This window comes from Streptomyces sp. NPDC001796 (assembly GCF_042892355.1).
Taxonomy (GTDB): Bacteria; Actinomycetota; Actinomycetes; order Streptomycetales; family Streptomycetaceae; genus Streptomyces.
On sequence record NZ_JBIAUC010000011.1, the window covers coordinates 56428 to 110398 of the forward strand.

Below are 53971 nucleotides of genomic sequence, written 5' to 3' on the forward strand. Positions count from 1 at the left end.
GTGCTCACAAGGTAACAGGTGCCTGGCGTGGCGTCCTGCGAGGCGAGGACGAGCGCCATGCCGTGGCAACCGCACGAGTCCGGTGAGCAGTGGTCATCGTTGGACCCTCCTTCCTCGTCAGCCGAGTTTGCGTCGCAGTTGCAGGCTGTAGAGCAGGAAGAGCGAGGGAGCGATCAGCGCTGCCGCGACGCAGGACACCGCGAACAGCACCCACAAGGTGGCCGCCGGAGCCGCCGCTTGCTGAATGGTCACGTGCGTGCCCAGGAGGTAGGGGTACTGGGCGACTCCCCAGCCCGCGACGACGGTGGCGATCGCGATGGCCGCCAGGGTACGCACGACGGAAGGACGGCCCCTTCGCAGCAGGAGGAGCGCGGCGAGGCCGCACAGGCCGGAGACGGCAAGGAGAGGCGCGCCCACCGTGCTCAGCTGGTGGAACAGCCGCGGGGAGTCGGCGTGCAGCAGGAAGACGCCCGCCAGCGCCACCAGGCCCGCAACGACGCCCGCGCCGAAGGCGCGATAGCGGAACGCCTTTTCCAGCGAGCTGTCCCCTCGCCGCCTGGCCTGTCCGGTGAGGAACACGGCGGCGAGATAGGCGCAGACCGTGACCGCGAGTACGCCGCCCAGAGCGGAGGTCGGGTTGACCCAACTGGACAACACGTCACCATGTCCCGCCGAGGGGACGCGGCCGGAGGCGATCCCGCCCGCGATGGTGCCGAAGAAGAACGGGGTGAGTACCGACGAGCAGGCGAAGGCGGCGCCGCTTGTCTGCTCCGCCCGGCCTTGGGTCAGCACATGGCGGAAGGCAAAGCCGGCTCCCCTGGCGACGATGCCCAGCGCCGCCAGTCCCAGGGGGAAGTACAGGGTTGTGGTGATGGCGGTGAAGGCTTGGGGAAAGGCCGTCCAAACCGTGACGAGACAGAAGATCAGCCATGTGTGGTTGGCTTCCCACACGGGGCTGAGAGACAGGTCGATCAGCTCGCGAGTGCGGCGTCCGCGGGCAGGCCCTCCGGCCGTCAGGTCCCAGAAGCCGGCTCCGAAGTCCGCCCCGCCGAAGAGGGCGTAGGCGATGACACCGATGAACAGGACCACCGCGATCAGAGTGCTCATATCTCATCAGCTCCGACCGCGCTCGTCCGTCGCCGGGGCAGGCAGGGCAGGCCGGGGGCCGTACGGAACCGCGACGGCGTCGGTGCCCTCCACAGACCACCGGCGGCGCATGGTGCGCAGGACGAACCAGGCACCGGCACCGACGCAGAAGTAGATCGCAAGGACCGTGGCGAAGAGCGGCCACAGATTGCCCCGCGTAGCGACCGCGTCCTTCGTCAGCAAGAGCCCCACGACGGTCCAGGGCTGGCGGCCGACCTCGGTCACCACCCAACCGCTCCACAGGGACAGCAGCGCAACCGCACCGGCGATCGACGCAATGCGCAGGAACCAGCGGTTCGTGGGCACCTCGCGTCGCCGCCACCAAAGCCAGCCGTACCACAGGGACAGCAGAAGCAGCAGCGTCGCGGTTGCGACCATGACATCGAAACCGAGGTGCACGACGCTGACCACGGCGTCATCCGGGCGTACCGCTACGGGGATGGCGTCCAGGCCCTTGATTGTGGTGGAGGGGCGGAAGCCGGCGAGGATGGAGGCCACGTCGGGAAGCCCGATGCCGTTGCGGACCTTGCCGTCGACCAAGATGCCACCGAGGGTCTCCGGGATGTGATTGCCGGTTTTCGGAACCATCTCGATGGCGGCGAACTTGGCCGGTTCCCTGTCGAACACCTGACGGGCGATGGTGTCGCCGACGAGGAACTGCAGCGGCATGGCGATCGCCGCGACCGTGAACGGCACCTGGAAACCAAGACGGTGGTACTGGTCCCGACGTCCCCTCAGCAGGCCCCACGCGTACACCCCGGCGACCATGAACCCCGCGACGATGTACGACGCGAGGAGCATGTGCACCATCTCCCACCAGAATGCGCCGTTGAAGAAGACCTTGGACGGGGCCACGCCGACCACGCGCCCGTTGTTCACCGTGATCCCGGCGGGCTGGTTCATCCAGCCGTTCGCCGCGATGACGGAGGCCGTTCCGCCGACGCTCGCCAGGGTGACCACGACGCCGGTGCAGAAATGCGGCCACGGTGCAAGCCCCTTCCAGCCGTAGATGTAAATGGCCATGAAGATGGCTTCGAGGAAGAAGAAAAGCCCTTCGATGGCGAAGGGAAAGCCGAACGCGGGGCCATATCTGCCCATCAGTCCGGGCCAGAGCAACCCCAACTCGAAAGTCAGCACGGTGCCGGAGACGGCCCCGACCGCGAACAGTACGGCCGCCACCTTCGACCACCGCTGTGCCAGGAGCAGCGCATGCTGATCGGCGCGGCGCAGCGCCCGGTAGTGGCAGAGCAACATCATGAAGGTGAACGCGACACCGAAGGGCACAAGAACAATGTGAAAGCCCAAGGTGAACGCCATCTGCTCGCGCGCGGGTAGGAGCTGTGGCGGGTCGGCGGCTCCCACAAGGGCAGACAGCACCATGAATTCCCTTTCCGGCTCGGACGGCGGCGGACGGCCCGCGAATTCGTCGCGCGCCTTTGGCTGCGGCGACCAAGTGGCTATGAACACTTGGGCGCTTTGTCAAACCTTCACGACGACGCCTCACCCCATCGCCAATTCGAAAAGGCGGGAACCACAGAGCTGATCCTAGCGGGCAAACCTTCGCCTGCTCGGCAGTCGACAGTGTCGCTCTTTCCTCGTGGAGGTCTTCTCGTGAGCGCCGTGCATCGCGAGGACTCGACTTGCGATACTTCGCTCCCGCACGCGCTTGTGGTCGCACATCCCGGCGAAAGAGCAGGCACCGGTGACCGCCGCTGAACCAGGACTCCTGCCAGCCGAGTTTGATCAGGAGGTTCTTCGCCTCCTCGGCCACCTGCAGGTCGGCGACGACGTCGTAGCGGGCTGCGATGATCCGACTGCGGGAAGCGAAGTCGCGGCGACCTCCCGTGAGTGCGTGACCGGTGAAACCGAAGTTCCAGCGCCGCCCCGTACCCGCGACGGAGGGCGGCGAGCGCGGCGCCTGAGAGCCACTCCCCGGCCGTGGCCCTGTCGCCGGGGATCGAGCGCCCGGCCTGCGCATGGCTCCGCCGGGCCCCGGGTACTCGGGGGTCCGGCGCTTTTGGCGGCGCCGTGTCAACCGCAACGTCTCACCGCCTGGAGGAGCCATGGCGGGTGTCAGCCCCACCGATCTGCAGAAAGCACTGTCCGGCGCGGAGTACCCGGCCGACACCGAGCAGCTCAAGAAGGTCGCTCGGGACAACCGGGCTCCCAAGGAGATCACCGAGCGCATCGATCACCTCGGGAAGAAGAAGTTCCAGAACCCGGCCGAGGTGAGCAAGGCGGTGTTCGAGAACGAGTGATCCGATGTCGAAGGTGCGGCGGCCGGGGCGAGGTGCCCCGGCCGCGGTGTGTGCGCCTGCGGTCAGCCGACGTACTTGCGGGCCGGGGAGTTCCGCCTCGCCTCCTCCAGGGCGACCAGCCGGGCCTCGAGGTCGGCGGGCACGGGATCGCGCTGTTTCAGGACCCAGGGAAGCCCCGCCGCCGCCCGCGCGAACGCCCGCACGGACGCGGGGTCCCGGGGGACGGTGCGCAGCAGGTACCAGGTGCGGCACAGCGCGGACGGCCAGGGACGGCGCAGCCAGGTGAACCAGAGGGTGTTGCGCAGTCCGAGGACGCGCCGTTCGGTGCTGTCCCGTACCTGCGACGCCGCGTGATGGATGGTCAGTTCGGGTACGTAGCTGAGCCAGTGGCCCCGGCGCAGCAGGTCGGTGGCGAGGAGTTCCTCCTCGCCGCCCAGCCACAGTCCGGGGTGGAAGCCGCCCGCGGCCCTGAAGGCGTCCACGCGCATCACGGTCGCGGCGGCGAGGAAGGACCCCAGAGCGGGGCCGGGCAGCCAGTCGGGGCCCGTGAGGGGTGAGTCGCGCAGTTCGGCGACGACGGGGTCCTCCTCCCCCGACGGCTCGACCACGATGCGGCCCGTCACGGACGCGAGCCGGGGATGGGCGTCGAGGAGGTCCGCGGCCCGCCGCAGGGATCCCGGTTCCCACCAGGTGTCGTCGTCGCAGAACGCCACATAGGGCGTCCGTACGTGGCGCACGGCCAGGTTGCGGCCGACCGCTCCCAGGTTGCGTCCGGGGCACAGCAGCCGGACCTCGGGGAAGTGCCGGGTGACGGCGTCCGCGGTGCCGTCGGTGGATCCGTTGTCGGTGACGACGACCTTGGGCCGCTCGGGAAGGTCCCGCAGGATCCGCAGGGTGCGCAGCAGTTCCGGGCGGCGGTCCCGGGTGATCACGACGACCGTGGTCCGGCGGTCGGGGTGGAGGTCGTCACCGTGCGGGGTGCCGGTGTCGTTCCGGGGTGTCGTGGCGGGCACATGAGAGGGGTCGTGGGGCATGTCCGCTCGTCCTCGGTCGTCGGTGCTCATGAGGTGGCCCGCTCCAGCAGGCGAACGGCGTGCTCGATCCGTGCGGGCAGCGGTTCGCGGTCCCTGAGGGCCGCGGGGAGCCGGGCGATCGCACCGCGCAGCGCCGCCGCGGCGTCGCGCTCCCCGCGGGCCGCCGCCGCGGCGAGGCGGGCGGTGTGGCCCAGTGCCACCGTGACGGGCCGGCGGAGCCACGCGGTGAGCAGGGCGTTGCGCCGCTGGACCGCCGAGCGGCCGGGGCGTTCGCCGGGGTCCGGGTGGTGATGGGCCGTCACCGACGGCACATAGCTGACGCCCCAGCCGCGGGCCGCGAGGTCATAGGCCAGCAGGGTCTCCTCGCCCCCGAAGAACAGCACCCGGTGGTAGCCGCCTGCTTCCAGGAAGGCCCGGCGGCGGACCACCGCCGCGCAGGCGAGGAAGCCGAGCACCGGGCGGCCGGGCAGGTCGGGGTCGGGCGGCAGCGGCGAGCGCGCGAGGACGGAGTTCAGCGGGTCCTCGGCGGCGTCCGGGCCGACCAGGGTGCGGGCGGCCAGCAGGCCGAGCCGCGGGTGGGCGTCGAGGACGTCCGCGGCGGTGTCCAGGGAGCCCGGCGCCCACCAGGAGTCGTCGTCGCTGAAGGCGACGTAGGGCGTGGCGGCCTGCCGTGCCGCCAGGTTGCGGCCCAGTGCGCCGGTGTTGCGTCCGGCGACCAGGACGCTCACGCCCAGCGGGTGGTCGCGTACGGCGTCGACGGTCTCGTCGCTGGAGCCGTTGTCCACGACGATGACCGGCGGCCGCTCGGGCAGGTCGGCCAGCCGGTCCAGGGTGCGCAGCACGCTGTCACGACGGTCGCGCGTGATCATGGCGACGGTGACACGGGGGGCGTGCCGCTCGCGCGCGTCGATGTCCTTCACGCGCCCTCCCGGAGCAGCTTCCGCAGGCCGTGCAGCACGTCGTGAGCCGTGATCTCGTTCAGACCCGGGTGGACACGCGTGTCCTCGCGGAAACCGGTCTCGTCGCCGAGGAGCAGACCGGGCACGCCGTAGGGTGCCCGGCGCGGATCGACCGGAGAGCGGAGCGAGAGGACGGGGGTGCCGGTGGCGGCGAGCTGGGCGGGGGCCGTGCTGCCGGTGACGACGACGTCGGCGGCCCGCACCACCCCGGCCAGGGTCCGCGCGTCCGTGCGGCCGCCGAGGTCCACGGCCGTGCCGCCGCTCACGTAGCTGGTCAGGGCGGTCTCGTGCGGGCCGCCGGTGACGACGACTCGATGGCCCGCGTCGGCCAGCAGGGCGACCGCCTGCGCGCAGCCGTCGGGGTCCCAGGCGCGGTTCGGAACGCCGGCCCCGGGGTGGACCACCACGTAGGAGCCGTTGCCGGTGAGGCCGGCAGTGTCGGGCGACGGCACCACGCGCAGCCGTCCGTCGTCCCCGTCGCGGAGCGAGAAGCCCAGGCCGGCCGCTGCCTGAAGTGCCGCCTCGGCCTCGTGGTCGGGGCGGCCCTGCGGGCGCCGGGCCGGGCTGTCCTGGCCGACGGCTCCGACGCGGGGCACCCGCGCCGTGCGCAGCAGCTCCTCGACCGGCAGGGGCCTTCGGTGGAGCGGGGTGAGCTCGAGCGCCAGGTCGTAGGAGCCCTCGCACAGGTGCCGCAGCAGTCGGTCGGTGTCCGCCTCGCCTTCGGCCGACGGGTCGGCGCCCTGCCGGGCGCCCTCCGCCACGAGGACGTCGTCGGCATGGGGCAGCAGCCGGGCGGCGGGGGCACCGCGGGGGCCGCACAGGACCGTCACGTGCCGGGCCCGGGTGGCGACCGCCCGGACGGCCGGCCCGGTCAGCAGGACGCCTCCGAAGCCGCCGAGCCGCACGACGAGCGCCTTCACCGCGCCCCTCCCCCGTGCGCCACTGGCTCGGGGGTCCTGTCCGTGAGGGCGGCGATGGTCCGCTTGAGCCCTTCCTCCCAGGTCACCTTCGGCACCCAGCCGAAGAGTTCCCGGGCGAGGGTCGTGTCGGGCCGGCACCGCGCGGGATCACCCGGGTCCCGGTCGACGAAGGCCAGGCGCGAGTCGGAGCCGGTGAGGGCGATCACCCGGCGCGCGATCTCCTCGACGGTGGACTCCTCGTCTCCGCCGATGTTGACGGGCCGCACGGACCGGCTGGCGGCGACCCGCAGGATGCCGTCGACGGAGTCGTCGACGTAGCACAGGGAGCGGGTCTGGCGGCCGTCGCCCTCGATGGTGACCGGGTCACCGGCCAGTGCCTGCCGGATGAAGGCGGGGATGGCCTGGCGGCCGTCCGCCGGCATCCGGGGACCATAGGTGGTGAACACCCGCACGATTCCCGCGTCGGTGCCCCGGGCGCTCGCGTGGGCGGTGGTGAGCGCCTCGGCGAACCGCTTGGACTCGTCGTAGGCGCTGTGCGGTCCCACGGGGTCGGCGTCGCCCCAGTAGTCCTCCCGCTGCGGGTGCACCGCCGGATCGCCGTAGACCTGGCAGGAGGAGCCCAGCAGGAAGCGGGCGCCGTCCCGGTCGGCGACGGCCAGCGCGTTGCGCGTGCCGAGGCCGCAGGCGGCGATCGTCTCCAGGGCGCGGCCCCGGGCGTCGGCGGGAGAGGCGGGACCGGCGAAGTGCAGCACCACGTCGTAGGGGCCGGCGAGGACTTCTCGGCTCTCGGGCCGCGCGATGTCGCACTCCACGAACCGGAAGCCCGGCCGGCCGGTCAGATGGGCGATGTTGGCCACCGATCCCGACGCCAGGTCGTCCGCGCAGTCGACGTCGATCCCGCTGTCCAGGAGACGCTCGCACAGGTGTGAGCCGAGGAACCCCGCGCCCCCGGTCACCACGGCACGGCCCCAGAAGGGCCGGGCCGTCGGCAGCGGGGAGAACGTGGTCGTCGGCGTCATCAGCACGTGGTCTTCCGCCTTCCTTCCGCCGATGGGTGATGCGCGCCTGCGCACGGCGGCCGGTCGAGTGCCCTGGCGAGTCGTTTTCATGCTCCGGCCTGCGGTGAGGGCGTGCCACAGGGGTGCGGGCACCGCACCGCCTACCGCGTGGCGGCCACCGTGGTTCGCCGTGGCTCGTACGAGTGAAACCGCGCGGCCGGACGGAGCGTCCGGCATCCCCCGGGCCGAACGGGGTACTTCGCCGCCATGCGGGTGAGCGTGATTGACGTGGGTTCGAACACGATCCGTCTGATGGTGGCGGACGCGGAGCGCGGTGTGCCCCTCCCGGTGCACACCGCGAAGTGGAAGCAGCGGCTGTCCGACCAGACGGACGCGGACGGGCGGATGGCGGACGCGGCGGTGAACCAACTGGCCCAGTCGGTCGCCGAGGCCGCCGCGACGGCCGAACGGTGGGGCTCGGGGCCGCCTCTGGCGTTCGCGACCGCGGTGGTGCGTGCCGCGCCCAACCGGCGGGAGGTCCTGGAGGCGGTGCGCGGCCAGACGGGTGTGGCCCTGTGCACGCTGCCCGGCGAGGTGGAGGCGGAGCTGACGTTCCTCGCGGCACGGCGGTGGATGGGCTGGCGGTCCGGGCCGCTGGCGCTGCTCGACATCGGCGGCGGTTCCCTGGAGGTCGCGCTGGGAAGGGGCAGCCTGCCGGACTTCGCCGCGTCACTGCCGCTCGGTGCGAACCGGCTCACCCGTGAGTTCTTCGCCGAGAACGACCCGCCCACCCCGGCGGACATCAAGGCGCTGCGCCGCAAGGTACGTCACCAGCTGCGCGACGTGGCCACGCGCGCCCGTTGGGAGAGCCCCTGCACGGCGGTGGCGACCTCGCGCACGTTCCAGCAGCTGGCACGGTTGTGCGGCGCGCCGCCGGGGCGGCACGGCCCGTTCGTGCACCGTGAGTTGCGCCGTGCGGATCTGCGGCGGGCCATCGACGACCTGTCCTCCCGCCGGTCGGCGGAACGGGCCGACCTGCCGGGCATCTCCGCGCCACGGGCGCGCCAGAGCCTGGCCGGTGCCCTGGTCGGCCACACCGCCATGAAACTGGGGAACTTCGAGACGGTGACCATCTGCCCGTGGGCGGTCAGGGAGGGTGTGCTGCTGCGGTCCATCGAGGACGGCCTCGGCTGGTGGTCGGAGGTAGCGCAGGACGGTGAGGAGACGTTGTCGGGCGCCGCCGTTCCGCTGCGCGTGGCGGAACCGACGGCCTGACCGGGACACACGACGGGGGGCGATCGGGCCGCGGGACGCTCCAGCCCCGCGGCCCGGTCGCCGCCCTGAAGGCCGCACCCTCGTCTCGGCGTGCACGGGTCACCCGTCCGCGCCTGCACGGGGTCACGGGGCCACCCCGAGCAGGCGGCCCCGCACGGGTCACCCGTCCGCGCCTGCACAAGGTCACGAAGCCACCCCGAGCAGGCGGCCCCGCGGTGTGCGGCCGGCCGGACGCCGGGGCGCTCCTCAGGCCCGGTCCGTCAGGGCCGCCACGAGTGCCGGTGTGTTGTCGTCGTCCGGGTCCTCCAGGAACTCGCGGCGCACCTGCCGGGCCGCGACCCGGCCGGAGGTCAGGCACCACTGCCACCAGTGGTCCAGCCGCCGCGTGGTGAGACGGTCCGCGGGGACCAGCGCGGGCCAGCCGCAGGCCTCGGCCTGGGCGGTCAGCTTGGCGCCGCCCTCGACGGGGTCCACGGCCAGGGCCGGCACTCCGCCGCGCAGCGCGAGCACCAGTCCGTGCAGCCGGTCGGTGACCACCAGGTCCATCCGGGAGAGCACGGACTCGAACTGTCCGGGCGTGGCGCACAGCCGCCAGTCATGGCTGTCGAGCCGGGTCTCCAGCTCCACGCGCGCGCAGTCCTTGCCGGCCAGCCACCGGGTGACCGCCTCGGCGGCCTCGTCGTGCCGGCGCCTCTCCCCGTACTCGTGCTGCCCGTGCGTGAGGATCACCCCGACGACGGGCGTGGTCGTCTCGCTCGGCGCGTGGGTGGACAGGTCGGGCACGGGGCCCATGGCGGGGGCGTCCCTCGGCAGGACCCGGTGGAATCCGGTGACGGCCGGGTCGTCGGCGTCCAGCACGGAGGTGCCGACCGCGATCCGCACGCAGTGCGCGAAGCGCCGGTGCAGTTCCTCGATCCCGGGTCCGTGCAGCGGTCCGCAGATGAAGATCAGATGCGAATAAGAGGCGGGCCGTACGTCGTCCAGGTGCAGCGCCGACGGTCGGAAGCCGGGGCTCCACGCCACGTCGTAGGGGATCCCGTGGTGACGCAGCACGTCCTCGACCCGCCGCAGGGCCAGCACATCCCCCGCGGTGGCCTCGCCGTCCACAAAGCTGAACCATCCGGTCAGCAGAGTCCTCAGATGCCTCGCACACACAACGCCTCACGAGTGCCCCCTCGTCACGTGCTCACTCATCCCGGCGTCGGTTCGAAGGTATCCGGGCCGGCGTTCACGGTCGGCGCGTCGGCGCGCCGGAGGGCTGCGGTATCGTCCGGGCCGTCGGAGCCCGTACGGAGCGGGCCGGGAGTACACGGAGTCCTGCCGACGAGGTGCCCGCCATGACCGAAACCGATCAGGGACCCGGGGCCGCGGCGGCCCGGTTCACCGGGCGTCAGGTGACCGGTGTGCGCTCGGGTTCCGGTGCGCTCACCGAGGTCGTCCTCGACGGTGGCCGGGTGCTGATGGTCAAGCGTGGCGACGACCCCGGCTCCCTGCGGGCCGAGGCGGCCGGGCTGCGCTGGCTGGCGGACGCCGGCACGGTGCGCGTCCCCGCCGTGCACGGTCATGACGAGCACTGGCTGGTGACCGACCGTGTCCCGCCCGGGCGGCCGAGCGCCGAGGCGGCGGTGCGCTTCGGCCGCGAACTGGCGGCCCTGCACGCGGCGGGCGCGCCCGCGTTCGGGGCCCCGCCGCCCGGCGGTCCCGAGGACGCGTGCATCGGCCTGGCCCCGATGCGCAACGTCGCCGGTGAGGACTGGCCGAGCTGGTACGGCGAGCACCGGGTGCTGCCCTATGTACGCCGTGCGGTCGACGGCGGCACGTTGCGGTCCACCGAGGCGGCCTTGTTCGAACGCCTCTGCGGGCGGCTGCCGGAGCTGTCCGGTCCCGCGGAGCCGCCCGCCCGGCTCCACGGCGACCTGTGGAACGGCAACGTGCTGTGGGGCGCCGACGGCCACGCCTGGCTGATCGACCCGGCCGCGCACGGCGGACACCGGGAGACCGACCTCGCCATGCTGCACCTGTTCGGCTGCCCGCACCTGGACCGGGTGCTGGCCGGGTACCAGGAGGCGGCTCCGCTCGCGGACGGCTGGAAGGACCGGATCAGGCTGCACCAGCTCTTCCCGCTGCTGGTCCACACGGTGCTCTTCGGCGGCGGCTACGCGGGGCAGGCACTCGCGGCGGCCCGCGCGGCCCTGGCGGCCTGACCGCCACACACGTGTCCCCTGGCCGGGTACGGTCTCCTGGTCACCGCACCCGGAGGAGCCGCCATGTCCCGCGCCACCGACGCCTCGTACGACCTGTTGCCCGGCGCCGACGACTCTCCGGTGATCCTGCATGTGCCGCACGGGGCGCGGGAGATACCGGCGGAGGTGCGTGAAGGCATCCTGCTCGACGACACGGCCCTCGCCGGGGAACTGGATCACATCACGGACGCGCACACCGGCGAACTGGCCGGCCTCGCCGCGAAGGCCGCCACCGTCACGCCCTGGCGGTTCGTCAACCGGCTGTCACGGCTGGTCGTCGATCCCGAGCGGTTCCCCGACGAGCGGGAGGAGATGCTCGCCGTGGGGATGGGCGCCGTCTACACCCGCACCACGCACCGCGAGGCCCTGCGAGGGGCCGGCACCGACCCCGAACCGCTGCTGCGGCGCTACTTCCACCCGTACGCGCGGGCGATGACGGCGGCCGTCGCGGACCGGCTGGCCGCCACGGGCCGCGCGATCGTCCTCGACGTCCACTCCTACCCGACCGCCCCTCTGCCCTACGAACTGCACGGCGAGGGCCCCCGGCCGCCTGTCTGTCTGGGCACGGACTCCTTCCACACGCCGCCCGAACTGCTCGCCCTGGCGCGCGAGGCGTTCGCGGGGTTCGGCGGGACGGGGGTCGACAGCCCCTTCTCCGGGGCGTACGTCCCCCTGGAGTTCTACGGCTCACAGCCCCGGGTCGCGGCCCTGATGGTGGAGATCCGCCGGGACACCTACATGACCGAACCGGGCGGTGCCGCGGGCCCCGGCCTGCCCCGCCTCGCGTCGGCGCTGGCGGCCCTGGTGGACGCGGTGTCCTGACGGCCGCCCCGCCGAGGGTCACTGCAGCAGCGGGAGCTTGCCCACGATCTTGCTGACGCGGTTGCGGGGGCCCACGATGCTCACGGCGCAGTACACGAGGTCGTCGGTGGCGGTCTTGCCCACGGTGGCCTGGTAGTCGGCGTAGACCAGTGTCTCCTGGGCCGCGACCGGCATGTCGGCGACGAAGGTGTCGGCGTACGAGGCCGCCTTGGCACGGATGGCGCGGAGGGTGTCGGCGTCCGCCGCCAGGACCGAGCAGCCGGCCCAGGGCAGTCCGGGGTGCACGGTTCCCTCGGCGTCGGTGGCGTCTTCGCCGAGCAGGCCGGTCACCGCGGACTGCGTGGCCGCCGCGACGCAGACGGCGGCGTTGACGGCGCGGCCCGAGGGCAGGTCCCGGTCGACGACCACGACCCACTTGAGCCGGGCGGCACGGGTCGAGACGGTGGGGTCCGCCTCCTCGGGGGTGAAGCCGATCCGCGTTCCGGTCGTGTTTTCGTCGGCCATGAGCATTTCTCCTGAGCATTCCTGCGGCTGGTGTCGCAGAATGCTAGGCAGGTGTACGGCTATGGCGCTTGACTGTCGAACTTTCGCGGGTGATCGCAGTCGCCTGACAACTGGTGGTGCACTTCGTGCGGCAAGTCGCCGGATATGGCGTTGAACGTGCGGAGATGGATCGGTGCTCTTCACCGTTTCCGGCGCGCGGCCGCCGGGCGTTCGGCGGCGGGCTCGATGCGGCGGGGCTGGACGTGCTCGTAGGCCATGGTGGTCTGCACGTCGGCGACCTCACGTCGTTCGGTCAGCCGGTCGATGACGAAGGCGTAGACGCCGTTGACGTCCGGGACGGCGACGTGGATGAGGAAGTCGTGCGGCCCGGAGGTGACGAACAGGCCGATGACTTCGGGCAGTTGGGCGGCCCACTCGCGGAACCCCTCGATGACCGGACGGGCCGGCGGCCGGATGCGGACCGAGATGAGGGCCTGGACCGGGCGGCCCACCGCCTCCAGGTCCACGGCCGCGTGGTAGCCCGTGATGACCCCGCGCTCCCGCAGCAGCCGTACCCGCTCCAGCGAGGTGGACGGGGAGACCCCTGTCCGCGCGGCCAGCTCCCGGTTGGTCTGCCGTGCGTCGTCCTGCAGTTCCCGCAGCAGGGCGCGGTCCAGTGCGTCCATGTCCATGCGGCTCACTATGCCGTACGACGTTCGGTGGCAGCGGGGGATCTCCAGACGGCTGCGCGTGCGGGAGGGAGCGGTCCTCCGGTGTGCGGCGGCCCTCCGGTGTGCGCTTGTCCGTCCAGGCCGCGGCACTTTTTGTTATCGGCCGGATCCGGGGCCGTCTCCTGTGCGAAACCGTCCGCACCGACCATCCGACGAGAACGAGGACCCACCCACGTGAGAGCACCGATCAGCCGCCGGACCATGCTGAAGATCGCCGGTACGGCCGCGGGCGCGGCCGCCGTCACCGCCGCCGTCCCCGCACCCGGGGCGTCGGCGGCGGGCGCGGCCTTCGCGCACCCGGGACTGCTGCACACCCAGGCCGACCTGGACCGCATGGCAGCCAGGGTGAAGGCGGGCGCCGCTCCCTACACGGCGGGTTTCGCCAGGCTCACCGCCAACCGGCACGCGCAGAGCACCTGGACGGCCCGCCCGGCGGCGACCGTGTACCGGGGATCGGGCACGCCGGAGAACTACAGGGTTCTCTACAACGACGTCCACGCCGCCTACCAGAACGCCCTGCGCCGGCACGTCGGCGGCGACAGCGCGCACGCGGACACCGCAGTGGCCATTCTCAACGCCTGGTCCGCGACCCTGACCAGGCTGGACGGCACGGCGGACCGGTTCCTCGCGGCCGGACTGTACGGCTACCAGTTCGCCAACGCCGCCGAACTCGTGCGTGACCGCGAGGGGTTCGAACTGGCCCGCTTCCAGAAGATGATGCGGTCCGTCTTCCTGCCGGTCAGCTCCGACTTCCTCACCCGCCACAACGGCGCCTACGTCAGCAACTACTGGACCAACTGGGACCTGGCCGCGATGGCCTGCGTCCTCGCCGTCGGCATCCTCTGCGACGACCGCACCGCGGTCGACCAAGCGGTCTCCTACTTCCGCAGCGGCGACGGCATGGGCTCGGTAAGGAACGCGATCCCCGTGGTGCACCCCGACGGCCTCGCCGAATGGGCCGAGGCGGGCCGCGATCAGGGCCACGCCCTGCTCGGCGTCGGCCTGATGGCCACGGTGTGCGAGATGGCGTGGAACCAGGGCATCGACCTGTACGGGTACGACGACAGCCGCTTCCTCAAGGGCGCCGAGTACGTGGCCAAGTGGAGCATGGGCGGATCCGTGCCCTACACCGCGCTGACCCGGAAGAAGGGGGCACCGGGCGTCTGGTCCGGCAGGGAGACCACCAGCAGGGCGGCCGCCGTGGATCCGGCCATGACCCGCCCGATCTGGGCCATGATCGCCAACCACTACACCGAGCGTCGAGGACTGGACGCCCCCTACGTCACGCGAATCGCGGCCAGGACGGCCCCGGAAGGCGGCGGCGGGGACTACGGGCCCAACAGCGGCGGATACGACCAGCTCGGCTTCGGCACCCTGACGTTCACCCGCGACCGGGCGTCCACGGCCCAGGCGACGGCGTCCCCGACGCCCGCCTCCGGCGCGGCCACCGGGGCCCGAAGCGAGTCCTCCGCACCGTCGTCCACGGCCGGGCCGCAGGGCGGCCGGGGCAGGGACCTGGCGAACACCGGCTCCGCGGACGTCCCCGCGTGGACCGCCGCCGCGGGCGTCACCGCCGTAGCGGGCGGACTGCTCCTGCTGCGCCGCCGCGGGCGCGCCGGGCGCGACAGCGCGTGAGCCGAGGGGCCTGCGGCCGACCGTCGTACGACCGCCTGCACACCCTCCTCGGCCACGCGGAGCGCCCGCCCCGCGACGTTCCGTGAAGGAGGGCCGATTCCGGCCCCTTCGGGATGCGCGCTGCGCCATCTGGGGGAAAGGTGAGGGGAGGATCGACTCGCAGAGGAGACAGAATGTCGACGTCACAGCCCGATGCGTCGCGTCGTCCGGCCGATGACCGTGCCACGCCGGACGAGCTGCTGCACGCGTGCCCGCTCGAGACCTCGGCGGAGGATCTGGTCCTCGCCTCGGGGCGGGACATCACCCCCAAGACCCTCGCCTGGGCAGAGCGGAAGCTTGCCTCCGAGGGGCACGCCGCGCTGGACAAGCTACTGCCTTAGTGACTCCCGGTCCGGAATCACGACGCCGGGGACGGGGCCGGGCCCCGGGGCCGTGATTCCGGACCGGTGCGGCTGCTGCGGAGTGTGCTTCGGGCTGCCCTCGAGGAGCGCGTCGGCGGCGGCGACGGCGTCGCGCACGTCCTTGGTTCCCGTCATGACGCACAGCGTGTAGCTGACATCCGCCAGCTCTCGTGCCGCTTCGGGTGACTCCCGCTCGGCGAGCGCGATCCGCAGGGACGCGTACCGGGTCAGCAGTCTTCTGACGGCCTTGGGATCGGGCATGAGCACAGTGGGGCCCTTTCTCTGGTTTTTCCGTCCCGGCTCCCCCGTCTCGTGCGAACCATGCACAACTCATCTCACACGGCCCGCTTTTGGCGCGATTTCGACCCTTCTCCTTCCCCCACGGCTCACCCTTCGGCGGACCGGCCCACGGCGCGACACGCGATCACTGACCACCCTCCCCTCCCGGCCGTTGACGTGCGCGGACCATACTGGGAGGCGTCCCTGTCCCCTTTCACCAGAGTGATCCATGGCAAAGTCCTCCACCGCCCGTGCCACGGCTCCCGACACCGTGTGGCTGGCCCGCGGGCGACACCCCGGCCCGGGCGCCGAGGACGCCGTCCGCCGCCGCCTGCGTGAGCTGAAGAGCGAGAAGGTCATCCAGGACGAGACCGAGTACGACGGTTCCCGGGAGGGCACGCCCGCGCGCGCCTTCGAGGCGCGGTGGCTCGTCGCGGACGACGTCGTCGTACGGGCCCGCCTCGACGTCGGGGCGCCCGACGACAAGGACGGCGCCCAGGACTGGGTGCTGGTGGCCGAGGCGGACCGGGCCTGGGACCTCCACTGGCCCTCTCCGGCCACCGTCTTCTGGCCCGATGAGCCGGACGTGCCCTGGGACCACGACGTGGTGCCGGGGCTGCGCTTCAGGGAGATCAACCCGCTGCCCACGGAGGACCGGGCGCTGCGGCGCCTGCTGAAGGACTGCGCGCGCCACTCGTGGAGCATCCACGTGGTCGTCCACGAGGCGATGACCCCCGGCGAGCGCGGGCTGCGCCCCCTCGCCCCGCTGCTGCCGCCCGGCCTCAGGCACCGCGTCGTGGAACACCGGGCCGCGCCCGAGCAGTTCCAGGTGGTCAACTGGGCCCTCTACGACCTCGGGGCCCGGGTGCCCCGAGGCGGTGCCGTGGTGCTGCCCGCGGCGCCGTCCGGTCCCGGCGCCGGCGACAACGGGTTCAGCGTGCGCACGGTCTTCCTCGACGGTTCGCGCCCCACGGAACTCATCGACACCGTGCGACGCTTCGCCGAGGAGCCCGCGCCCCTGCCCGAGGGCGCCGAGGAGGCCCTGGCCGCGCTACGCGAGCAGTGGCATCTGACCACCCTGGAGGAGGAACTGGCCATGGCGCGCCGTCAGCTCGCCGCCTACGCGGAGGCGCTCGAGGCCATGACGAAGTCGCGGGACATGTACCGAGAGGCGGCCGAGCTCGCCCACGAGGCGCTGGAGGCCTATCAAGAGGCCGGCGCGCTGCCCGCACCGCGCCGGCCACGCAAGAGGGAAGGTTTCTCCCTGCGTACCCTGGCCAAGCCCTTGGAGCGCGTGGTGGACGGCGTGAAGTCGCTCGGTGTACCGGGCCCGCAGAACGGTGACGCCGCCCCCGAGGCGGAGCCCTCCGCGGACACCTCCCCGGCAGGACCGTCGGACTCCGGGGACTCCAGGCAGTTGTAGAGCCTCTCGTCCGGATGATGCCGGGCCCGCATGCCGACAGCAGAGGGCCCCGCCGCGTGCCGGGGGGAGGGACATCGGCGGGGCCGCCGGCCCGAGGCACCAGGGGGGAGGGCGCCCACGAGCGGTCTGAGGTGCTGGTGCCCGGCTTCCCGGGAAGTATGCGTGGCCGATTTCCGCTTTCTTCTTCACCCATCCGTGAGGGCCGGGTGTAGGCGGAGGTTTAGGGGGTACTCGGCGGCGAACTCGCTGTCGGGTGCCATTCCGGCAGCGAGATGTTGATCACCTCCGGAGCGCGGGTCGCGGTGCATCTGTTGTCCGCCCCGGGGTAGGCGAGCCCCGCCACACCGTACGGATGGGAGGACATTGTGTCGGCTGAGCAGACCCCGCTCTCCATCGATGTGACGATGCCCCGGGAGGATGTCGCGCTGGTCACTGTGAAGGGTTTCCTGGACGTCGACACGGCGACGGAGTTGCACCACCACCTCGCCAACCAGATGCACCACGGCCGGCAGCATCTGTTGCTCGACCTGTCGGAGGTGCCGTTCATGGACTCGTCCGGCATCAACATCATTCTCAACGCCTACAAGGAGACCCGTCAGGTGGGTGGCTCGATCGGTCTCATCGACCCCGCCCCGGCCGTCCAGCGGATCCTCGACCTGACGGGGGTGAGCCTGACCGTGCCGTCCTACAAGACCGTTCAGGACGCACTGGACGACACGGGCGACGCGTTGAGCCGGCCCTAGGCTCGTGGGCGGGGCGTCGCTCCGAGGCGCCGGGCCGGGCCGCGGGTGCGCCGACGAGACCGGTGAGCGGCGGGGTGTGCTGACGGCCGGTCAACTGGCGCGTTTCGGTCGGGGAGCGTCGTCCGCCCGTGTGGTCTCCGTGTTCGTCGTCGCCCGCCCTCAACGGTCCGACGCCGTGTATACGGACGGCAGTTGGCTGGATCCCCCGATCGTTGGATGATCTCCAGGGCGCCCTCGGGTGCCGAGGGTGATCTCCCATGATTACAGTGGTCGCGCGACAAGGAACCGCGCTCTCCGGGCAGGCTCCCCAGCCGTCGGGGGAGGGTACGTACGAAGGAGACAGGGACGTGACGGACCAGGAGTCGGCAACGAACCCAGGAGCGTCGACACGGGTCGTGGGGGACTTCCTGCTACGCCGTCGGGAGCAGATCTCTCAGCGCTGGGCCGACCAGACGCTCTTCCGTACGGTGTTCACGGTGTCGCGCGACGAGGCCGTGGAAGCCGCAGGCTCTCTGGTGGAGGCGCTCGCCGCGGTGGCCGCCTCCGGACGGATCGAGGATCTTCGGGCCCCGGGCTTCGCGGGGATGCGCGAACAGCTCACGCGCATGGCGGCCTCGCGGGCACGGGCGGGCGCGACGCCGTCGCAGATCGCCGACGAGGTCGCGGCCCTGGGCCCCTCGGTCAGGGAGCTGCTGAGCGCCGAACTGTCCGGGGCGGACGGCCAGGCGAGCGGATCGCACGCCGTCGCGCTCACCGCCCTGCTGGGCACGCTGCGGGTGCTCGTCATGGAGACCGCCCTGAGCACGGGCGAGGAGATCATCGAGCGGCAGCGGCTGCAACTCCTCGAAGTCGCCACGCCCGTCATCAAACTGTGGAATGGCATCGTCGCCGTGCCGCTCATCGGCACCCTGGACAGCGCCCGCAGCCAGGTCGTGATGGAGAGCCTGCTGGAGGCAGTCGTCACCCAGCAGGCCAGGTTCGCCATCCTGGACATCACCGGAGTGCCCACCGTGGACTCCCTGGTGGCGCAGCACCTGATGAAGACCGTCGCGGCGGCCCGCCTCATGGGCGCGGAGTGCATCGTCTCCGGTATCCGGCCGGCGATCGCCCAGACCATCGTGCATCTGGGGATCGACCTGGGCACGGTCATCACCCGGGCGAGCCTGGCCGACGCCCTCGCCTACGCCCTCCACGAGCTGGGCGCAGTGATCGTCGACCGGGCGGCCCACGGAGGAGGCCAGCGGTGACCGGCGGTTTCCAGGACCCGACGGGTGCTTCCGTCCCCGTACTCAGGCTCGGTGACGTTCTGCTCGTCACCCTTCAGGGCGAACTGGAGGACAAGGCCGCCGAACAGCTGCAGCAGGACATCAGCGAGACGATCGCGGGCAGTTCCGCCACCGGAGTCGTCATAGACGTCTCCGGTGTCGAGATCGTCGACTCCTTCCTCGGACGCGTGTTCGCGGAGGTCGCGGCGAGCGCCAAGCTGCTCGCCGCGGAGACCGTCGTGGCCGGCATGCGTCCCGCGGTGGCCATCACCCTGGTCGAACTCGGCCTCACGCTGCCCGGTCTGCGCACCGCGCTCGACACCGACGACGCACTGCGGATGCTGACACGGGCGTCCACGCCCCTGTCCCACGGCCCAGCACGCCAGGAGAACGCGTGACGGAGACATCGGGCCGCGTCACCACATGCCTGCCCATCCGCACGGACATGGATCTGGCGTGGGTGCGGCAGCATGTGCGGCAGGCGGCTGCCGAGATCGGTTTCGGGCTGGTGGAGCAGACCAAACTGATCACCGCGGCCAGCGAGCTCGCACGCAACACACTCGTCCACGGCGGAGGCGGACGGGTGGAGATCGCCTTCCTGGACAACGGCCGCACCCGCGGGCTGCGCCTGTCCTTCGTCGACGAGGGACCGGGCATCCCCGACATCGAGCGGGCCCTCACCGACGGCTACACCTCGGGCGGCGGTCTCGGCCTCGGGCTCGGCGGAGCCCGGCGGCTGGTACACGAGTTCTCGATCGACTCCCGTCCCGGCGAAGGCACCCGGGTCAGCGTGATCTGCTGGGCCGCCGGACCGCCGCGGCCCCGCGAGGAAGTTCGATGACCCGCGTCTGGGACGTGCCCGTGCACGACTCGACCCGTGTCCGGGACGTCACGGTGGCGGTGCAGGACACCTGCGGGCACGCGGGGTTCGACGACGGCCGTACGGCCGCGGCCGTGCTCGTCGCCACGGAGCTCGCCACCAACCTGCTCAAGCACGCCGGCGGTGGCCGGATCCTCATCGACACGGTGGACGCGGACCTCACCTCCGACGTGGCCGCCGGAAAGCCGGCGCTGCAGATCGTCGCGATCGATCACGGCCCGGGCATCCCCGATCTCGCGGCCGCGCTGGGCGACGGCTTCTCCACCACGTCCTCGCTGGGTGCCGGACTCGGCACCTGCGGGCGCATAGCGGACGACTTCGACCTGCACAGCGCGCCCGGGAGGGGCACCATCGCCCTGGCCCGGATAAGGGCCGGGTCCGGTCGCCGCCGGTACGGGCACGCCCGGCAGGAACACGCCCCGGTGCGGGCCGGCGGCGTCAACATCGCCCTGGCGGGACCCCAATCGGGCGACGCCTGGGCGTGTGTGAGGTTCGGGGAGCGGGTCACGCTGCTCCTCGCCGACGGACTGGGGCACGGCCCGGCCGCGGCCGAGGCGTCCGACGCGGCGGTCCGGCAGCTGCGGGCCAGCGCCCATCTGTCGCCGGCGGAGCTGCTCGGCGTCCTGCACACGGCGCTGCGCAGCACCCGGGGCGCCGCTGTCGCGGTCGCCCAGGTCGACCTGGCAGAAGGGAGTCTGGCCTTCTCCGGCATCGGCAACATCGGCGCGCGGTTCCGTTCCGGCGGTGACTGGCAGCACCTGCTGTCCCATCCCGGCATAGTCGGCGCCCACCGACCGGCGCACATCCCCTGTCAGCGGCTGCCCTGGTCGCCCGACTGTCTTCTCGTCCTGCACAGCGACGGACTGCCCAGCCGGTGGTCCCTGCGGGAGGACGTGCTCTCGGCGGAGCTGGACCCGGGGGTGACGGCCGCCGTGATCGTGCGGGACGCCAGCAGTGCCGCCCGGCCCGTCCGCGACGACACCACGGTGACCGTGCTGTCCCCCACACCGCCGAAGCGTGAACCATGACCCACACGTGGCAGATCATCACCGCCGTCGATGCCGCCCGGGCCCGGATCGCCACCGCCCGGCTCGCGGCCGATCTCGGTGTCTCCGTCGTCGACCGCACCCGCCTGGTCACCGCGCTCACCGAGCAGCTGCGCCAATGCCTCACCAAGGGCGGCGCCTGGCGGCTGACCCTCGGGACCGCTCCCCCGTCGCGGGGCGATGACCAGCCAAGGCTGCGGGTCACCGTCCGCCCCGACCCGGACGAGCGCCCCCACGAGGAACCGACGTGGCAGGCGCAGGTTCCGGCACCGGAGCCGGGCGGCCGGCCGGACACGGTGGCGGTGCGCGCCTCCCCGCCGGCCCTTGCCGAGGCGCTGTTCAGCGCCGACGAGGACACCGCGCGCGTCCTGGACGCGCTGACGGAGCAGGAGGCGCTGGTCGCCTTCCACCGTGAGGAGCTGCACCAGACGAACCAGGGCGTCCTCGCGCTGCACGCCGAGCTCGACGCCGCCGGCCAGACACAGCGCGAGCTGTTCGCCGCAGAGCGGGCCGCACGCACGGAGGCCGAGGAGGCGCGCCGCCGGCTCACCTTCCTCGCCGACGCGAGCGCGGCACTGACGGCGTCCCTGAACCACGACGAGATCGTGCGCCTGCTCCCCGAGCTGCTCACCCCGACGTACGCGCGGACCGCCGACGTATGGCTGCTCGGTGACGGCGAGGCGGAGCCGAGCCACGCGCCCCGTCCGGCCGCCGCCGTGCTCGCCGCCCGCACCGGCCGCCCGCAGTACGCGGCGCCCCAGCCGGGCGGTCTGCCCGGCGTGGAGGACCGGCCGCCCTCCGCCCTGCACCCCACCCGGCCGCTGCTGTGCCTGCCGCTCTCGGCCCGGCAGGTGCCGCTCGGCGTGATCACCCTCACCCCGCCCGGCGACGGGTGGGATCCGGACGACGCCGTCATGCTGATCGAACTGGCCCGCAGGGCCGCCATCGCGATCGACAACGCGCAGCGCTTCGAGCACAGCCGCGACATCGCCGAGACGCTGCAGCGGGCCCTGCTAACCGAGCTGCCGGTCACCCCCGGGCTCCAGCTCGCCGCCCGCTATCTGCCGGCGACCCACGGTCTCAACATCGGCGGTGACTGGTACGACGCCTTCCGGCAGCCCGACGGGAGCCTGATCGCGGTCATCGGCGATGTCACGGGGCACGGGCTGCACGCGGCGGTGATGATGAGCCAGCTGCGGACGGCCCTGCGCGCGTACGCCGTCGACGGGGGCAGCCCGGGCCGGCTCCTCACCCGGCTGCACCTGTTCCTGCACCATCTCCAGCCGGACCTGTACGCCACCGCCGTGATCGCCCGTTTCCGACCCGGCGAACCGGTGCTGACCTGGGCCGCGGCCGGTCATCCGCCCCCGGTGCTGCGCACGGCCGACGGCCGGGTGCACACCCTCGACGCCAAGCCGGGCGCCATGCTGGGCGTTCCGGTGCAGCAGGAGATCGAGGACCACACCGTGCCCCTGCCGCCCGGCTCCACGCTCGCCCTGTACACGGACGGCCTGGTGGAGCGGCGGGCCTACGGCATCGACCCGGGCATCGAGCGTCTCACCGAGGCGATGTCCACGCTCGCCGTGCCGGACCCGAACGGCGGTCTGGAGGGCGCCGCGGACCGGGTACTCGAACCGATGCTGAGGGACTCGGAGGGCGAGGACGATGTGTGCCTCCTGCTGTGCCATGTGGACGGCGAGACCGCCGGGACCGCTGGGGAGCCGCCCGTGCCGTGATCCTGGATGCGTATCCTTCGGCTTTCTGGCAACCGTCATAAGGGGGGCCGGGCGACAGCGCGACGAACGACGAGAACCGGCCGGAGTGCCGGCCGGGGGAAGGACGGCATGGCAACCGAGCCGCGTTGGGACAAGGCCTGGCCGTTCGAGACGGTCGAGGCCCTGGTGGCGGATTTCGGCGGCGACCTGCCCGATGTCACCGGGGCACGGCTGGCCGCCGAGGAGTTTCTGCGACGGCTGGCGCGGGCTTCGCCTCCGACGAGTCCCGAGTACTGGAACGACATACTCCTGGTGGTCGACGAGCTGGCGGCGAACGCCGTCCAGTACGCGCCCGGGCCGTTCGGCCTGCGGATGCGTCCCACGTACGACGGTGTCCACGTGACGCTGCACGACACCAGTACGACGCCTCCGGCACCGCGCCCCTTCAAGCCGGGCCAGAGCGGGGGCATCGGCTGGCACCTGGTGCACACGCTGTGCCACCAGGTGAGCGTGGTCGTCCAGGCGGACGGCAAGGACGTGCACGTGTTCCTGCCCTGGTAGCGCGCGGCCCCTTCGGTTCGCGCGCTGCCGAGGCGTGAGCCTCCTGCCGTGCCGTCAGGCGACCCAAGGGTGGGCGTGGGGCGGTCCGTGGGATCAGGCCGCCCGCCACCTCGACCCGGAGCCGTCCGGGGTGGTACCGGCGGCGGCCCGAGTGTCTCCGGCCTTCTGCGCCGTGGGCTTCTCGCGTACCCGGGAACCGGTGTCGGCACCGTCCGGGGAGGAGCGGGGCACGACGCGCAGCCGGCGGCGTCCCGCGCCGCGGGCCTTCCTGGTGCCGCCCGGGGTGAGCAGGCGTTCCTCATAGCTGCCGAGCGCGAGCACGAGGCACAGCATGGACACCGGCATGAGCAGGGCTACGGCGATCATGTGGGCTCCTTCACAGGGCGTCCTGTTCCGCGTTGCCCCGCTTCGCCCTTGGAAACACGATTCAGCCGAGTGGCACGAGCACGCTGACGGACTTGCCGCCCACGTGGGACTCGATGACGATGTCGCGCGCCAGCTTGATGATCAACGGCCAGCCGAACCCACCCCTGTCCTGCCTGTTGGGAAGCTCGCCCGTACCGAACGCCACGGAGGGGATGTCCGGGCTGCGGTCGCGCACGACGAGGCGGACGCCCTCCCGCGTGGGGACGGCCTCGAAACCGGCGAGCCCGCCCCCGTGCCGGATGGCGTTGGACACCAGTTCCGAGGTGACGAGCAGCAGGTCGGTGACGGCCTGCTCGGTGGGCCGCACGGGCGCGGTGGCCCAGTGGCCCCGGACGACCGCGAGCACGTACGCGCGCGCCGTGGCCGCGCTGGTCACCGGGCCGCCGGGCGGGGACGGATCGCTCTGCCGCACGTCGTCGGGCGTGTGCGCGTGCCGCGGACCCACGGGGGTGCTGGTGTCGCGCTCGTCGGCTCCTCCCGGGTTCCCGCCGTCCCGCGGGGGAAGGTCCACCGGTTTCATCGCGCGCGCAAGGAGTCGGGCAGACCTGCGGGTCCCGTGGCGTCGCGGGGACGGCACCGGGCCTCGGAGCCTGTGTCGAGGGTCGGCGTGGCGTGGTGTCGTTCGTTCATCGCCCCACGCATACCCGTCCGTGGGCGAGCCATGAGTGCGAAAAAATGCTTGGCGCCGGATCTGCCGGCCTCGGCCGACCGACTCGCAGGGTTGGCGACCGTTCGGCAGCCCCCGGCGATCGGTCCGCAGGCCTCTGCCGGCCGGTGCGAGACCTCAGCCGGCCAGTGCGGCGGCGAGTTCGGCGGCGGCCTCGACGAGTTCGACGTCCTGCTCCGCGAGCAGTTGGCGCAGCACCCCCCGGTCGGCGCGCACGGCATGGCGGGCCGCACGCTCCCACCCCACGTAGTCCTGGGGGTAGTTGAGCAGTTTGGGGTAGGCGGAGGCGGTGCTCTCCCACTGGTGGGCGTCGGCGATGCTCCTCAGCAGGTGAAGGATCTCCACACGGCAGGTCACCTGGGGAAGCCGGGCCAGCTCCCACAGGAACGGGACCGTGGCCGCCGTGGCCTGGTCGACGACGAAGCCGTACTGGCAGATGCGCTCGCGCAGGTGGCCGAGTGCCGCCCGGGCGGTGGGCTCGTCGCCCCGGGCGACGTCGTGGAGCAGGACCGGGATGGCCTCGGCGGAGCCGCTGGAGTCCTTGATGGAGTCCCACGGCACGTGCCCCAGGTCCTTCAGTGATGTGGCCATTTCCACTCCCGCAGACAGTGTGGGGCCCAAGAACGACACGGCATTGCTACGACACGGCACCGTCCTGATGCGACGTCAGCACGCGGACGGCTGTGAAGCGGTGGACGTCGCCGCTATTATCCACGCAGTCAGTACCGTTGTGCAATTGCATGGGAAATTGCACGACGGAGAACGGAAGGAGACTGCGGTGCCTTCAGTGCCGAACGGAGTGCAGGCGGGCTCGTTGGACGCCCGCTGGATCAAGAGCGGGCACAGCAACGCCGAGGGCAACTGTGTCGAGTTGGCCCGCCTGGCCGACGGGGCCATCGCGGTGCGCAACTCGCGCGATCCGGAAGGACCCGCCCTCGTGTACACACCCGCCGAGGTGGCCGCGTTCCTGGCAGGCGCCAAGGACGGGGAGTTCGATCACCTGCTGTGAGGCGGATCCCGTCGGTTCGGTCCTGCCGTCCCCTGCGACAGGGCGCTACCGGATGCGATAATGAGGGTCTGTTGTCCGTCGGCTGACCGGGAGTCAGGATGTCCGCCTCGTCGCACCGCCTCTCCCGTCTCGAACCGTATCTCACCCGGACCCAGCCCGCTCCGACTCTTCTGAAGATGCTGGTCGGCGTGCAGTTGGCGGGCATGCGCGAGGACGTCGGCCTCTCCCAGGAGCAGGCGGCGCGGGCACTCGGTTTCAGCCCCGCGAAGCTGTCGCGCATCGAGGCCGGCAAGGGGCGCAGGCCTCCCACGGAAGACGACGTCCATGCGCTGCTGCGGCTGTACCAGGCGGATGACCACGAGGCCTCGGTGCTGGTCCAGCTGCTGCGGCGAGCCGGTGAGCCGGGCTGGTGGCAGCGCTACGACAAGCGGCTGATGCCCGAGTGGTTCGACCGCCTGGTCGGGCTGCAGGAGGCGGCCACCGCGATCCGTACCTTCGAGATCCAGTACGTACCCGGGCTGTTGCAGACACCGGCCTACACCCGGGCCGTGGTGGAGCGGGGCCTGCCGACGGCGTCGGCCGCCGAGGTGGAGCGCCGGGTGGAGCTGCGGATGCGGCGGCGGGAGCTGCTGTCTCGTCCGGACGCTCCTCGACTGTGGGCCGTCGTCGACGAGTCGGTGCTGATGCGGGTGCTGGGCGGCCGCGAGGTGATGCGCGAGCAGCTCGAGCACCTGGTCGAGATGGCGCAGCGTCCGCATGTGACCGTGCAGGTGGTGCCGTTGGACGTGACGAACGCGTCGGCCCCGGCGATCCCGGTCACCTATCTCCGCTTCGCCGGCGTGGACCTGCCGGACATCGTCTACCTGGAGCACATCAGGAGCGCCAACTTCCTGGAGGACCGGGACGAGACGGAGGAGTACCGGGTGGTACTGGACCGGCTCGCCGACGAGGCGCTCGATCCGCGCGAGTCACTGGCCCTGTTGCGCACGACCCTTCAGGAGCGTTACCCCGCCGGTTGACGTCACCCGGCCGGGTGACCGGGGTCGTGGGCGGCGCGGACGCTCCCGGTGTGGGGCCCGTCAGCGGATGCGTCCCACTCCCCCGAACTCGATCCATTCCTGGGTGAGTTGGCGGGGCGCGACCTCGGAGTCCGGCCGCCAGGTGGAGACCTCCACCAGCCCAGGCTCCAGGATGTCCATGCCGTCGAACCAGGCCTCCACGTCCTTCTCCTGGCGTACGCGCCCCCAGTGGCCCTGCGTGGCCTGGTCCATGAAGTCCGTGACGAAGTCCCTGACTTGGGCGTCCTCGCTGACGAGCTGGCACATCACCATGAAGCTGCCGGGCACGAGCCTGTCGGCCACCCGGCGGACCAGGGCGGGTGGCCCGTCGGTCTCGCTGTCCGGGATGCAGTGCATCACCGAGTTGAAGAGCACGGCGACCGGCTGCGAGAAGTCGATCAGGCGTCGGGTCTCCGGGTGGGTGAAGATCGTCTCCGTGTCCCGCATGTCGGCCTGGATCACGACGGTGCGCTCGTCCTGCTCCAGCAGGGCCCGGCCGTGCACCAGGACCATCGGGTCGCTGTCGACGTACACGACGTGGGACGCGGCGTCGATGCGCTGGGCGACCTGGTGGACGTTGTCCTGGGTGGGCAGTCCGGATCCGTGGTCGAGGAACTGACGGATGCCGTACTCCTCCGCCAGGGTCCGCACGACCCGCTGCAGGAACCGCCGGTTGTTCAACGCGAGCGCCCTCGTGCTGGGCACGACCTTGTCGAGCTCTTCACACGCGGCCCGGTCGGCCGCGTAGTTGTCCTTGCCGCCCAGGTAGTAGTCGTACATACGGGCGGCCGTCGGCACCGTAGCGTCGATCGAGGTGGACAACTGCCTGCCAGACTGCATCGTTCCCCCAGATCCGGGCCGCGCCCACGAACCGGCTCGGCGGGCACACCATCCTAGGGAACCGCTGTTCGCCGGTGCCAGTCCCCGAACGAATGACGCCGCGCCAACTCCGCTACCACTCGCCCGTGTTGCTGAAGAGGACGGAAGGGATTGCCGTGACCTGTGCGCGGCATCCCTCCGGGTCGAGGTGCAGCCAGTCGCCGACCTCGAGACCCGGCCTTTCGAGGTCACCGCCCCGGCGCGGCCTCGGCGCCGACGGCAGTGGACCCCGCCGCGCGCCCGATGGACCGTCCCCGTAGGATCAGCCCGGGCGGGCCCCGGGGACGGGCGCCTGCATCGGCGAGGACGAGGAGATCCAGTGATGGCGGGTCGTGTCGACGTGGGCGCCAAGGTGGAGGACTTCACTCTGCTGGACGAGACGGGCACGGAGCGACGCCTCGACGAACTCCTCGCCGACGGGCCGGTCGTGCTGTTCTTCTACCCCGCCGCCCTCACCCCGGGTTGCACCGCCGAGGCGTGCCATTTCCGGGACCTGGCCGCCGAGTTCGCGGCCGTCGGCGCGCGACCGGTCGGTGTCAGCGGGGATGCCGTCGACCGGCAGCAGGAGTTCGCCGGACGCCACACGCTCGGCTTCCCGTTGCTGTCGGACGCGGACGGCACCGTTCGGGAGCGGTTCGGGGTCAGACGGGGTTTCTCCCTGGCTCCCACCAAGCGCGTCACCTTCGTCATCGACCAGGACCGCACCATCCTGGAGGTGGTGCGCAGCGAACTGCGCATGAGCGCGCACGCCGACCGTGCGCTGGCAGCGCTGCGCGCCCGCAGCAGCTGACGGGCGGTGCGTCGACCCGCGAGGCACCGCAGGTGGTTCGACCGGCCCGGACCGCTCGGCAGCGAGCGGCCCGGGCCGGTCCGTGTGCGGGCCGGATCGGCACGCCGCCCCTGGCCGGCCTGGAGAAGGCCCGCCGCCCCGTGGTTCGGGGCGGCGGCCCGGGCCGGCCCGGTCAGTGGGCGGGCCAGCCGTCCAGGTGGCGGTGGAGCGTGACAGTGGGCCGCTCATCGCCCTTGGGAGCGTTCGCGACCGCGTCGCGCAGCACGGTGTTCACCTCGGCGGCCAGGGCGTCGGCACGCTTCTTGAGGTCGGTGGCCGGCAGGTTCGAGCGGGTCAGCGCGTCCAGCCGCCGGTGGATGTCGGCGAGCCGCCGCTGGGTCTCCTGGTCCAGCGTGAAGGGGCGGGGGGTGGAGACGACGAACTGGTAGGCGCCGGCGAGGGTCTGGCAGCCGTCACAGTGCTCGTTGACCGCGTCGCCCCGGTTGACCGCCGTGAGACGCGTGTGCTCCCCGGCCATCGTGACGATCTGGAAGGACAGCGCGACCGAACGGCAGTGGTCGTCGACCGAGCAGCCCACCCCTACGGCGTTCGCCTGGTTGCGCACGCTCGCGGCGTCGACCGTGCCGAGCTGGCGCACGGTGAAGGAGTCCCTGGCCTGTGCGTGGTGCCGGAAGTCGGCGCGGCTGAACGTCTGGTCGGTGGCGACCGCGGTGTGGTGCGGCGTCCCGGTGGCGGCCTGCGCCGGGACGGCCGTGGCGAGTCCGGCCGCCCCGGCGGCGAACAGTCCGACACGGACGGCCCGCCTGGTGAGGGCGGATGGCGGACGGGGTTTGCGGTGCTGGTTCATATGGTCTCCCGCTGGAGTGGTGTCGTTGGACCCCGGGCCCTGGCCGGGGCGATCAGGAGGCGGTGGGCGACGGCGATACGGCCGGCGGCGCGCTCGAACTCGGCGGCGCGGACGGGCTGTCGGCCGGGGACGACGGCGCGGACGGCGAGCCGGAACCGGACCCCGCGGAGGCGGAGGCGGGGGGCTGCCCGCTCGTGACGGGACTGCCGGAGGGCCGGGCGGCCGGACCCTGCGGTGACGCCTTGGAGTCGCTCGGGTGCGGACTCGCCGAAGTCGACGGGCCGGCCGTGGCCGAGGGATCGGCCGAGGCGTTCGGGGACGCCGTGCCGGACGGCACGGTGGTGGCCGTGGCCGACGGTGCGGTGGTGTGCTGGTCCGGGAGCGTGGCGTGCCGGGCGGGCGGGGGCGAGGTGGACACGCCGGGCTGCAGGATCGGGGCGATCGGCGGTTGCTTCGGCAGCGGTGCCGGGGTCAGACCCGAGACCCAGGCATAGCTCAGACCGCCGAGGCCGGCCAGCACCAGGGCGCACAGCGCCAGGCGCAGCCGTGGCCGGCCGGCCGTCGCCTTCGCCCCTCCCCGCCACAGGCGCCCGCCGAGCTTCACCGACAGGTAGACCACGCCGGCCATCGGGCACAGCAGCATGACGCAGCCGACCACGCCCATCAGGCCCGCCGCGATCTCACCGTGTGCGAAAGCGCCGCCGGTGCCGAGGAGTTGTTCGGTCAGCGAGCGGATCATCGTGGTGGTGATCCGGGGCAGGTTCCACAGCGCGTAGCCGAGCTCGCCGATGATCAGCGGCACCATGGTCAGCACCCAGGTGGCGACGATGGCCCGCGCGGACCTCTTGAGCGCGGCGACCTCGGCACGCGCCCTGCGCCCCGCAGCCCCCGGGGCCAGGCTCAGCAGGATCGGCTTGATCTTGCCGTAGAGGTCGGGGACTCCGGCGAGGTCGCCGAGGATGTAGTAGCCGTCGAGGCGTACGGCCGGCATGAGCTGTTCGAGGATCTCGAAGTGGCCGAGATAGACGGCGGCCAGGAAGAAGGCCTGGCCGCTCAGGGCGTAGGCGCCGGCCATGGCCAGCATGAACACGACGTTGAAGTAGACGCCGCCGAGGTCTGTGCGGAGCCGGCCGCCCCTGCCGATGCGGTAGACGTCGGTGACGTCCGTGTACATCGAGGGCCAGATCAGGAACAGTCCGCAGCCGATGCAGCCGGGCCGGGCGCCGCCGTAGCGGCAGGCGGAGGCGTGGCCGAACTCGTGGAACACCAGGGACGCCACGGTCAGCACGAACACGACGAGCAGCAGGACCGGCTGGTCCAGCACCTGCAGCACGGGGGTGATCGCGCCGAAGAACACGAACAGCCACACGTCCAGGACGGCGATGCCCGCGAGGACGGCCGCCACCACGAGGGGGCGGTGCAGCCAGGCGAGCGCGCGGGCGATCTTCGCCACGCGCCGCTCGTCGAACAGGACGCGGTGGCCCTTGAGCGCGAGGAGCAGGTCCGATCTGGGCGCGGAGACCTGGTCGTCCTCCTGGCCCTCGGGGACCGTCACGCCGAGCGGCTCCAGCTTGTTCTCGATCAGATAGCGGATGTTGCCCGCGCTGACCTCGCGTCCGAACCGGGCGCTGACCCGGTGGGCGATCGTCTCGAGGTCGCGGCTGCCGTCGATCGACGACGCGACCAGATGCAGCAGCCGTGTGAGCTGCACGACCTGCCCGTCCCCCCGACGGGCGATGTACCTGGGTTCGGTGAACCCCGATCCCTGGTACTCGCCGTGCAGTTGGAGCCCGCCGCTCAGCCGCGGTACGAGCGGCTTCTCCGGGCCGACGACGGGGAGGTCGCCGGTGGCGACCTGCTCGTACGTCACCGGGATTCCCCCTGGCCCCGGCACCGGTCCGGTGTCGTACAGTGCCGCGGCGTTGTCCCCCAGCAGCGTCATGTGCGCCTTTCCTCCCCCCGGGTGCGGACCGCGCCTGCCCCCGGCGCGGTCCGCGGAACGTGCCCTCGTGGTACGGGGGTTACTGGTGGATGGTGATGGACTGCGTGGCCTGGGACTCGGCGACCGACCATGCGGAGTGGTCGTTGAGCGCGGCCGACTGGTTGCTCGCGGAGACGTTGGCGACGTGCTTCGTGACGTTCACCGTCTTGCCGAAGCTGAACTTCAGCCGGCCCAGGGCCTCGCGGCCCGGCAGCAGCTCCGCGGTCTCGGCGTCCAGCTCGTGGGCGTTCATGCTCATGGCGTGTCCTTTCTCAAAGACGTTCGTTGTACGGCGTGGTGGGGCCGGGCGGACGCAGATCGCCGCCCGGCCGGTGTGAGGTGACAAGTCGTCAGGTATTGCCGCCCGGTGGTGGTACCGCCGCGGCGAGCGGAGGTGTGGTGAGGTGTCGCCGCGGCGGTACCGGGTGCCGCACGGTGCCGGGGCGCCGGGCCGTGCGGCACCGGATCACTGGGTGATGTTGATGGATTGGGCGGCGCCGGAGTCCGCCACCGACCACGACGAGTGGTCGTTGAGCGCGGCCGACTCGTTGTGCGCGGAGACGTTGGCGACGTGCTTGGTGACGTTCACCGTCTTGCCGAAGCTGAACTTCAGCCGGCCCAGGGCCTCGCGGCCCGGCAGCAGCTCGGCGGACTCGGCGTCCAGCTCACGCGGATCCATCATGGTCGATTCCCCCTCGGGATTCGGAATGCGATGCCGTCGGACACGGTCAGGTCCCCCCGGATCGTGTCCAACTCCGTCGGACGGACTGTCCAACGAGATTGGACACTAGGGGCCGAGGCCGGTGTGACGCAAGCGGTTCGGGAGAACACCTTCCGTCACGCACCCAAGTCGCCCCTAGAATGATCCGACGCGGAAGAGTTCCGCCCGGCGGCGAGCAGGAAGTGACCATCGGTGGCCAACGCACTGCAGCAGATCATCCGCGACCGGCTGGACAGTGAGCGCTGGTCGTACGGCGACGTCGCCCGCCGCGGAGGCATCCCCCGCTCGACGGTGCACCACCTCGCCACGACCGATCACATGGCCCGGATGCCGCAGCCGGCCACCCTCGAGGGGCTGGCCCAGGGTCTGGGTCTGCCGTTGGACACGATCCGCCGGGCCGCCGCCGAGGCCTGCGGCATCCACCTCTACGCCCCCGCCGCCGAACCGGTGCCCGCGTCCGAGGCCTCCGGAGACCCCGAGGTGGACGTGCTCATCGCGAGCGTGCAGCGACTGTCGGCCGAGGACCGCCGCCATGTCGCGGCCCTCGTCGAGTCACTGCTCGGCCGGTCCTCGGACGCGTCCTGAGCGCGACCGCGCGAGCGGGGGTACGGCGAGCGGACTCCCGTCCCACCGGTCACTTGCACCAGAAGACGTCACTTCCACCCGAACGCGCATGATCCGCCGCTAGTCTCTCCTCCTGCCTGGGGCCCCGTGAGCCGCACGCCCCAGGTCCTCTGGGGGGAACCTTGCTCTTCGTACACGGCGGCCCCACCACCGCCATCGTCAAGGGACCGACGGGAGAGTCCGTGGTCCTGCTCTCCGGCGAACTGCCGGCCGACCTCACCGACGCGGCCATCGGGGAACTCCTCGATCTCGCGGCGGCCGTGCTCAGCGAGGAGGAACTGGCCCTCTTCGACCAGTGCCTCGCCCTGCTGCGCCGCGGTGAGGGCCCCACGCCTCAGCGCATCGAGATCAACGGGGCCGTGCTCACCGTCTACCGCGAGTGAGCCGCGCCGGGGCCCGCCGGGCGCCCCGGGGAACCCGCTCGTACACAGTTCCAGGTGCCCAGATCATGGGCCGCACGCCGAACAGAGGCACGATCAAGCCACGGCAACGCCCCTGCACCGTCCTTCCGTTCCGCCGGCGCGACAATGAGCCCGGCCCGCATCCCCGGCCTGGTCGTGCCGTTGGTCTTCCGGGGCACCCTGGCCGGTGCGGTGTGGCACTGGCCGCATCGCGGCGGCCAGGACCATCGGTCAGGCGGTCACTTCTCCTGACGCGCCGCCACCAGGACGGACTGCGCCGTCTGCAGGAAGCGGCGGACGGCGTCCAGTTCGTTCTCGTCGAACTGGTCTTCCATCGCGACCAGCCGGCTGATCAGCGGCCCGAAGAAGGACCAGCCGAGGTCGGTCGCCTGGTCGGTGACGGTGAGCAGGACCCGGCGCCGGTCGCGCGGGTCGTGTGCGCGGTCGACCAGGCCCCGCCGCTCCAGCCGGTCGACGACGGCCGTGACGGCCGAGGAATTCAGTCCCAGCTGCGCACCCAGTCGACCGGGCGTGGCATCGGTCCCCGTCCGGTCGAAGTCGAGCAGGTGGATCAGTGCCCGCAGATCTGTGGGGTGCAAGCGGTTCCGCGCCGCGAACTCGGCGCCGAGCAGGTCGAGTTCGACGGTGATGCCGCGCAGCAGGTGGACCAGTTGCAGACGCGGGTCCCGGTGGTCCACGTGGCGCCTTTCCGTTGGGATATCTCAGTGAGTGAGTATATCGTTGAGTGAGGCAGCTTCGTATGCCCTTTCGACCGGGGGAGGTCCCATGTCCGCTGCGCCGCGTTTCCGCGGTTCGGAAGCCGAGGAGCGCTTTCTGTCGGCGTACGACGCCGTGCTGGGGCGCTGGCCGGTGCCGGTCGAGTCCGTCGACGTGCCGACCGCGTACGGGACGACGCGGGTGAACTCCTGCGGCCCGCACGACGCACCGGCGCTGGTCCTGCTGCCCGGCGGCGGCGCCACGTCGACGGTCTGGCTCGCCGATGTCGGCAGGCTCAGCGCCCGGTACCGGATCCACGCGGTGGACACCATCGGCCAGGCCGGACGGAGCGTCGCGGACGGTCGCGTGGCACGCGACAAGGGCGACCTGATGGCATGGCTGGACGAGGTGCTGGCCGAACTGGGGGTCGAGCGGGCGGCGTTCTGTGGGCACTCCTACGGGGCCTGGCTGTCGCTCACCTACGCCCTGCACGCGCCGCAGCGGGTGAGCGGGGCCGTGCTGCTGGATCCCACACGCTGCTTCGGCGGATACCGGGCGCAGTACCTGCTGCGAGCCGCGCCGCTGTTCCTGAAGCCCAGCGAGCGGGCGGCGCGCGGGCTTCTGGAGTGGGAGACGGGTGGGACGACGTTGGACGAGGGGTGGCTGGAAGTGACCGCTCGCGGCACGGCCGGGTACATCCCGAAGATCGTCGATCCTCGCCCGCCCGACCCGGAACTCCTGCGCCGCTCCGCAGTGCCCCTGCTGGTGGTGCTGGCGGCCCGCAGCCGCGCGCACGACACCCGCACGATCGGTGAGCGCGTACGGGAACGGGCGCCGCATGCGCGGATCCATGTGCTGCCCTCGGCGACCCATCACACGCTGCCTCTCGCCCATGCGCAGGAGATCGACCGACTGGTCCTCGACTTCCTCGCCTGAGTGCCGTCCGCCCTCGCCGAGCGGCGCAGCGCCCCGACCCGACCCGACCCGACCCGACCCGCTACTGTGACGGGCCATGAGGCATCCGCATCTGCCCACCACCGAGTCGGCCGTCACGGCGATACGTGAGATCGCGCGGGAGTACGGCCTGGCGATGACCGTCACTCATGACATCGGCGCGGACCAGACCTCCCGCCGCGCCTCCGCCGGGGCGTTCGCGGTTCTCGATCCGGACGGTTCGCTGCCGCACGAGGCGTTCGTCGAGCTGGGAGGCTCACCGGCCGTCACCGTCCGGCTCTTCCCCGACGACGACGCGCAGATCACCGTCGAGGGCGTGGATTTCGAGGATCTCCCCCGGGACGTGGTCCCGGCGTTCCTGCGGTCCGTCTACGGCGGTCTGGCCTATGTGACGGGCCGCCTCTTCCCGCCCGGTCAGTGGCTGACCGTGCCGCTGCCCGGGGACGAGACGTACAAGGAGCTGATCCTGCGAGCCTCGCTCACGCCGTGGCTGGCGCGCGCCGTCCGAAGCTAGTGCCGCAACAGGCACCAGCGCCCCGGGCGAACGTTGCCTGCAGCGGCTCCAGTGCCCGCACAGGCACCAGAACCGGCGCTCAGTGCTGGCCGCGCTCCGCCTGCTCGCGCAGGAATGTGCTGATCTGGCCGGCCAGGGTTTCGGAGATGCCGTCGGCGCGGGTGGCCGTGCCCTGCGGGCCGTCCGGAACGGTCATGTCGCCGGACCACAGATACCGGTCCGTCCATTCGTCGTCCGCCTTCAGCTGGACCTGGATGTCCACGAGGCTCAGAGCGGATTCCGGGGCGGCGGCGTACAGGACTGCGGTCGCACGGCGCAGCGGATAGAGGTCGAAGCCCTCGATGAAGTGCGAGTTGCGCCAGTCGAGAAATGCGCTCTCGCCGTCGGGACCCGTCCTCACGTCGAGTTGACCGTCTTCCAGATGGATGCCGACCGGTTCCGCCGACCGGTTTTCCACGGTCACCCGGAAGCGGAAATAGGTGAGGCCTTCGGCCGAATCGTCACGCCCACGCGGCGGCTCCGCCTTTTCCAGCCCGTGGACACGGACACGCAGACCGGCATGCTCGTCCCCGCATTCCTGCCAGTCACCGATCACATGGGGCTCGTGCACGGTCCACCTCTCCACTTCCGGCCATGTTCCTATCCGCGCACGCAACAAAGTGTCAAATGCAAGCAAGATCGGACGGCTGATGGATTTGCCCGGCTAGATCACCGATCAAGCCGTGCCCAGCATGAATCGCTTCAGGGCCGCGGGAAAGGCGATCGCGCACGTGTCGCACATCACGTGCGCGGCACGCCGGGTACCGGCCCCCCGCACCGCTGGCACACTGCACGTCATGGCCCCGATCACGCCCGCCCGCGCCCTTCTTCTGCTCGTCACCGGGCTGGTCTGTCTGACCACCGCGAGCGGCGCCCTCATCGGTGCCCTCCTCGGTGGCGCGCGGGTCGCCCTCGTGGCCGCGGTGTGCGCGGGCGCGGCGGGCGCACTCGGCGCCCTGACCTTCCGCCGGCGTGCGCTGGCGCACTTCGCCGCGGCCCGGCGGCACGCGGGAATGCGTGGCTACGCGGAAGGGATCGCGCACGGGGTGCTGGTGCACGTCGCCGCGTACGAGGCCGCGGTCTTCCCCCGTACGGGCCCCCTCGGGGTCACCCACGAGGAGCGTGCCGCGCGGCGCACCCTCGCCTATCGGATGGCCGCCCTGGACGAGGTGCCCCAGCGTGTCCGGGAGGTCGCGGCGGACGCACTGGCGGTGCTCGACGCCGCCGACCGCACCCGCGCCGAGGACGCCCTCGCCCAACTCGCCGCCGCCGTCCGGGAGGAGTACGCCCGCCCCTGACCGGCCGCACGGCTCCGGCGGATTTCCGGCCGACCGCAACGGCCGTGAGCCCATGCGGCGACACGCTGCGCGATACGCCGCCAAGACAATAACCGCCCATTTCCGCGAAGGAATTGGCCGCCGGTCGCCCCAGCCCGGGAACTTGCGGCAAGGGAGCAGACCGCCTCCGTGATCCGCACGACTGCCCGGGGGGCGTGCGCGCATCCGTGTCCTTCCGATCACGACACGCGTGCGATTGAGCAAGGTCGTGCCGTGCCGACGTAGCAAAGGTCATGGCAGCATGCAGGGGCACGGACGGCTCGGAGGCGACGTACAACCCGGGGGCGCGGACGATGACGCACCAGCAGCCGCCCGTCACGTCCGGCGGCGAAGGGCCCCGGCCCCCGGAAGCGGCCGGCACCGCCTCAAAGGCGGACGCCGAAGGCCCGGGTCGCCGGGCGGCGCTGCGGCGCTACCGGCGGCCGCTGCTTGTGCTCACGGTGTGCGCGCTGCTGGTCCAGATGGCGTTCGCCATGGCCACCACAGCCGTGCGGCAGACGCCGACCATCGACGAGCCCGTGTACGTCGGCACGGCCGTCGTGTACGTGCGGGAGCACAGTCTGCGTTTCAACCCCGAGCACCCGCCCCTCGGCAAACTGATCATCGCGACCGGCACGGTCTTCGCGCACCCGCACCTCGAGCCGGGTTTCCAGGGCGATCAGGGAGAGTTGGGGCGGCGGCTGCTGTACGCGTCGGGCAACGACCCGTGGCGGGTGATGTTCTGGGCCCGGCTGCCGGTGATGGTGGTGACGCTGCTGTTCGGGCTGGTGGTGTTCGGCTTCGCCCGCGAACTGACCGGCTCGGTCGGCGGGTTGGTGGCGCTTGTCCTGTACGCCTTCTCACCCGACCTGATCACGAACGGCTCCCTGGCGACCCTGGACGTGCCCGCGGCGGGGTTCGTGGTGACGGCGGCCTGGATGGTGTGGCGGGCGCGGCGGCGGCCGCTGCCGTATCTGCCGCTCGCCGGGGTGGCGACCGGGGCGGCCGTGGCCACGAAGATGAGCACGCTCCCCGCGGTGCCGGTGCTGCTGGCGCTGGCCGGGTGGTCGTACTGGCAGGCACAGGGCGCGGGCGTGCCGCGGCCGCGACGTGCGGCGCGTGCCGGGGCGGCGGCCGTCGGGGTCGCGCTGGTCCTCGTCGCCGTCGTGTGGGCCGTCTATCTCGTCGTCGATCCCCGGCTGCGGTGGACGGCACCCGCGCACACGCCCGCGGTGCACGGTCCGGGCGCCCTGTTGGTCCACGCGTTGCCGTTCCCGGAGCCGTACCGCGACGGGATGCGGATCCAGTTCGGATTCGAGAGCGCGCAGTGGCGCGGCTATCTGTTCGGCCGGCTCTACACCGGCAACCGGTGGTACTACCTGCCGGCCGCGCTGCTGGTGAAGACGCCGCTCGGCATGCTCGCGCTGTGGCTCGGCGGGGCGGTGGCCATGGTGGTGGCGCCGCGGCTGCGCCCGGCCGTCCCGTATGTGCTGCTGGTGCCGGGGGTGCTGCTGGCCGCGGCCATGCAGGGCTCACGCGACCTCGGGGTGCGGTACGCGATCTTCGTTCCGGTGTTCCTGGCCGTCGTGGCGGCCTGTGTGCTCGCGCTGCGGCGGCGGTGGGTGTACGCGGTGACGGCGGCCCTGGCCGCTTTCGTGGCGGTCAGTTCGGTGCGGACGTACCCCTACTATCTGCCGTACTCCAACGAAGCGTTCGGCGGACCGGCGAAGACGTACCTCAGGCTGCACGACTCGAACGTCGACTGGGGACAGGACCTCGGACGGCTGGCGGACCGGCTGCGCGAGCGGTATCCGGACGAGAAGAGCGTCTGGCTCGTCTACAAGGGCAGCGGTGTGCCCTCCTGGTACGGCATCCACGGGCGCGACCCGCTGAAGGTGCCTGCGAACCGGGTGCACGGGCTGCTCGTCGTCTCGGACACGTCGATCGCCAAGGCCGACGCCCGGCTGAGGCAGCTGATCCGCGGCAGCAGGGCGATCGACGACGTCGGTCACTCCGTCACGATCTTCCGGCGGCCCTAGGGTCCTCACAGCGGACCTGCTCCGAACAGCGAGGCCCCGTTCGGGGGAAATCGCACGGCCGGGACGAGTGAGGGTGTGCGGCGGTGTCCACAACTGACCCGTGAGACTGCCGCTGATCGCCCCCATGCTCGCCTGCCCCGGCACGCTGCCCCCCGCCGGGCAGGACATGCAGTGGGCGTACGAGACCAAGCAGGACGGCCAGCGGGTGGTGGTCTATCTGCCCGGCGACGGCAGCCTGGAGCTCCGGGCACGCTCGGGCGAGGTGATCACCGGCGCGTACCCCGAACTGCGGCCGCTGGGCGGCGTTCTGGGCGCCACGACCGCCGTGCTGGACGGCGAGGTGGTGGCGCTCGACGAGCGGGGTCGCGGTGACTTCCAGCGGCTGCAGTCCCGGATGGGCCTCGCCCACTCCCCCGCGCTGGCGGCCCGCCGCGCGGCGCAGATCCCGGTGCACCTGGTGCTGTTCGACGTCATGTTCCTGCACGGCGAGCAACTTCTCGCGCTTCCCTACGCCCGGCGGCGCCGGCTGCTGGAGGGGCTGGCTCCGGCCGGTGCGCACTGGTCGACGCCGGGCGCGATCGTCGGCCACGGGGCGCGGGCACTGGAGGCGACCCGGGAGGCGGGTCTGGAGGGGCTGGTGTGCAAGCGGCTCGACTCGGTCTACGAGCCGGGGGTACGGTCGCGTTCCTGGATCAAGATCCGCAATGTGCGGGCCGTCGATGTGATCGTCGGCGGCTGGCTGCCCGGCCGGGGACGGCTGCGGGGACTGCCCGGGGCGCTGCTGGTGGGGCAGCGGGCCGAGGCCGGGCGGCTGCGCTACGTCGGGCGGGTGGGCACCGGCTGGAGCGAGGGCGAGCGGGCCGAACTCGCCCGGCTGCTGGAGGCGGTGCAGACCTCGCGGTGTCCGTTCGAGCGGGATCCGCGGGTGGCGGGGGCCCGCTGGGTCCTGCCGAGGCTCGTCGGCGAGGTGCGCTACAGCACCCGCACCCGGTCGGGGCTGCTCAGACAGCCCTCATGGCTGCGGCTGCGGCCGGACCTTGCGCCGGAGGACGCGGCTGCCGACCTGCCCTGACAAGGCCTGCGGTGAGGTGGTCGGCGGCCGGCTCACACATGGCCGGGGCCGCCGCTGCCGAAGCCTCCGCTGGAACCCGGCAGCCAGCGCTTGCGGTGCTGGTCGCCGCACCGCCTGCTCGCCGCGTGGTGAAGCTGGTAGGGCATGAGCCGCTCGCTCTCCTGTCCCGCGATCGGCATCTCCTCGGGCTCCCGGACCTCACGCTCCTCCAGGACCGGTCCGCCGTCGGGCAGGTGTGGGTGCTCCTCGGGGCGGGGCGGTGCGGGCTCCTGGTCGCGCACGGCCATGCCGAGCCGCACTGCCCAGATCAGCGCGCCGGCGACGATCACGCCCACGAGGATGAAGAACACGCTGAGCGTCCAATCGCGAGCGGCAGCCTGTATTGCAAAGCTCACCGTATTCATATGCCGACGATACCCCGGCCGGAGGGAATGCGCGCCCGGAGTAATTCCTGGTCAGCCTGTAAATCACTGTGCAATTAACGGGTGACGTGTATTGGGCGCGGATTCCGGATTCAGATCCGGTACGTGCGCAGTGCGGGCGTCGCCAGGGCCAGGACCAGGGTCGCCGCGATCACCAGCAGCCCGCCGCCCGCGATGGCGGCGCGAACGCCGAGGACCGAGCCGGCCGTGCCGTGCAGGGCGTCGGCGAGGCGGGGTCCGCCCGCCACGACGACCGTGAAGACGCCCTGCATCCGGCCGCGCATCTCGTCGGTGGCCGCCGACAGCAGGATCGCGCCGCGGAAGACCATCGAGACCATGTCGGCCACGCCGGCGAGCGCCAGGAACGCGACGGCCACCCAGAGGTTCGTGGTCAGGCCGAGACCGGTGATGGCCGCACCCCAGCCGATCACTGCGGCGATCACCATGAGGCCGTGGCGGCGGGCGCGGGAGAAGGTGCCGGACAGCAGGCCGCCGAGCACCGCTCCGATGGGGATGGCCGCGAACAGCAGGCCGAGCGCGAGGCCTTCCCCGTAGGGCGCGAACGTCTGCGCGGCGAGCTGCGGGAACAGGGCGCGTGGCATGCCGAGCACCATGGCGATGATGTCGGCGAGGAAGGACAGCAGCAACACCTTGTGGAGGGAGATGTAGCGGAAGCCCTCGGCGATCGCCTGCCAGCCCGCCCGGCTGTTCGCCGCGGCCGCCTGGGGCGGCAGGGCGGGGAGCCGGACGACCGCCCACACCGTGACGCACAGGGCGACGGCATCGATCAGGTACAGCTCGGACAGGCCGATGACGGGGATCAGGGCGCCGGCCAGGAGGGGGCCGGCCACCAGGCCGGTCTGCATGACGGTGGAGCCGAGGGCGTTGGCCGCGGGGAGTTCGCCCGGCGGGACGAGACGGGCGATGGAGGCGTTGCGGGCCGGGGAGTTGAGGCCGAAGAAGGCCTGCTGGAGGGCGAGCAGCACCATCAGGACGACCACCGATTCCAGGCCGGTTACGGCCTGCACCCAGAAGAGCACGGAGGTGACGGCGAGGCCGGAGTTGGTGATCAGCAGCAGCCTGCGGCGGTCCATGCTGTCGGCGATCGCGCCGCCCCACAGCGCGAAGAGCGCGAGCGGCAGCAGGCCGGCGAGGCTCGCGTACCCCACCCACGCCGACGAGCCGGTGATGTCGTAGATCTGCTTGGGCACGGCGACCGCGGTGAGCTGGCTGCCGACCGCCGTGACGATCGTCGAGGACCACAGCCGGCGGTAGGCGGGACGGCGCAGCGGGCGGGTGTCCATCGCCCAGCGTCGCCAGCCGCGAGCCCCGGCCTGTGCCGGTTGCGGGCCGTCTTCCGGGGCCGCTCCGTTGTCGGTCGTGCTCTCGCTCGTGTCCACGGACTTCCTTGCCTCGTACACGTTTCAATTCCGGGTTCACTATCACCGATCCACCCGGCGGACGGACACCCGGGTCGCTCCTGCGGCGTCGGCGGGCGGGGATTGGCCGCGCCTCAGCCGCCGGCCACGAGCATGCCGCCGGTCGTGATCGTCGTCGCCGCCACCAGGCCGTCCACGACGCGCCAGGAGGACGGGCGGGACAGGGAGCGGGCGGGCAGCCGGGCGCCGAAGCCGAGCGACGCGAACCAGCACAGGCCGGCCAGGGCGGCGCCGAGGCCGAAGGTCCAGCGCAGCGCGCCGTGGCCGGCCGCGATCGAGCTGAGCAGGAAGACGGTGTCGAGGTGGACGTGCGGATCGAGCCAGGTCATCGCCAGGCGGGCGAGGTCCGCTCGCCTCCAGGAGTGCGCGCCAGGGCGCGCGGCGCCGAGCTGGTCCGAAAGACACGGCCCTACGGCTGACGCGCCGGGCGGCGGCCCCGTCAGCCCTCCGCCACTACGAGGACGAGCGGGATGTCGTCGCACGGGACCAGGCGCAGCCCCTGGTGGCGGCCCGGTCGCGCGTCGGCGAGGAGGGCGCCGAAGTCGGGGCCCTTGGTGAGCGAGCCGACCAGGTGGGCCGGGTCGGCCGAAGCCGCCACCCGGCCGCGGGCGTTGACCAGGTGGGCCGGTGCGGGCAGTCGTCGCAGCAGGGGCATCACGGCCGCCTCGAAGTGCCGCAGATACACGTCGGCGGCGGCGACCCCGGCGAAGCGGCCCTCGACATGGACCGGCGCGGACAGGGTCAGGCTGTACTCGTCGGAGCAGAGGTAGTCGACGTAGGGCCCGGCGACCGCGCGGCGGCCGGTGTCACGGGGCAGGGCGAACCAGTCCCAGTGCGTGTAGTCGGAGTACGCCGACTGCCGCGGGTCCAGATCGAGCAGCAGCGGGCGTACCGAGCCGTCGGCGCGGGTCTGCCACCACTCCAGCCAGGCCGGAACGTCGGTGAGCAGACCGGGCGCCGCGATGAAGCCGACGCCGGAGACCAGCTCCTGCCGGGCGAGGTGGAGATGCAGTCCGGGCCGCAGCGCCGCGAGGTCGGCGGTCGCCGGGCGGCGGCCCCGGGCGCCGATACGGGTCAGCAGCGCCGTGGTGTCGGCGCGGACCTGGGCGACGGTGTCGAAGACGGCCTCCAGGGTGCCGCGCACCCGGGCCGCGACGCCGGTGTCCGTGACCGGATCGAGGACTGCGGTCGCCGCGCCCGTAGGGCTGCCGCCGACGCTCATGGCCGTGCTCGGACCCGTCGGAGCGGGGGGCGGGACGAGGCAGGGCGAGGAGCCGGGCTGCTTCAGGGAGTCGGACATGACCGCGACCGTATACGCCCGGTTCGCCTCACCGCATCTTGACTCAGCGTCAACTTCCTGTCCGCCTTCAGAAGTTGAACCCGACGGCGACGCTCCGTAAGGTGTTGGCCACGCCGTCGCCCGAAGGCGCCACCCCGACCTGCGGGCGATCCCCGGGCAGGGCCACCGACCCGCCCGCGACCTGGAGCATCGTCCGTTCGCCGCCGCACCCAGTAGCGACCGGAGCCGCTCCTGCCATCACGCCACCCCCATGCGGGCGCGGTGCGCGGCCCGACCGCCGTGCCGCTCACCCGCGTCGCATCCTGTACGCCCGCGCACCCGCTGTCACCCACCGTCACACTTTCACCCCGATTCCCCCCACCCCCCCCACACCCCGTGGAGACTTCCTTGCGTCTGAACAGATCTTTCAAAACGACGGCCGCCGCCTGCTCTCTTCTGCTCGTCAGCGCCTGCGGACCGTTCTCCGAGTCGAGCGCTTCCTCCTCGGCCGGCTTCAACCCGCCGGACCTGAAGGCGCAGTCGGAACTGGGCCGGACGGAGGGGCAGGTGAACCTGATCTCCTGGGCGGGCTACGTCGAGGACGGCTCCTCGGATCCGAAGGCGGACTGGGTCACTCCCTTCGAAAAGCAGACAGGATGTCAGGTTCACAACAAAGTGGCGGCCAGCTCGGACGAGATGGTCAAACTGATGAAGACCGGCGCCTATGACGCAGTCTCCGCTTCGGGCGACGCATCCCTCCGGCTCATCGCCTCCGGCGAGGCGGCCCCGGTGAACACGGATCTGGTGCCCAACTACAAGGACGTCTTCTTCGGACTGAAGAACCAGAACTGGAACTCCGTCGACGGCACGGCGTACGGCATCCCCCACGGCCGCGGCGCCAACCTGCTGATGTACAACACCAAGGAGGTCTCGCCCGCCCCCGTCTCCTGGTCCGCGGTCTTCGACGACGCGGCCAAGTACAAGGGTCACCTCACCGCGTACGACTCCCCGATCTACATCGCGGACGCGGCTCTGTACCTGAAGGAGACCCAGCCCGGGCTGGGCATCGAGAACCCCTACGCGCTCGACCAGAAGCAGTTCGAGGCGGCCGTCGACCTGCTGAAGCGGCAGCGCGCCAACGTGGGCGAGTACTGGAGCGACTACCTGAAGGAGATCGCCGCCTTCAAGAGCGGCGACTCCGTCATCGGCACCACCTGGCAGGTCATAGCCAACCTCGCCCAGAGCGAGGGCGCCAAGGTGAAGGCCGTGCTGCCGCAGGAGGGCGCCACGGGCTGGTCCGACACCTGGATGCTCTCGGCCAAGGCGAAGCACCCCAACTGCGCCTACAAATGGATGAACTGGATCATCTCCCCGAAGGTCAACGCCGAGGTCGCCGAGTACTACGGCGAGGCACCCGCCAACATCAAGTCCTGCGACCAGACCAGCGACCCGGCCTTCTGCGACACCTTCCACGCCACCGACGAGAGCTACTGGAAGGACATCGCGTTCTGGACGACGCCCATCGAGCAGTGCCTCGACGGACGTACGGACGTCAAGTGCGTGCCGTACACGAAGTGGGTGCAGGCCTGGACCGAGATCAAGGGCTGAGCGGGGCTCTGAAGGGCGTCCGTCGTGCCGCCTCGGCGCGGCGGACCTCACGCCGGCGGGGCCTTCGCGGTCGCGCGCTGGTGTCGGGCGAGGGCATGCCCGATGTCACGGGTCGCCGGGTACAGCCGCAGATACAGGTCGTAGAGGTCGTCGTAGCGGGACCGCGGGCGGGCGTCGGGGGTGACGCGCTCGCGCACCGGGTTCCAGTCGTCGATGTCGGTCTCACCGATCGCGCTCGCCGCCAGGAACGCGGCGCCGTAGCTGGCGCCGAGCGTGACGGTCCTGATCTCCTGTTCGAGGCCGGTGACATCGGAGACGATACGGGTCCACAGGCCGCCGCGGGTGCCTCCGCCGACGGCGACGACCCGGCGGATGTCGGCACCGGCCGCGCGCATCGCCTCCACGTTGTGCCGTACGCCGAACGCGGTGGCCTCCAGCGCGGCGCGGTAGAGGTCGCCGCGGGCGTGCTCCACGGTCAGTCCTGCGATCACTCCCCGGGCGTCCGGGTCGGCGACCGGGGTCCGCTCCCCCGCGAAGTAGGGCAGCATCAGCAGGCCCCTGGCCCCGGCCCCGGAGGCCTCCGCCTCGGCGAGCAGCGCGTCCGCATCGCCCTCGCCGAGCAGGTCCCGCAGCCAGTCGGTGATCACCCCCGAGGTGGCCATACCGCCCGCGAGGCTGCGCGTCCCCGGCAACGCGCCCACGGTGCTCCACAGTTCGGGCACGAGCAGCCGCTCCGACACGGTGTTGATGAGGAACATGGTGCTGCCATACATGAGCATCAGGTCGCCAGTGTGCTGGGCTCCGACGCTCAGCGCCTCCGACCAGGCGTCGATCGTCCCCGTGACCACCGGGATGCCGACGGGGAGCCCGGTGGCCGCAGCAGCGTCGGCGGTGACGTGGCCGGCGATGTCACCGGGCCAGTGCAGGGACGGCAGCTCGAGGTCCGGTGCGATACGGCGCGCCCAGGGCCGGTACCAGTCCTGGGCGGTGGAGTCGTACAGCGGCACGGACTGGCTCGCCGAGTGGTGGTCGAGGACGTACCGGCCGGTGAGCCGGTTGACCAGGTAGGAGCTGGGCATGTACAGCCGCCGGGCGCGGGCGGCCACGTCGGGGCGGTGCTCCGCGAGCCAGGCGATCTTGGGGCCCACCGCCTGGGTGGACAGCAGGGATCCGCAGCGCCGCAGGACGGCGTCGCGGCCCAACTCGGCGTCGAGACGGGCGATCTGGGCGGTGGCGCGGGTGTCGACGCCGTAGAGGATCGCCGGGTGCAGCGGGTTGTCCGTCTCGTCGGCGAGGGCGACGCAGGGGCCCATTCCGCTGACGCCGACCGCGTCCACGTCGGTGCCGGGGGCCAGCAGTTCGTGCGCGAGCGATACGAACTCGTCCCACCAGACCCGGGCGTCCATCTCGACGTGGCCGGGCGTGGGGCGGCTGACCGTGTGCGGGCGCGTGGCCGTGCGGAGAACCGTTCCGTCCTCGCCGACCAGCACGCCTTTGCCGCTGGACGTTCCGATGTCGACACCGAGCACCGTCATGCGTTCCCGTCCTCCCGCATCGAGACTCCCGGGACATCGTTCCCCGCTTCGCCGCCGATCACCGGTCGAACGGGAGAAGCCGGCGCCGAGCGGCGTGGCGTTGGCCCAGAACTCCGCAGAAGGGGCGTGCCGACGACTGCGCGGCCGGGTCGGACGTCCGCGGGTGCGCGCGTCGCCGGCAGCCGCAGCGTGAGGACCGAGCCGGTGCCGACCTTTGAGGTGACCGTGGCGGTTCCGCCGTGGGCCGCGGTCAGTTGGCGGACGATGGGGAGTCCGAGACCGCTGCCGCCGGTGCGCCGGCTGCGGGACTTCTCCGCTCGCCAGAACCGGTCGAACACGTGACGCAGGTCCTCGGGGGCGATCCCGCTGCCCGTGTCGGCTACCTCGAAGACCGCACTGGCGTCCTCCGCGCGGGCGGCGAGCACCGTCGCCCCCGACGCCGAACTGCTGGCCTCTCTCCATGAGGAGGCCCTGATCCTGCAGCGGGTCATCGACGACCTCCAGGACCTCGCCGCGGCCGACGCGGGCACCCTGCGGCTGCATCGCGAGCCCGTCCGCGCCGCCAGAGTTGTTGCGTTTCAGAACAGCCCTGATCTTGGCGGAGGGGAGCCGTCCGGGACAGGATGCCCGCATGAAGGGTGATCTCTTTTCCAGTGACCACATGGTGCAGCCCGCCGCCGCCCCGGGCATGTCCCTGCAGAACGCCAAGTCCATCCGGTACGTCGTCGGCGGCGAGATGTTCGCGCGGCAGGGCTCGATGGTCGCCTACCGCGGGGACCTGAGGTTCGAACGCAAGGGCCAGGGCGTCGGCGGAATGCTCAAGCGGGCGGTCACCGGTGAGGGGCTGCCGCTGATGTCCGTGCGCGGGCAGGGCGAGGCGTGGTTCGCGCACGAGGCGCAGAACTGCTTCATCGTGGACGTCGAGCCGGGTGACGAGTTCACCGTCAACGGGCGCAACGTGCTCTGCTTCGACGCCGGCCTGTCGTACGAGATCAAGACCGTGAAGGGCGCCGGGATAGCCGGCGGCGGGCTGTTCAACAGCCTGTTCACCGGGCATGGCCGGCTCGGCCTGATCTGTGAGGGCAATCCGCTGGTGATACCCGTCTCGCCCGGGCTGCCGGTGTTCGTCGACACCGACGCGGTGGTGGGCTGGACGGCCCATCTGCACACCTCGCTGCACCGGTCGCAGTCCATCGGCTCGATGCTGCGCGGCGGTTCGGGAGAGGCGGTGCAGCTGAAGCTGGAGGGCCAGGGGTACGTCGTCGTACGGCCCAGTGAACTGACTCCACAGAAGGAGCACTGACCGAAAGGGGTCCAGCTCAGCGAAGCGAGCGGGGCCCCTGCCGGGTCGACGCGCGCATCACCGGGACGCGACTGAACATACATTCGAATCGCGGAGTACGCTGCCTGTATGGCCACGCACCTCCAGGGCTCGCTGTTCGACCAGACCGACGACATCCGGCTCGGTCCGCTCGACGGGCTGCGGCGGACTCATCTGGGCGCCGGGGCGTGGATCGATGTGCTGCCGGGCTGGCTCAGCGGGGCCGACGCGCTGTTCGTGCAGCTGGCCGAGGAGGTGCCCTGGCGCGCGGAGCGGCGGCACATGTACGACCACACGGTGGACGTGCCGCGGCTGCTGGCCTTCTACCACGCCGGGGACCCGCTGCCGCACCCCGTCCTGGAGGAGGCGCGCGACGCCCTGTCCGCGCGCTACGCGACGGAACTCGCCGAGCCCTTCGTGACGGCCGGTCTCTGCTACTACCGGGACGGCCGGGACAGTGTCGCCTGGCACGGGGACCGCATCGGCCGCGGCGCACGGGAGGACACCATGGTCGCCATCCTGTCCGTGGGCGTGCCGCGTGATCTGGCGCTGCGGCCGCGCGGCGGCGGGCAGGCCGTCCGGCGTCCGCTCGGGCACGGGGACCTGATCGTGATGGGCGGCTCCTGCCAGCGGACGTGGGAGCACTCGATCCCGAAGAGCAGCCGGGCGACCGGACCCCGGATCAGCATCCAGTTCCGGCCGGCAGGGGTGGGCTAGAGCCTGTCGGGATCAGGTCGGCTGTGCGGAACAGTCCTCTTCACCCCGGATCAGGGGCCAGCTGTGCCTGTACGGCCGGTGCCCAGCGGTCGGCGATGTCGTCGAGGTCCGCTGCGCGCAGGTGGGTGCCGCGCGCGATGCCGAACATCACGCCGAGGCCCAGCAGGGCGCTCACCGCGAGTTCGGCGCGCAGGCCCGCGTCGGGACCGCTCAGACGCGCTGCGAGGCGGTCGCTGACCTGGGTGCGGAAGTTGGCGCGCAGGATGTCGCCCTGCTCGCCGTGCAGGGGCGCGAAGACGATGCGCAGGAGCGGGTCGGCGCCCTGTCGCGTCTGGCTGAGCAGCACATGGCGGACCATGTGCCGGCCGAGGTTCTCGAGCGGTGCGTCCAGCAGGGCGGCGGCGTCCGCCTCGAAGGACATCACCTGGGAGAACAGGGTGTCCTTGTTGCCGAAGTACTTGAGGATGAGCGGCGGGCTGACCCCGGCCCGGTCGGCCACCGCCTTGAGCGTGATGTCCGCGTGCGCGTGCCGGGCGAGCAGATGGCGGGCGGCGCGCAGGATGGCGGCCTTGGTCGTCTCGGCGTCGCGGCGGGCGGGGGCGGTGGCCGGTGAGGTGGTCACGGTGCTCAGGCTCCTTCCAGCGCCGTGTCGGGCGACGGCGTCCTGCGCCCCGGGGTGCCGCCCGGGGTGCGGTCCCCCGGGATGGCGAGGGCGGTGGCACACGCCACGAGGGCGACCGTACCCGCCATCGCGAACGCCAGCAGATAGCCGTGCAGCGTGGGGACGGGGGCGCCGGGCACCGATTCGGTGTGGTGGACCAGCACGGCGGCGACACAGGCGCTGCAGGCGGCCTGGCCGATGGTGCGCATCAGCACGTTGACGCCGTTCGCGGAGGCGGTCTGCCCCGCCGGTACGGCGCGCAGGATGAGGGTGGGCAGCGCCGAGTAGGCGAGGGTCGTGCCGGTGGCCACGACCGACGCGCCCACGATGATCATCCACAGGTGGCGGCTGTCCGCGATGCGTACGGCATATCCGAGGGTGAGCACGGCCGCGCCGACGGCGAGGGTCGTCCGGGGGCCTCGGGCCTCCGAGATGCGGGCGGACACCGGGGAGAACAGCAGCATGATCACTCCGCTTGGCAGCAGACACAGACCGCCTCCCACGATGGACAGGCCGAGACCATAGCCGGTGGCCTTCGGCGCCTGGACGAGCTGTGCCGTCACCAGCGAGTTGGCATAGAAGCCGAAGCCGACCAGCAGGGCGGTGAGGTGCGGCAGGGCGACGCCGGGGCGAGCGGCCAACCGCAGGTCGACGAGGGGCCGTTCGGCGCGCAGCTGTTGCAGGCACCACAGCGCCAGGATCAGCACGCTGCCCGCGAACAGGCCGAGGATCCGTGCGCTCCCCCATCCCCACTGGCCGCCCTGCGACACGGCCAGCAGCAGACAGACCAGCCCCGCGGCGAGGCCCAGTGCGCCGAGGACGTCGAAGCGTCCGGGGGCGCAGACGGGCGACTCGCGCACCGCCCACCGGGCGAGGGCGTAACCGGCGGCGCCGAGGACGCTGGTCACCCAGAACATGGCGTGCCAGTTCACGTACTGGATCACGAGCGCGGCCAGCGGCAGGCCGAGGGACGCACCGATGCCGACGGTGGAACTCATGAGGGCGACCGCGGATCCGGTGCGCTCGGGCGGCAGCTCGTCGCGCAGGATGCTGATCGACAGCGGGACTACCGCGGCGGCCGCGCCCTGGAGCGCCCGCGCCGTGATGAGCACGCCGATGTCGGACGAGAGCGCGCAGAGCACCGAGCCCAGCGTCATCAGCGCCAGTGCGGTCAGCAGCACCCGTCGCTTGCCGTACATGTCCCCGGCGCGCCCGAGCACCGGGGTGAGCACCGCTCCCGACACCAGGGTGGCGGTGACCATCCAGGAGACGGCGCCCGCGGAGGCGCCGGTGAGCCGGGGCAGGTCGGGCAGCAGGGGGACGACGACCGTCTGCATGACGGCCATGAGGATGCCGCCGAAGGCCAGCGCGCGGACCGCCGACCGGTCGCGCGCTTCCGGCCGCCCGGCCGGTCCGGCGGGTATGGGGACCATGCGCACTCCAGTGGATCGACCAGAGGGAATCAAGGTGAATGGCTATTCACCGTAGCGGGTGAATCGCCATTCACCCAAGGCTTTGACGCCGGTGACGTCACCCGTCCCCCAACAGCCGTGCCAGAGGCGGCGGTTCGCGTCACATGTGAGGCGTGAGCCGGACCACGAGGCGGCCATCAGGAGAGAAAAATCCACTTCCAAACCCCCCGAACAAGGCGGAATTTCCTGCTCCGAAGCCTCGGCGAACAGCCGCACAGCAAGATCATCTTGGTTCAACTTTGTAAGACATCGCGGCAATTGTCCTGATCGTAGCCAACCACCTTCCCTCGATTTCCAGGGCTCACCGGTCGGCGGATAGGGAGGACTCGTCACATCAACCCCCTTCGCCCCGGAGGATTCTCATGCCCCGGCTCACCCGCCGCCGCGCCCTCGCGGCAGGCGCCGCCGTCGCCGCCACCGCCGGACTCCCCGCCCCGTCGGCCGCGGCCACGGGCCACAGCCGCGAAGACAGGCACAGCCACAGCCACGGCCACAGCGCGCCGGAAGCCTTCGACGAGGTCTATCTGGGCCGTCGGATACAGGGCCGCCCCTTGGCCGGCGGCCACCACCACGGTGCGGGATACGGCGTGTTCGTCGACGGGGTCGAGCTGCACGTGATGCGCAACGCGGACGGGAGCTGGATCAGCGTGGTCAGCCACTACGACCCGGTGCCGAGCCCGCGTGCCGCCGCACGCGCGGCCGTGGTCGAACTGCGGGGCGCCCCGCTCGTCCCCCTCACCTGACCGCCTGCACCAAGTACCTTTTGGAGCTCCCGCACATGACCGTACGCAAGAACCAGGCGACCCTCACGGCCGAAGAGAAGCGGCGGCTGGTCGCCGCGCTCGTGGAACTCAAGCGCAGCGGCCGCTACGACGCCTTCGTCACCACCCACAACGCCTTCATCATGGGCGACACCGACACAGGGGCGCGCACGGGGCACCGCTCGCCGTCCTTCCTGCCCTGGCACCGCAGATTCCTGATCGAGTTCGAGCGGGCGCTCCAATCCGTCGACTCCTCCGTCGCCCTGCCGTACTGGGACTGGACCGCCGACCGCTCGCCGCGCGCCTCGCTGTGGGCACCGGACTTCCTCGGCGGCACCGGGCGCACCCTGGACGGACGGGTGATGGACGGGCCGTTCGCCGCGTCCACCGCCAACTGGAAGATCACGGTGCGCGTGGACGGGCGCACATATCTGCGGCGCTCGCTCGGCGGTGGCGGACGCGACCTGCCGACCCGGGCCGAGGTCGACTCCGTGCTCGCGATGTCCACGTACGACATGGCGCCCTGGAACAGCGCGTCGGACGGCTTCCGCAACCATCTCGAGGGATGGCGGGGCGTCAACCTGCACAACCGCGTCCATGTGTGGGTGGGCGGTCAGATGGCCACCGGGGTCTCCCCCAACGACCCCGTCTTCTGGCTGCACCACGCCTACGTCGACAAGCTGTGGGCCGAGTGGCAGCGCCGCCACCCCGGCTCCGGCTACCTTCCCACGGGCGGCACACCGGACGTCGTCGACCTGGAGGAGCCGATGAGGCCGTGGAACGACCTGCGCCCCGCCGACCTGCTGGACCACAGGGCGTACTACACGTTCGACACGGACTGATGATCGGGACTCGGACGTCCGCCGCCGACTGACGGCTGGGGCCCGGGCAGCGGACAGCCGGCTTTCACCGCGTTGTGACAGGGATTCCGGGGCGCTCAGTGCGAGGACGACGCCCAGGGCCCGACGCCGCCGATGCGCTCGATCGTGTAGCGCACGATGTACCCGGGTCCCTTGGGTGCCGGGAACTCGGCGTCCGGGGCCATGTAGACCTTGGCGAGGCGGTTGAGCAGGTCCCAGGCGCCGTCGCTCGGCTCCACCGCGGCCCGCGCCCGCAGCACGGCGTACTCGTTCAGGAATGCCCCGGGCACGCGTGGGGCGTCGAAGGACAGCACGACCCGCGGGTCCCGCTCGATGTTGCGCAGCTTCACGTGCCGCGCCATATGGCCGCTGACGACATCGTCGCCGTCCAGTCCGATCCAGATGACGGTGACCTGAGGGCTCCCGTCCGGGTTGATGGTGCTCAGATGCGTCATGGGGCCGGACTCGATCAGCTCCCGCAGCTCATCCGGCAGACGGCTGTTCCCGTTCATGACTCAGGAACGTACCGCTGCGCGCGCGAGGGCGCCCCGGAGCCACGGAAAAGTCGTCTCAGGTGTCGTCGGCCGTACGGCACTCCGGGTGACCCCAGCCCTGGGCGTTCTTGGCGATGGGCTCGCCCGCCGCGTACGGGCGGCCGCAGACGCAGCGGCCCGGGAACTTCGCCTTGATCGTGCGCGAGGTGGTCCGCTTCCGCGCGGGCGCGCCACGGCGGGCGGGGGCGGCGGTGGCCGGCTCGGGCGACGGCGGCGGCTCCGGGGAGCCGTGTGCGCTGCCCGCCGGTTTCTGCACGGTGGCCGCCTGGCTGGCGGCGCGGTCCGCGAAGTCGTTGAGGCGGTCCCCGCCGACCTGGTGGGCGGGCACGTAGCGGAACTCCACCTCGCGGCCCGCGAGCAGCTCGTCGATGCGCACGACCAGTGCCTGGTTGGCGACGGGCTTGCCGGCGGCGGTCTTCCAGCCGTTGCGCTTCCAGCCGGGCAGCCAGGTGGTGACCGCCTTCATCGCGTACTGGGAGTCCATGCGGATCTCCAGCGCGACGCCCGGGTCCACCGCGCTCAACAGCCGTTCCAGCGCTGTGAGTTCGGCGACGTTGTTGGTCGCGGTGCCCAGCGGGCCGGCCTCCCAGCGGCTCGGGATCTCGTCGAGGTCGGCGACGACCCAGGCCCATCCGGCGGGTCCCGGGTTTCCCTTCGAAGCCCCGTCGCAGGCGGCCACAACACGTTCAGGCATGCCCCTGATCATGCCACGCCCCGGCCGCCGCCCCGGTCCCGGGCCGGGCACGGCCGGGCCCCCGCACTGTCCGGAAGGCGCAGACCGATGCTGCGACGCCCGGGCCGTCCGGGCACGGGGGCCGTGCCGCGCGCCGGACCGTCGGCGTGGCGACACTGGAAGGAGGCAGTCGTGGACGGGACGGGGCACGTGATGCGCGCATGGGTGGTGGACCGGCCGGGGCCCGTCGAGCGGGAGCCGCTCGCTCTCGTGGAGCGGCCGGTCCCGGTGCCTGGCCCCGGTGAGCTGCTGGTGCACGTGCGGGCGTGCGGTGTGTGCCGTACGGATCTGCACGTGGCTGAGGGTGACCTGCCGGTGCGGCGGCCGGGGGTGACGCCCGGGCACGAGGTGGTGGGCGTGGTGGCCGGGATCGGCGGGGGCGTGAGCGGGTGGGCGAGCGGCGACCGGGTGGGCGTGGCGTGGCTGCGCCGCACGGACGGCACGTGCCGGTACTGCGTGCGCGGCGCCGAGAACCTCTGCCCGGCCTCCGAGTACACCGGCTGGGATGCCGACGGCGGCTACGCCGAGTACACCACCGTCCCGGCGGCCTTCGCCTACCGGCTGCCGGAGGAGGTGGACGACGTGGCCACGGCGCCGCTGCTGTGCGCGGGCATCATCGGCTACAGGGCGCTGCTGCGGACGTCCCTGCCGCCGGGCGGGCGCCTCGGGCTGTACGGGTTCGGCGGCAGCGCGCACCTGTGTGCGCAGGTCGCGCTGGCGCAGGGGGCCACGGTGCATGTGCTGACCCGGGACGAGGCCTCGCGGGGGCTGGCGCTCGAGCTCGGATGTGCGTCAGCGGGCGGCGCCTACGACGCGCCGCCGGAGCCGCTGGACGGGGCGATCCTGTTCGCGCCGGCCGGTGATCTCGTCCCGGTGGCGCTGCGGGCGCTGGAGAGAGGCGGGGTGCTGGCGGTCGCGGGCATCCATCTGAGCGACGTCCCGGCGCTGCGGTACGAGAGCGAGCTGTTCTACGAGAAGGAGTTGCGCAGCGTCACCTCGAACACACGCGAGAACGGCCGGGACTTCCTGGACCTCGCCGCCAGCTACGGCGTACGGGCGACCACGCACCCGTACCCGCTGTCCGAGGCGCGGCGGGCGCTCGGCGACCTGAAGGCCGGGCGCTTCGACGGGGCGGCCGTGCTGGTGAACGACCTGTGAGTGTCAGCCGGTGGGCAGGTGCATCAGACGGGTGATGGTGCGCAGAACACCGTTCTCGGTGTTGGGGGGCGCGAGGTAGCGGGCGCGGCGGACCACGTCCGGGTGGGCGTTGGTCATGGCGAAGGACCACTCCGCGGCGTCGAGCATCTCCAGGTCGTTGAGGTAGTCGCCGAACACCAGCGTCTGCGCGGGTGTGATGCCGAGGTCGCGCTGGAGCCTGCGCAGGGCGGCGCCCTTGTTGGCGGTGCGGTTCATGATGTCGACCCAGTGCTCGCCCGAGACGACGACCTGGTGGGTGGCCGTGAGCGGCTCCAGGGCGGGGGCGGTGGTGCGCTCGACGGGGCCGAAGTCGAAGAGGGCCACCTTGAGGAACTCGTCCTCCACGGTGGTGAGGTCGTCGACGGGCTTCAGCAGGGCGTAGTACCTGCTCGCCTCGGCCATGAAGGCGTCGTCCGTGCGCTCGACGTAGGCGGAGTTCTTCCCGCACAGGACCGCTCCGACGTCCACGCCGTCGGCCGCGAGCCGCCGTGCGGTCCCGATGACGCGGGCGGCCACCGCGGGATCGAGGGGGTCGGAGCTG

Annotated in this window: 61 protein-coding genes and 2 pseudogenes (2 of these 63 running past the window's edge); 31 read left to right on the top strand and 32 right to left on the bottom strand. The window is 72.0% G+C overall.

All coding sequences use genetic code 11. From position 1 onward, the window contains the following. The 3 genes in view from ACFYZE_RS22515 to ACFYZE_RS22525 are tightly spaced (at most 58 nt apart) and all read right to left on the bottom strand, a layout consistent with a single transcriptional unit that may run on beyond the window. Positions 1-59, bottom strand: the 5' end (the start) of a protein-coding gene (locus ACFYZE_RS22515) for a SpoIIE family protein phosphatase (RefSeq protein WP_388996828.1). 2203 nt of this gene lie to the left of the window's left edge; the window shows 59 of its 2262 coding nt (coding positions 1-59); its start codon is at positions 57-59; its stop codon lies beyond the left edge, outside the window. Between the two features lie 58 nt (positions 60-117). Further along, positions 118-1107 carry a cytochrome d ubiquinol oxidase subunit II gene (locus ACFYZE_RS22520; protein WP_388996831.1) on the bottom strand — a complete coding sequence of 330 codons (990 nt, stop codon included), beginning with the start codon at positions 1105-1107 and terminating at the stop codon, positions 118-120. A gap of 6 nt (positions 1108-1113) precedes the next feature. Continuing rightward, the gene (locus ACFYZE_RS22525) at positions 1114-2613 is read right to left on the bottom strand and encodes a cytochrome ubiquinol oxidase subunit I (protein ID WP_388996834.1); all 1500 of its coding nucleotides are present in this window, start codon (positions 2611-2613) and stop codon (positions 1114-1116) included. Between the two features lie 596 nt (positions 2614-3209). On the opposite strand from ACFYZE_RS22525, the gene ACFYZE_RS22530 reads away from it, so the two are divergent. Then, positions 3210-3404, top strand: coding sequence for a DUF2795 domain-containing protein (locus ACFYZE_RS22530; protein WP_200422965.1), 195 nt, complete (start codon positions 3210-3212; stop codon positions 3402-3404). Between the two features lie 62 nt (positions 3405-3466). Here the strand turns inward: ACFYZE_RS22530 and ACFYZE_RS22535 are convergent, their stop codons facing one another. Genes ACFYZE_RS22535 through ACFYZE_RS22550 form a run of 4 tightly spaced genes read right to left on the bottom strand, consistent with a single transcriptional unit; the run spans position 3467 to position 7336 of the window. Continuing rightward, positions 3467-4468 carry a glycosyltransferase family 2 protein gene (locus ACFYZE_RS22535; protein ID WP_388996837.1) on the bottom strand — a complete coding sequence of 334 codons (1002 nt, stop codon included), beginning with the start codon at positions 4466-4468 and terminating at the stop codon, positions 3467-3469. After that, positions 4465-5307, bottom strand: coding sequence for a glycosyltransferase (locus tag ACFYZE_RS22540; RefSeq protein WP_388997253.1), 843 nt, complete (start codon positions 5305-5307; stop codon positions 4465-4467). The genes ACFYZE_RS22535 and ACFYZE_RS22540 overlap by 4 nt, the downstream gene beginning before the upstream one ends. Before the next feature lie 47 nt (positions 5308-5354). Then, entirely contained in the window at positions 5355-6317 is a 963-nt protein-coding gene (locus ACFYZE_RS22545; protein ID WP_388996840.1) for a glycosyltransferase family 9 protein, read from the bottom strand. Continuing rightward, positions 6314-7336, bottom strand: coding sequence for an NAD-dependent epimerase/dehydratase family protein (locus ACFYZE_RS22550; RefSeq protein ID WP_388996843.1), 1023 nt, complete (start codon positions 7334-7336; stop codon positions 6314-6316). Before ACFYZE_RS22550 ends, ACFYZE_RS22545 begins: the two co-directional genes overlap by 4 nt. Before the next feature lie 246 nt (positions 7337-7582). On the opposite strand from ACFYZE_RS22550, the gene ACFYZE_RS22555 reads away from it, so the two are divergent. Beyond that, positions 7583-8590 (top strand): Ppx/GppA family phosphatase, encoded by a 1008-nt coding sequence (locus ACFYZE_RS22555; protein ID WP_388996846.1) that lies wholly within the window; start codon positions 7583-7585, stop codon positions 8588-8590. Positions 8591-8836: 246 nt separating this feature from the next. Here the strand turns inward: ACFYZE_RS22555 and ACFYZE_RS22560 are convergent, their stop codons facing one another. Then, complete coding sequence (locus ACFYZE_RS22560; protein WP_388996849.1) at positions 8837-9697, bottom strand: polysaccharide pyruvyl transferase family protein; 861 nt, start codon at positions 9695-9697, stop codon at positions 8837-8839. Between the two features lie 230 nt (positions 9698-9927). On the opposite strand from ACFYZE_RS22560, the gene ACFYZE_RS22565 reads away from it, so the two are divergent. Continuing rightward, positions 9928-10794, top strand: a complete 867-nt coding sequence (locus ACFYZE_RS22565) for a fructosamine kinase family protein (RefSeq protein ID WP_388996852.1) — start codon at positions 9928-9930, stop codon at positions 10792-10794. A gap of 63 nt (positions 10795-10857) precedes the next feature. Beyond that, the gene (locus tag ACFYZE_RS22570; protein WP_388996855.1) at positions 10858-11655 is read left to right on the top strand and encodes an N-formylglutamate amidohydrolase; all 798 of its coding nucleotides are present in this window, start codon (positions 10858-10860) and stop codon (positions 11653-11655) included. Positions 11656-11673: 18 nt separating this feature from the next. Here ACFYZE_RS22570 and ACFYZE_RS22575 read toward each other — a convergent pair whose 3' ends face one another. Beyond that, complete coding sequence (locus ACFYZE_RS22575) at positions 11674-12159, bottom strand: DUF2000 domain-containing protein (protein WP_388996858.1); 486 nt, start codon at positions 12157-12159, stop codon at positions 11674-11676. A gap of 179 nt (positions 12160-12338) precedes the next feature. Next, positions 12339-12824, bottom strand: coding sequence for an Lrp/AsnC family transcriptional regulator (locus tag ACFYZE_RS22580; protein WP_388997256.1), 486 nt, complete (start codon positions 12822-12824; stop codon positions 12339-12341). 246 nt (positions 12825-13070) lie between these two features. Between ACFYZE_RS22580 and ACFYZE_RS22585 the strand changes: the two genes are divergently transcribed. After that, a complete protein-coding gene (locus ACFYZE_RS22585) occupies positions 13071-14504 on the top strand; it encodes an alginate lyase family protein (RefSeq protein WP_388997259.1) in 1434 nt (477 codons plus the stop codon). 173 nt (positions 14505-14677) lie between these two features. Beyond that, positions 14678-14884, top strand: coding sequence for a hypothetical protein (locus ACFYZE_RS22590; protein WP_103843427.1), 207 nt, complete (start codon positions 14678-14680; stop codon positions 14882-14884). Here the strand turns inward: ACFYZE_RS22590 and ACFYZE_RS22595 are convergent. Beyond that, entirely contained in the window at positions 14873-15172 is a 300-nt protein-coding gene (locus tag ACFYZE_RS22595) for a DUF5133 domain-containing protein (protein WP_388996861.1), read from the bottom strand. The genes ACFYZE_RS22590 and ACFYZE_RS22595 overlap by 12 nt on opposite strands. A 241-nt stretch (positions 15173-15413) precedes the next feature. Here ACFYZE_RS22595 and ACFYZE_RS22600 point away from each other — a divergent pair, with 241 nt between their 5' ends. The 8 genes from ACFYZE_RS22600 (at position 15414) to ACFYZE_RS22635 (ending at position 22817) form a co-directional block, all read left to right on the top strand. Then, positions 15414-16607, top strand: coding sequence for a hypothetical protein (locus ACFYZE_RS22600; RefSeq protein ID WP_388996864.1), 1194 nt, complete (start codon positions 15414-15416; stop codon positions 16605-16607). Between the two features lie 365 nt (positions 16608-16972). Further along, positions 16973-17350: an anti-sigma factor antagonist gene (locus tag ACFYZE_RS22605; protein ID WP_388996867.1), complete on the top strand. Its 378-nt coding sequence runs from the start codon at positions 16973-16975 to the stop codon at positions 17348-17350. A gap of 347 nt (positions 17351-17697) precedes the next feature. Further along, entirely contained in the window at positions 17698-18597 is a 900-nt protein-coding gene (locus ACFYZE_RS22610) for an STAS domain-containing protein (protein WP_388996870.1), read from the top strand. Further along, positions 18594-19013 (top strand): STAS domain-containing protein, encoded by a 420-nt coding sequence (locus tag ACFYZE_RS22615; protein ID WP_388996873.1) that lies wholly within the window; start codon positions 18594-18596, stop codon positions 19011-19013. The genes ACFYZE_RS22610 and ACFYZE_RS22615 overlap by 4 nt, the downstream gene beginning before the upstream one ends. 47 nt (positions 19014-19060) lie before the next feature. Beyond that, a complete protein-coding gene (locus tag ACFYZE_RS22620; RefSeq protein ID WP_388997262.1) occupies positions 19061-19456 on the top strand; it encodes an anti-sigma regulatory factor in 396 nt (131 codons plus the stop codon). Then, a complete protein-coding gene (locus tag ACFYZE_RS22625; protein ID WP_388996875.1) occupies positions 19453-20523 on the top strand; it encodes a SpoIIE family protein phosphatase in 1071 nt (356 codons plus the stop codon). The genes ACFYZE_RS22620 and ACFYZE_RS22625 overlap by 4 nt, the downstream gene beginning before the upstream one ends. After that, positions 20520-22277 (top strand): PP2C family protein-serine/threonine phosphatase, encoded by a 1758-nt coding sequence (locus ACFYZE_RS22630; protein WP_388996877.1) that lies wholly within the window; start codon positions 20520-20522, stop codon positions 22275-22277. The genes ACFYZE_RS22625 and ACFYZE_RS22630 overlap by 4 nt, the downstream gene beginning before the upstream one ends. A gap of 108 nt (positions 22278-22385) precedes the next feature. Further along, complete coding sequence (locus tag ACFYZE_RS22635; protein WP_388996879.1) at positions 22386-22817, top strand: ATP-binding protein; 432 nt, start codon at positions 22386-22388, stop codon at positions 22815-22817. Between the two features lie 93 nt (positions 22818-22910). On the opposite strand, the gene ACFYZE_RS22640 is transcribed toward ACFYZE_RS22635, so the two are convergent. The 3 genes from ACFYZE_RS22640 to ACFYZE_RS22650 all read right to left on the bottom strand — a co-directional run bounded on the left by ACFYZE_RS22640 (position 22911) and on the right by ACFYZE_RS22650 (position 24501). Next, positions 22911-23183: a hypothetical protein gene (locus tag ACFYZE_RS22640; RefSeq protein WP_388996881.1), complete on the bottom strand. Its 273-nt coding sequence runs from the start codon at positions 23181-23183 to the stop codon at positions 22911-22913. 61 nt (positions 23184-23244) lie between these two features. Beyond that, entirely contained in the window at positions 23245-23754 is a 510-nt protein-coding gene (locus ACFYZE_RS22645; RefSeq protein WP_388996884.1) for an ATP-binding protein, read from the bottom strand. 273 nt (positions 23755-24027) lie between these two features. Continuing rightward, positions 24028-24501, bottom strand: coding sequence for a hypothetical protein (locus ACFYZE_RS22650; protein WP_388996887.1), 474 nt, complete (start codon positions 24499-24501; stop codon positions 24028-24030). Positions 24502-24688: 187 nt separating this feature from the next. Between ACFYZE_RS22650 and ACFYZE_RS22655 the strand changes: the two genes are divergently transcribed. Together ACFYZE_RS22655 and ACFYZE_RS22660 are read left to right on the top strand one after the other, a co-directional pair. Continuing rightward, positions 24689-24919 (top strand): DUF397 domain-containing protein, encoded by a 231-nt coding sequence (locus ACFYZE_RS22655; RefSeq protein WP_388996890.1) that lies wholly within the window; start codon positions 24689-24691, stop codon positions 24917-24919. A gap of 98 nt (positions 24920-25017) precedes the next feature. Continuing rightward, positions 25018-25938 (top strand): helix-turn-helix domain-containing protein, encoded by a 921-nt coding sequence (locus ACFYZE_RS22660; RefSeq protein WP_388996892.1) that lies wholly within the window; start codon positions 25018-25020, stop codon positions 25936-25938. A gap of 60 nt (positions 25939-25998) precedes the next feature. Here ACFYZE_RS22660 and ACFYZE_RS22665 read toward each other — a convergent pair whose 3' ends face one another. Beyond that, positions 25999-26817, bottom strand: coding sequence for an SAM-dependent methyltransferase (locus tag ACFYZE_RS22665; protein ID WP_388996894.1), 819 nt, complete (start codon positions 26815-26817; stop codon positions 25999-26001). Between the two features lie 361 nt (positions 26818-27178). Between ACFYZE_RS22665 and ACFYZE_RS22670 the strand changes: the two genes are divergently transcribed. Next, positions 27179-27646 (top strand): peroxiredoxin, encoded by a 468-nt coding sequence (locus ACFYZE_RS22670; protein WP_388996897.1) that lies wholly within the window; start codon positions 27179-27181, stop codon positions 27644-27646. Between the two features lie 172 nt (positions 27647-27818). On the opposite strand, the gene ACFYZE_RS22675 is transcribed toward ACFYZE_RS22670, so the two are convergent. The 4 genes from ACFYZE_RS22675 to ACFYZE_RS22690 all read right to left on the bottom strand — a co-directional run bounded on the left by ACFYZE_RS22675 (position 27819) and on the right by ACFYZE_RS22690 (position 31156). Continuing rightward, positions 27819-28493 carry a hypothetical protein gene (locus ACFYZE_RS22675; RefSeq protein ID WP_388996900.1) on the bottom strand — a complete coding sequence of 225 codons (675 nt, stop codon included), beginning with the start codon at positions 28491-28493 and terminating at the stop codon, positions 27819-27821. A gap of 52 nt (positions 28494-28545) precedes the next feature. After that, positions 28546-30435, bottom strand: coding sequence for a hypothetical protein (locus tag ACFYZE_RS22680; RefSeq protein ID WP_388996903.1), 1890 nt, complete (start codon positions 30433-30435; stop codon positions 28546-28548). 79 nt (positions 30436-30514) lie between these two features. Continuing rightward, the gene (locus tag ACFYZE_RS22685) at positions 30515-30733 is read right to left on the bottom strand and encodes a hypothetical protein (protein WP_200422986.1); all 219 of its coding nucleotides are present in this window, start codon (positions 30731-30733) and stop codon (positions 30515-30517) included. 207 nt (positions 30734-30940) lie between these two features. Beyond that, the gene (locus ACFYZE_RS22690; RefSeq protein WP_200422987.1) at positions 30941-31156 is read right to left on the bottom strand and encodes a hypothetical protein; all 216 of its coding nucleotides are present in this window, start codon (positions 31154-31156) and stop codon (positions 30941-30943) included. Between the two features lie 231 nt (positions 31157-31387). Between ACFYZE_RS22690 and ACFYZE_RS22695 the strand changes: the two genes are divergently transcribed. Both ACFYZE_RS22695 and ACFYZE_RS22700 read left to right on the top strand, forming a co-directional pair. Further along, positions 31388-31780, top strand: coding sequence for a helix-turn-helix domain-containing protein (locus tag ACFYZE_RS22695; protein WP_388996907.1), 393 nt, complete (start codon positions 31388-31390; stop codon positions 31778-31780). 161 nt (positions 31781-31941) lie between these two features. Further along, the gene (locus tag ACFYZE_RS22700) at positions 31942-32202 is read left to right on the top strand and encodes a hypothetical protein (RefSeq protein WP_388996910.1); all 261 of its coding nucleotides are present in this window, start codon (positions 31942-31944) and stop codon (positions 32200-32202) included. A gap of 257 nt (positions 32203-32459) precedes the next feature. On the opposite strand, the gene ACFYZE_RS22705 is transcribed toward ACFYZE_RS22700, so the two are convergent. Next, complete coding sequence (locus ACFYZE_RS22705) at positions 32460-32918, bottom strand: MarR family winged helix-turn-helix transcriptional regulator (protein ID WP_388996912.1); 459 nt, start codon at positions 32916-32918, stop codon at positions 32460-32462. A gap of 88 nt (positions 32919-33006) precedes the next feature. On the opposite strand from ACFYZE_RS22705, the gene ACFYZE_RS22710 reads away from it, so the two are divergent. Next, positions 33007-33873, top strand: coding sequence for an alpha/beta fold hydrolase (locus ACFYZE_RS22710; protein ID WP_388996915.1), 867 nt, complete (start codon positions 33007-33009; stop codon positions 33871-33873). Positions 33874-33949: 76 nt separating this feature from the next. Then, positions 33950-34405, top strand: coding sequence for a hypothetical protein (locus tag ACFYZE_RS22715; RefSeq protein ID WP_388996918.1), 456 nt, complete (start codon positions 33950-33952; stop codon positions 34403-34405). A 79-nt stretch (positions 34406-34484) separates the two neighbouring features. On the opposite strand, the gene ACFYZE_RS22720 is transcribed toward ACFYZE_RS22715, so the two are convergent. Beyond that, on the bottom strand, positions 34485-35015 hold the full coding sequence (locus ACFYZE_RS22720; protein WP_388996921.1) for a hypothetical protein: 531 nt from the start codon (positions 35013-35015) through the stop codon (positions 34485-34487). Positions 35016-35241: 226 nt separating this feature from the next. Between ACFYZE_RS22720 and ACFYZE_RS22725 the strand changes: the two genes are divergently transcribed. The 3 genes from ACFYZE_RS22725 to ligD all read left to right on the top strand — a co-directional run bounded on the left by ACFYZE_RS22725 (position 35242) and on the right by ligD (position 38871). Continuing rightward, positions 35242-35742, top strand: a complete 501-nt coding sequence (locus ACFYZE_RS22725) for a hypothetical protein (RefSeq protein ID WP_388996924.1) — start codon at positions 35242-35244, stop codon at positions 35740-35742. Positions 35743-36074: 332 nt separating this feature from the next. Continuing rightward, positions 36075-37799, top strand: a complete 1725-nt coding sequence (locus tag ACFYZE_RS22730; RefSeq protein ID WP_388997265.1) for a phospholipid carrier-dependent glycosyltransferase — start codon at positions 36075-36077, stop codon at positions 37797-37799. A gap of 100 nt (positions 37800-37899) precedes the next feature. Beyond that, on the top strand, positions 37900-38871 hold the full coding sequence (gene ligD, locus ACFYZE_RS22735) for a non-homologous end-joining DNA ligase (protein WP_388996927.1): 972 nt from the start codon (positions 37900-37902) through the stop codon (positions 38869-38871). A gap of 32 nt (positions 38872-38903) precedes the next feature. Here ligD and ACFYZE_RS22740 read toward each other — a convergent pair whose 3' ends face one another. The 4 genes and pseudogenes from ACFYZE_RS22740 to ACFYZE_RS22755 form a co-directional block, all read right to left on the bottom strand. Continuing rightward, the gene (locus ACFYZE_RS22740; RefSeq protein WP_388996930.1) at positions 38904-39275 is read right to left on the bottom strand and encodes a DUF6479 family protein; all 372 of its coding nucleotides are present in this window, start codon (positions 39273-39275) and stop codon (positions 38904-38906) included. A gap of 110 nt (positions 39276-39385) precedes the next feature. Further along, positions 39386-40693 carry an MFS transporter gene (locus ACFYZE_RS22745; RefSeq protein ID WP_388996933.1) on the bottom strand — a complete coding sequence of 436 codons (1308 nt, stop codon included), beginning with the start codon at positions 40691-40693 and terminating at the stop codon, positions 39386-39388. Between the two features lie 113 nt (positions 40694-40806). Further along, positions 40807-41100 (bottom strand): annotated as a pseudogene (locus ACFYZE_RS22750) (LysE/ArgO family amino acid transporter); the annotation flags it as partial. A 71-nt stretch (positions 41101-41171) separates the two neighbouring features. Continuing rightward, the gene (locus tag ACFYZE_RS22755; protein WP_388997269.1) at positions 41172-41954 is read right to left on the bottom strand and encodes a cache domain-containing protein; all 783 of its coding nucleotides are present in this window, start codon (positions 41952-41954) and stop codon (positions 41172-41174) included. Positions 41955-42419: 465 nt separating this feature from the next. Between ACFYZE_RS22755 and ACFYZE_RS22760 the strand changes: the two genes are divergently transcribed. Then, the gene (locus ACFYZE_RS22760) at positions 42420-43619 is read left to right on the top strand and encodes an ABC transporter substrate-binding protein (protein ID WP_388996936.1); all 1200 of its coding nucleotides are present in this window, start codon (positions 42420-42422) and stop codon (positions 43617-43619) included. A gap of 47 nt (positions 43620-43666) precedes the next feature. Here ACFYZE_RS22760 and ACFYZE_RS22765 read toward each other — a convergent pair whose 3' ends face one another. Continuing rightward, positions 43667-45154, bottom strand: a complete 1488-nt coding sequence (locus ACFYZE_RS22765; RefSeq protein ID WP_388996939.1) for an FGGY-family carbohydrate kinase — start codon at positions 45152-45154, stop codon at positions 43667-43669. Positions 45155-45315: 161 nt separating this feature from the next. Continuing rightward, positions 45316-45588, bottom strand: a pseudogene (locus ACFYZE_RS22770) (sensor histidine kinase); the annotation flags it as partial. Here ACFYZE_RS22770 and ACFYZE_RS22775 point away from each other — a divergent pair. The 3 genes from ACFYZE_RS22775 to ACFYZE_RS22785 all read left to right on the top strand — a co-directional run bounded on the left by ACFYZE_RS22775 (position 45527) and on the right by ACFYZE_RS22785 (position 47192). Then, positions 45527-45796 carry a hypothetical protein gene (locus ACFYZE_RS22775; protein WP_388997284.1) on the top strand — a complete coding sequence of 90 codons (270 nt, stop codon included), beginning with the start codon at positions 45527-45529 and terminating at the stop codon, positions 45794-45796. The pseudogene ACFYZE_RS22770 and the gene ACFYZE_RS22775 overlap by 62 nt on opposite strands. Next, positions 45786-46457, top strand: a complete 672-nt coding sequence (locus ACFYZE_RS22780) for an AIM24 family protein (protein ID WP_388996942.1) — start codon at positions 45786-45788, stop codon at positions 46455-46457. Before ACFYZE_RS22775 ends, ACFYZE_RS22780 begins: the two co-directional genes overlap by 11 nt. 108 nt (positions 46458-46565) lie before the next feature. Further along, positions 46566-47192, top strand: a complete 627-nt coding sequence (locus tag ACFYZE_RS22785) for an alpha-ketoglutarate-dependent dioxygenase AlkB (RefSeq protein ID WP_388996945.1) — start codon at positions 46566-46568, stop codon at positions 47190-47192. A gap of 40 nt (positions 47193-47232) precedes the next feature. Here ACFYZE_RS22785 and ACFYZE_RS22790 read toward each other — a convergent pair whose 3' ends face one another. Both ACFYZE_RS22790 and ACFYZE_RS22795 read right to left on the bottom strand, forming a co-directional pair. Beyond that, a complete protein-coding gene (locus tag ACFYZE_RS22790) occupies positions 47233-47823 on the bottom strand; it encodes a TetR family transcriptional regulator (protein ID WP_388997272.1) in 591 nt (196 codons plus the stop codon). Beyond that, positions 47820-49286, bottom strand: a complete 1467-nt coding sequence (locus tag ACFYZE_RS22795) for an MFS transporter (RefSeq protein ID WP_388996948.1) — start codon at positions 49284-49286, stop codon at positions 47820-47822. Before ACFYZE_RS22795 ends, ACFYZE_RS22790 begins: the two co-directional genes overlap by 4 nt. Positions 49287-49687: 401 nt before the next feature. Here ACFYZE_RS22795 and ACFYZE_RS22800 point away from each other — a divergent pair, with 401 nt between their 5' ends. Together ACFYZE_RS22800 and ACFYZE_RS22805 are read left to right on the top strand one after the other, a co-directional pair. Beyond that, positions 49688-50068, top strand: a complete 381-nt coding sequence (locus ACFYZE_RS22800) for a tyrosinase cofactor (protein WP_388996951.1) — start codon at positions 49688-49690, stop codon at positions 50066-50068. Positions 50069-50103: 35 nt separating this feature from the next. Further along, positions 50104-50928: a tyrosinase family protein gene (locus tag ACFYZE_RS22805; protein WP_388996954.1), complete on the top strand. Its 825-nt coding sequence runs from the start codon at positions 50104-50106 to the stop codon at positions 50926-50928. Between the two features lie 95 nt (positions 50929-51023). On the opposite strand, the gene ACFYZE_RS22810 is transcribed toward ACFYZE_RS22805, so the two are convergent. Both ACFYZE_RS22810 and ACFYZE_RS22815 read right to left on the bottom strand, forming a co-directional pair. Then, complete coding sequence (locus tag ACFYZE_RS22810) at positions 51024-51458, bottom strand: PPOX class F420-dependent oxidoreductase (protein ID WP_388996957.1); 435 nt, start codon at positions 51456-51458, stop codon at positions 51024-51026. Positions 51459-51516: 58 nt separating this feature from the next. Beyond that, a complete protein-coding gene (locus ACFYZE_RS22815; RefSeq protein WP_388996959.1) occupies positions 51517-52206 on the bottom strand; it encodes a ribonuclease H in 690 nt (229 codons plus the stop codon). A 180-nt stretch (positions 52207-52386) separates the two neighbouring features. Here ACFYZE_RS22815 and ACFYZE_RS22820 point away from each other — a divergent pair, with 180 nt between their 5' ends. Next, positions 52387-53391, top strand: a complete 1005-nt coding sequence (locus tag ACFYZE_RS22820; protein WP_388997275.1) for a zinc-binding alcohol dehydrogenase family protein — start codon at positions 52387-52389, stop codon at positions 53389-53391. Positions 53392-53394: 3 nt separating this feature from the next. Here ACFYZE_RS22820 and ACFYZE_RS22825 read toward each other — a convergent pair whose 3' ends face one another. Next, positions 53395-53971, bottom strand: partial view of a Cof-type HAD-IIB family hydrolase gene (locus ACFYZE_RS22825; RefSeq protein ID WP_388996962.1) — the 3' portion only. The gene runs 287 nt beyond the window's last position; the window shows 577 of its 864 coding nt (coding positions 288-864); its start codon lies beyond the right edge, outside the window; the stop codon is at positions 53395-53397.

Coding starts and splice junctions, on each gene's coding strand:
- ACFYZE_RS22520 (WP_388996831.1), bottom strand. CDS start 1,107: ATGAGCACTCTGATCGCGGTGGTCCTGTTCATCGGTGTCATCGCCTAC.
- ACFYZE_RS22530 (WP_200422965.1), top strand. CDS start 3,210: ATGGCGGGTGTCAGCCCCACCGATCTGCAGAAAGCACTGTCCGGCGCG.
- ACFYZE_RS22535 (WP_388996837.1), bottom strand. CDS start 4,468: ATGAGCACCGACGACCGAGGACGAGCGGACATGCCCCACGACCCCTCT.
- ACFYZE_RS22540 (WP_388997253.1), bottom strand. CDS start 5,307: ATGATCACGCGCGACCGTCGTGACAGCGTGCTGCGCACCCTGGACCGG.
- ACFYZE_RS22550 (WP_388996843.1), bottom strand. CDS start 7,336: ATGACGCCGACGACCACGTTCTCCCCGCTGCCGACGGCCCGGCCCTTC.
- ACFYZE_RS22555 (WP_388996846.1), top strand. CDS start 7,583: ATGCGGGTGAGCGTGATTGACGTGGGTTCGAACACGATCCGTCTGATG.
- ACFYZE_RS22565 (WP_388996852.1), top strand. CDS start 9,928: ATGACCGAAACCGATCAGGGACCCGGGGCCGCGGCGGCCCGGTTCACC.
- ACFYZE_RS22570 (WP_388996855.1), top strand. CDS start 10,858: ATGTCCCGCGCCACCGACGCCTCGTACGACCTGTTGCCCGGCGCCGAC.
- ACFYZE_RS22575 (WP_388996858.1), bottom strand. CDS start 12,159: ATGGCCGACGAAAACACGACCGGAACGCGGATCGGCTTCACCCCCGAG.
- ACFYZE_RS22580 (WP_388997256.1), bottom strand. CDS start 12,824: ATGGACGCACTGGACCGCGCCCTGCTGCGGGAACTGCAGGACGACGCA.
- ACFYZE_RS22585 (WP_388997259.1), top strand. CDS start 13,071: ATGCTGAAGATCGCCGGTACGGCCGCGGGCGCGGCCGCCGTCACCGCC.
- ACFYZE_RS22590 (WP_103843427.1), top strand. CDS start 14,678: ATGTCGACGTCACAGCCCGATGCGTCGCGTCGTCCGGCCGATGACCGT.
- ACFYZE_RS22600 (WP_388996864.1), top strand. CDS start 15,414: ATGGCAAAGTCCTCCACCGCCCGTGCCACGGCTCCCGACACCGTGTGG.
- ACFYZE_RS22620 (WP_388997262.1), top strand. CDS start 19,061: ATGGATCTGGCGTGGGTGCGGCAGCATGTGCGGCAGGCGGCTGCCGAG.
- ACFYZE_RS22625 (WP_388996875.1), top strand. CDS start 19,453: ATGACCCGCGTCTGGGACGTGCCCGTGCACGACTCGACCCGTGTCCGG.
- ACFYZE_RS22630 (WP_388996877.1), top strand. CDS start 20,520: ATGACCCACACGTGGCAGATCATCACCGCCGTCGATGCCGCCCGGGCC.
- ACFYZE_RS22635 (WP_388996879.1), top strand. CDS start 22,386: ATGGCAACCGAGCCGCGTTGGGACAAGGCCTGGCCGTTCGAGACGGTC.
- ACFYZE_RS22640 (WP_388996881.1), bottom strand. CDS start 23,183: ATGATCGCCGTAGCCCTGCTCATGCCGGTGTCCATGCTGTGCCTCGTG.
- ACFYZE_RS22650 (WP_388996887.1), bottom strand. CDS start 24,501: ATGGCCACATCACTGAAGGACCTGGGGCACGTGCCGTGGGACTCCATC.
- ACFYZE_RS22660 (WP_388996892.1), top strand. CDS start 25,018: ATGTCCGCCTCGTCGCACCGCCTCTCCCGTCTCGAACCGTATCTCACC.
- ACFYZE_RS22665 (WP_388996894.1), bottom strand. CDS start 26,817: ATGCAGTCTGGCAGGCAGTTGTCCACCTCGATCGACGCTACGGTGCCG.
- ACFYZE_RS22670 (WP_388996897.1), top strand. CDS start 27,179: ATGGCGGGTCGTGTCGACGTGGGCGCCAAGGTGGAGGACTTCACTCTG.
- ACFYZE_RS22675 (WP_388996900.1), bottom strand. CDS start 28,493: ATGAACCAGCACCGCAAACCCCGTCCGCCATCCGCCCTCACCAGGCGG.
- ACFYZE_RS22680 (WP_388996903.1), bottom strand. CDS start 30,435: ATGACGCTGCTGGGGGACAACGCCGCGGCACTGTACGACACCGGACCG.
- ACFYZE_RS22685 (WP_200422986.1), bottom strand. CDS start 30,733: ATGAGCATGAACGCCCACGAGCTGGACGCCGAGACCGCGGAGCTGCTG.
- ACFYZE_RS22690 (WP_200422987.1), bottom strand. CDS start 31,156: ATGATGGATCCGCGTGAGCTGGACGCCGAGTCCGCCGAGCTGCTGCCG.
- ACFYZE_RS22710 (WP_388996915.1), top strand. CDS start 33,007: ATGTCCGCTGCGCCGCGTTTCCGCGGTTCGGAAGCCGAGGAGCGCTTT.
- ACFYZE_RS22715 (WP_388996918.1), top strand. CDS start 33,950: ATGAGGCATCCGCATCTGCCCACCACCGAGTCGGCCGTCACGGCGATA.
- ACFYZE_RS22725 (WP_388996924.1), top strand. CDS start 35,242: ATGGCCCCGATCACGCCCGCCCGCGCCCTTCTTCTGCTCGTCACCGGG.
- ACFYZE_RS22730 (WP_388997265.1), top strand. CDS start 36,075: ATGACGCACCAGCAGCCGCCCGTCACGTCCGGCGGCGAAGGGCCCCGG.
- ACFYZE_RS22740 (WP_388996930.1), bottom strand. CDS start 39,275: ATGAATACGGTGAGCTTTGCAATACAGGCTGCCGCTCGCGATTGGACG.
- ACFYZE_RS22755 (WP_388997269.1), bottom strand. CDS start 41,954: ATGAGCGTCGGCGGCAGCCCTACGGGCGCGGCGACCGCAGTCCTCGAT.
- ACFYZE_RS22765 (WP_388996939.1), bottom strand. CDS start 45,154: ATGACGGTGCTCGGTGTCGACATCGGAACGTCCAGCGGCAAAGGCGTG.
- ACFYZE_RS22780 (WP_388996942.1), top strand. CDS start 45,786: ATGAAGGGTGATCTCTTTTCCAGTGACCACATGGTGCAGCCCGCCGCC.
- ACFYZE_RS22785 (WP_388996945.1), top strand. CDS start 46,566: ATGGCCACGCACCTCCAGGGCTCGCTGTTCGACCAGACCGACGACATC.
- ACFYZE_RS22795 (WP_388996948.1), bottom strand. CDS start 49,286: ATGGTCCCCATACCCGCCGGACCGGCCGGGCGGCCGGAAGCGCGCGAC.
- ACFYZE_RS22800 (WP_388996951.1), top strand. CDS start 49,688: ATGCCCCGGCTCACCCGCCGCCGCGCCCTCGCGGCAGGCGCCGCCGTC.
- ACFYZE_RS22805 (WP_388996954.1), top strand. CDS start 50,104: ATGACCGTACGCAAGAACCAGGCGACCCTCACGGCCGAAGAGAAGCGG.
- ACFYZE_RS22810 (WP_388996957.1), bottom strand. CDS start 51,458: ATGAACGGGAACAGCCGTCTGCCGGATGAGCTGCGGGAGCTGATCGAG.
- ACFYZE_RS22815 (WP_388996959.1), bottom strand. CDS start 52,206: ATGATCAGGGGCATGCCTGAACGTGTTGTGGCCGCCTGCGACGGGGCT.
- ACFYZE_RS22820 (WP_388997275.1), top strand. CDS start 52,387: ATGCGCGCATGGGTGGTGGACCGGCCGGGGCCCGTCGAGCGGGAGCCG.